Origin of the sequence: Psychrobacillus sp. AK 1817 (assembly GCF_008807035.1) — a bacterium.
Classification (GTDB): domain Bacteria; phylum Bacillota; class Bacilli; order Bacillales_A; family Planococcaceae; genus Psychrobacillus; species Psychrobacillus faecigallinarum.
Map to the genome: position 1 here is coordinate 3,690,972 of NZ_CP031739.1, position 57,671 is coordinate 3,748,642.

Sequence of the window (57,671 nt, forward strand, 5' to 3'; positions counted from 1 at the left end):
CAATTCTAGCCTTTGGTTTAACGATTTTCATCACATTTTCAAACAGAATAGGTGCCCCTGCAGCATCTACAAATGCATCTACATCTGGCATCAGTTGTCCGTATACATTTACCTCGCCAAAGTGTTTCTTCAAGCCTTCCGCCAAGTCTTCGTTTAAGGTATTAACTGTAACTGCCCCTAACTCAGCTGCTTTTTCTAAACGCCATTCATCGATATCTACGACACATACATGTTGAATGCCTTCTGCGAGTAGACTTGCTGCAGCAGAAAGTCCGATTGCTCCAGCACCTAGCACAACAATCTTGTCTGAAGGCGTAGGATTTACACTGAATGCACCGTGACGACCAACGCTCATTGGTTCCATTAGGGCTGCAGTCTCTGGAGATACGGAAGGGTCGATCTCATATAGGTTCACATTTAATGCAGCATCCTCAATCGATACATATTGAGAAAATCCACCACATTCAAGTGATTTTCTTCTTCCTGCACGTTTTGCAGTGATAGGGTTTACTCCAACCATCATACCGATTTTAATATCAGAAGAAACCTCTGAACCTACTTCTACCACTTCACCAACCATCTCGTGACCAAATTCAGCCCCGAAGGAAATGCCCATTTCAGATCCAACCTTAACGATGTTGATGTCTGTACCACAAATACCTCCGCGAAGATTACAGATCAATACATCATTGCTACCGATTGTTGGCATTGGTCTTTCCTCTACACGAACGTCATTTTTCCCATGGTAAATGGCTACTTTCATCATAATATTCTCTCCTTTTTCCTTCTATAATCTATTCTATTTCATCGTATAGGAGCAAAAAGCGTTTCGCAAACTACAATATATAGACATATGTAAAGTAAACAACAGAATGTCAGATAATGTAGTTTATCTTATTGAAATTAATAGGGAAATTAGCGAAAAGGATTCAGTTTGACCATTATTTGAGCTAAATATTGGGGAGTGTAGGGCATATCCTCACCGAGCCAAAGAGCAATTGTTCCGACCATAGAGGAGGTTCCATACCAGGCTGCAATATCTCTTGGAATGTCCTCCATAGCAGGAAAGGCTTGCTCCTGGTTGCTGTTTTGAAGGATTAGCTTTCTCAATAACTCCATGAGCTGCTGGGTAAAGCTGGGAATGTGCTTCGTCACTAGGAATACTTTAAAGAGCTTAGCATTTTGGGCGATATGCTCAAGCAATTCTATTAATGTTTCTAATTCGAAGCCTGGAGAGTAAGGTTCATCGTACTTATCCAGAAAGATAGTTTCGATAAATTTAATTCGTTCATCTACCATCTTTTCCACCATATCTGGTAAATCCTTATAGTGTAAATAAAAGGTCACTCGATTAATACCGGCACGTTTAGTTATGAGATTTACAGTAATTTTATTGAAATCCACTTCCTGCACTAATTCTAGAAATGAATCTCTAATGAGCTGTCTAGTTCGAACAACTCGTGGATCTAATGGGTTCGATTCATGCAATGTTATTCACCCTTTACCTAAGTTAATATCAATGTGTATATTATACTCCATCTAGTAAATCCTCGAGTAGTTGTAAAGAAGAATTCCACAACCATACCGAAAGTTAGATATAATTAACATACGTAATTAGATTAGGGGGAGAAGTATGTATAAGCTGCTTAAAAAGTTGCCTAATGAAACACACTACTGGGAGGTGTGGAAATCCGGAAGAAGTCTACATTTTACCTATGGAGTACTAGGAGTGAGCAATAAAAGTGAGGAGCAACCGCTGAGTTTATTTGAAAGAGCCAATAAATTAATGAAACGGTTAGTAGAGGAGAAAGAAAGTCAAGGATTTGTCCAATGCCATGAGGATAAGGAAATAAAGGTGGATATTTCGTATCGTGAAGATGCAGCTGAATATGAAGCTTATAGACAGGCAAGCTATGATTTACAAGATAAGATAAATGATAGTTTATTGTCTACAGGTATAGGCTATACGGAAGGGATCAGGATTAATGAGAGCGGAGCTACTATTTATTTCTTTGTAGTAGATGAAGATTTAGGTATTGAAGCAATACAAAAGATTTTACTTGAACAGAAGCTATTAAACGAGAGCAGTATCTCTTTATTACAAGATGACGGAAACTACATAAGCGCAAATACATACCAAGCCAAAAACTAATTGTTTAAGCATTGGTTGGACACTGGAATAAATTTTTACATAATGAATACAATTGTTCTTCCGTCCTTTTAGTAGAAGGGAATTTAAAGCGACAATCTATTAAAATAAGATATAATCATAATATTATTAATAATTTAATAATTCGACAAAGGAGTTTTTATTATATGTATGAACTGTCCAAAAAGCTAGCTCATGAAACGCATTATTGGAAAGTGTGGAAGCATCAGAAAAGAATTTGCGTCGAATATGGAGTTATTGGGTTCAGCAAAGAGTCCGAGGAAATCCAGCTTAAACTTTTTGACAATGGAAGCAAGCTGATGAAAAGATTGGTAGAGGAAAAGCGAAGCCAAGGCTACGTAAATAGCGATGAAAAAGAAGCGATAGATATTGTTATCCACAATGATAACGGAGTAAGTGAATATGACGTATTGAAAAAAGCTAGCTTCGAATTATATGAAATGATTGAGAAAGAGCTTATGGAAACTAGTATAGGCTTCCCGGATGGTGTTGATATTAACGACGAATCAAGGGTTATTATCACTTGCTTTGTTGAAGACATGGATATTGCCATTCAAAGAATTCGACAAGTAATATCAGCCCAGAAATTGATAAACGTTAACCAAATATCTTTGGACAATGGTGGGGAGCCAATTGATGTAATGGTAAAGGATATTAAATCATAAAAGCACATCTAAAGGAAAACAAAGGGGACCGGTTAAGATGATGATAAGAATGATAAAGAAGAATGGTAAGGAAACGCTATATTGGCAGGCATGGAATTATAAATTTCCATTAAGTATTTTAACTGGTACATTAGGAAAAGAAGGAATAGAGGAGAGGCCGTCCTTAAGGTTTTGGGAAAGTCCTAAAAAAATTGTGAAAAAATTAGCCAAGGAAAAAGCCAATCAGGGCTATGAGTTTGTGAATGACAAAGACATGAACAAACTTGTTGTCCAGTATCGTTATGAAGAAGCTGATGAAGCTCAGTTTGAAGCAACAGAGAAAAAGTGCTTTGATGTAGAGGATATTATAGAGGAGGCTCTCCTTTTCACAGGAAATGGGGATGTAAGTGGTTTGGAGGTCGGAGCAGGGGCAGGAACAATTACAATTTTTGTCGTAGATGTAGAGATTGGCTTTAACACTATCTGGAAGAAGCTATCTGAACACGAACTGACAGAGGGTGTTGAAATTGCTTACGAGCAGGAGCAGGATAACTATGTTTCGTTGTATCCCGAGGACGCTGAATTTCAGCTAGTGTAAATGGTAAAGGAAACAATTCCTATGCTATAATAGTGACCTTAGGTAGATTAGGAGCAGATGATCCCGATTGAAAGGAAGTTTCCGAAGCTTCTTCCTGCATGTCTATTCGGAAGCTATGTCGGAGGTGTCATGATGAATAAAAAATGGACGATTGAAGAAATCCGTGAGTATGTTAAAAAGAATTCAACAAGTGAATTACTTTCTAATGAATATAAAGGTTTCTCCCAAAAATTACAGTTTAAATGTTCCTGTGGGAATCTTTTTGAAAAAACATTTACGAAGTTTAAGGGAAGTAATCAAAAAAACTGTACGGAATGTGCCCCAATTAAACCATCACGTTAATTTGCAAAAGAGCTGCCCTTAGGACAGCTCTTTTCTTATGGTAAAAATATTAAATCCAATAATTTACTAGGCAGTTGACTTTTCAATTAATAAAAGTGTTCCAGATAGTTGATTTTTGCAATCAAGCAAATTATATATTTAGCAATAAGAGGGTCTACTAATTTTACATACTAGTCCAACATATTATTCACTGGTTTGGTAATACGTTTTTGAAAGACCCAGTTCCCTAATATAAACAATGTGATGACTAGTAATATAAGTGGTAGCTGAAAGATTATCCAATTAGATGGTCCATAATATTTAGATTGATGTGCCCTTTCCACAGTATCTAAATATGTTTCCTTATATTCAAATTGTACGATCCATTCTTCATTGGCCATTGCCACAGTACCAATATCATAATCATTCGGTATGATTAATTCTGTAACTGTTCCACCATCTCCAACAACTAACTCCGCTTGTGAATAATTAATGGGATAAGCGTTAGAAGGTCCTTCTTTTAGCCGAGAAAAATCAATAGAATAAGGATGTGTTATCCCTTCATTGATGAGTGTGAAATCATTTATGTGATCGGTAGAAAATACGGCTAAATGTTGCAGATGGTCGCTATATTCATGAAATATTTTTTGAAGTGCTGTTTCATCTAGATTAGTAGACAAGACTTCAAATGACTGTTCCATTACCTCTTGCTTTTCCTGCTCAACCGATCGTGCTACTTTTCGTTCATCGTTTATATCATTTAATACACTCAGAGAATATATGAAAAATCCAACGGTTACTATGAGTGAAATCCAAAATGCTGCACGCAAAAAAGCTGTATAACCTCTTTGTGCATTAAAAAAGTTTGCAAGTTTTTTTAATGGTTTCTTTTGTTCCATATTAGCCGTTATGTCCACGTTTTCATCTATATCGAATTCAGCACGCATTTGTTTTGCGATTTGTGTACATTTGTCACATGTGGCAATATGTTGATCTACAAACTCTGCACTCTCTAGACTACAAAGCTTATCTATGTAAGTGGGTAACAAATCACGTACAATATAGCATTCATTCTTCATCTAAAATTCCTCTCTCCCTTAATTTTAACTTCGCTCGGTAAAAACTAACCCTTGCCCAATTTTCATTTTTTTTGTGTATTTCACCAATCTCCTTAAAGCTTAGGCCACCTAACATACGCAGCAGCACAATTTCTTTAAATGGCTCCTCCAACAAATGAATCGTACGATAAAGCGCAATTTTATTTTCGTTCTCAATTAGGTTGCTTTCGAGTGAAGGTACATGGTTTGGCGCATTGGCTTGTTTTGGCTGTTTTACTTGCTTATCTACGTATTTATAATATGTATGCTTGGCAATTTGACAGAGCCAAACTGACATTTTGCACTCACCATTATAATTATCGATTGATCGAACTGCCTGATAAAAAGTCTCCTGTGTTAGCTCCTCTGCAACGTCTGTATTGTTGCAAAGAACCATCAAATATTTAAAGACACCATCCGCATATTGCTTATAAATTTCCGTAAGCTCCCCCAATGTTCAACCTCCTTTCACCCTATATATCTATAAAATTATCAATTCGTTACAAACTTTTAGAATTTATTTTTTATACTCTATCTTAGCATGAGAAAAGGGGTTAATTAGGAAACACGAATTTTAAAAGATTTTATTGTATAACAAATGGAAAATATATGAAAATAATATTTTAAAATTACAAATTTTATTATATTTAACCAATATCAACTATATTTTTTTATTTTCTGATAGAATAAGAGGGAAGGGAGAGAGTTAAAATGATTAAAAAACTTAGTAAAGCAGTACTAGTAGGTGTTTTAGCTTTGGGAATTACGGCGACAGCTAATACATCCGCAGAGGCAGCCACACACAAGGTGATGTGGGGTAAGACGGAACTAAAAGTAGGACAAATTGGTAAAGTAACAATTCTAGCGGACACCGACTTAGTAAAAATCGGAGCTAATGGCTCACTTAGCAAAGTGAGAACACTTAAAAAAGGTGAAGAATATAGAGTCTACACCTATAAGAGTTCAAACGGTGGCTTATACGGATTAGGTGCAAGTAGCTTTGTTCAAAAGGGGTCAAAAGTAAAATATGAAACTCCTTCAAAAAGCAAACTTGCTTTGCTTAACAAAGAGGTAAACGGTGGGCTAGTCCCAAAAGCGGGTATGAAGCTTACTTATTCTCCAAGTTTTACAGAGAATACTAAAAGAGATTTCGTTACTACTGTTATAAAGGAAGATGGTTATATTCAAACTATTTTAACCGTTCCAGGTAAGCAATATGAGAGTTATGTGTATAATGAGATTAACAATGTCGAAGGTAAACAGATTTTTTCTTTTGGTGTGAATCATACAGATTGGGGATTATTTGCTATTGAATTTCCTCTAATTGAAGGCAAGCAAACAAAAGAAATTTTCTATGATGAAGAAAACAACAGAGTAACACAAAATATAGATGTTATTAGTACAACTAGTACTGTAAAGGTCAAAGCAGGGACATTCCAAAATGTTGTCATATTCAAAAGTAAAGAATATGGAGTTACGTTTTATTTAGCTCCAGGTGTTGGAATTATTAAAGCAGTAGGTAATGATGGAAATACTGTGGGAGAACTAATTTCTTTCAAATAAAAAAGATAAAACCAGATCTAGTCATTGAGCTAGATCTGGTTTTATTTATGATTAACATATTTAGCTTCTTTCTTTCGCCATTCTTTGCTTTTTAGATTTTCTATAATAGAGTAGCTCATAAATACATGGCACAACTATTAAGGTTAGAAGCGTTGCCATTGCAAGCCCACCAATCACAACGATTGCAAGACTTTGAGATACAAGGCTACCTGTTTCCGCTTGCTTTAACAACAGTGGAAGCATTGCACATATAGTGGCGATTGCTGTCATGAATATTGGTCGCATTCTTGTAGAGGTTGCTTCTACTAAGGACTCGCGAATGGTCATGGTTTTTTCATTTTGCTTTACTCTGTCCAATAATACAATAGCATTGGTAACAACAATTCCGATTAACATCAAAGCACCTAGTAATGCGGTGATATCTACAGAAATCCCGCTAATCACTATTCCTAAAACTGCACCGATTGCAGCTAGGGGTAGGGAACAAAGAATGGCAATTGGAGTTCTTATAGATTTAAAGGTAATGACCATAATTAGAAAAACTAGGCCAATAGAAACGAGCATTATTAAAAATAAATCTTCAAATTCCTCTGCTTGTTGACTGCTGGAGCCACCAATGAAAACCTGTGTGTCCTTTGGAATGTCTATACCTTTTTCCTTGTCTTTATCTCCAAAAATAGCAATATTCATGTCACTTGCTACCTCTGAAAGCTTAGCTGGATCCACAGATGCCGTTACTCGGAGATAAGTCTTCCCATCCTTATGCAGCTGAATAGTGTAGCGTTGCTCAGTTTGTAGCGTAGCTATAGAAGATACAGGAACAGGACCGTCGCTTGTCATTATCTGGATAGCCTTTAAATCCTCTGGTGTTTTAGTATCTAATATTGGTTCTAGAAAAACTGTTTTTTGCTTATCCTCTACCTGGATTGTTCCGATAGGTGTCTTGTTCAACATAACACTTAATTGCTGTGCAATTTGCTCGGTGTTTCCTTTAGATGAATCGACTACCAAGGAGTGTACTGTTTTCTTTTCATCCTGATTCGTAGTTACCTTTTCGATTCCTTCAATAGGCTCTATCTTCTCTTGAATAACTGGTGCCAGCTTTTCCAGACTTGCTAAGTCATCTCCCACAATATCAATGTTAATACTAGTGCTAGTTCCTCCCATCATAAAGGAAGCAGCAGTAATTTCTAATTCAGCCTTTGGAAACTGACTGCGTTTTTCTTCTATAGCCTCTATGACCTTCTCTATATCTTTTTTGTCAGCCAATAAAATGCTAAAAAGAGCCTCGGTCTGAGATCCTACAGATCCATATTGTGCTGCTTCGGGAGGCGTACCAACTTGTGCAAAAACAAAATCGACTTCCTCCATCTCCCGAATAAGGGATTCCATTTCAATCGTTTTTTCCTTAACTTCCTCTACAGGTGTATTAGACGGATAGCTTAAGGAAGCCGTAATAAAATCCGCAGAAGAATTATCCACTGCTCCTTTAGGAATTAAAAGGTAAGTGCCAATTGAGCCAGCAAACAGGAATAAAGAAACTACAAAGATAACCCACTTATGATTTAAAGACCAGGTTACAGCCTTTGGAAAACGGACAGCGGGTTTATGCTCCGGAAGTTTCGTGTTTTTCAATAAGCCTGCGCTCATAATAGGAACGACAGTCAGTGCTACTAACAAGGAGGCTAATAGAGAATAGGTTACTGTTAAAGCAAACGGAAGTAGGAAATCCTGCAGGGTGCCATCCAATAAACTCATAGGAAGGAATACTGCCACTGTTGTAAGCGTTGATGCGGTAATCGCAACCCCTACCTGCTTTGTAGCATCTATGACCATCTGAACAGAAAACTTCTCCGTTTGCATCTTCCGGAAAATATTTTCAATAACGACAATACTGTCATCTACTAAACGGCCAACCGCAACAGCTACACCACCTAGTGTTAAAATATTGAGCGTAACTCCCGAAATCCAGAGTAAAAATAGCGTTAAGCAAAGGGATAACGGAATAGAAATAATTGTTATGAAAGTAGAGCGGATATTGCGTAGGAAAATCATAATAACTATGGTTGCAAAAAGTGCGCCAAGCAAAACCTCTTTCATCATTGTGTGAACAGAATTTTGAACCAAATCAGAAGAGGATACATAAATAACAGACTTCTGCTGCTTATATTGTTCATTCAATTCTTTTGTCACTTGCTCGATTTCCTTGCTGATTGTAACAGCATTCGATGTGCTATCCTTTGTAATGCTTATATCTAAGCTTTCCTTGCCATTAAATCTACTAATAAAGCTGGAGTCAATTGTCTCTTCAATTACTGCAATTTCGCCTAACGTCACATCAGGGACTATCGAGAGATTTTTTAGCTTTTCTATGCTAGTTAAGTCACCAATCACTTTGATATTGCTCGTCTTCCCATCGATATTTTTCTCACCAACAGAAACAGCCGTATTTTGCCCCTGGAGGATTGTCATTACCGATTGAAGAGGAATTTGATAATCCGCTAATTTTTCCTCATCTAAACGAATCGAAATGGTGGATTCAGTAATCCCATACACATCAACATTTGCAACTCCTTTAACCTCTTGAAAACGTGACTTCAGCTCATTTTTCGCAAGCTCCATGTTTTCAGAAGTGAGGCCGTCCTCAAATGTGATCGCAATATTGATAATTGGGATCATGGATGTGTGAAGCTGGGAAACAACTGGTTCGGATATAGAAGGTGGCAAAGGTACACGGGTCAATGCCTCCTGCACTTCTTGTTTTGCTTGTTTCATATCATAGCCAGATTCATACACAAGATCTACATGGGAATACCCATCCCCGGTTCTAGAATAAACCGAAGACTTACCGTTCAATCCAACAACAGCCCTCTCAATAGGACTGGTCACTTCGCTCTCCATCGTTTTCGCATCTGTACCAGGTCCCATAGTGATAATGGTTACCTGCGGATTATCGGCAGAGGGTAAAAACTCCATCGGCAATCTAAAATAACTAAACACTCCAATTACTAATACTAAAACGGTTAATACCGCTACACCCGCTTTATTGCCAAATGCCCATCTGGTAAAACTCGACATCTTCCAACTCCTCCTTTGAATTAAGAACAGTACGTATGAGTGCATCTTGATGTTATAATTTTCAATTAATTTACAGCGCTAGTTACTCCTTTCATTGCTTTACCATTTCATTGTAGAAAATAGAAATGATTTCCACATTGAGCGAGAGGATTAACTATTGCTAGGTCTGGAGGCTGATAAGATTATAGGGCTTAAAGAAGGAGTTTTTTATAGGGAGATAATGGGCAAATGAGTGCGAACGGTCATAAAATTTTCTATGCGGTCATAAATCCGACTTATGCGGTCATAAATTTTCCTATCCGGTCATAAAAAAACCTATCCGGTCATAAATGTGCTCCGAACGGTCATAAGTTTGTTTTTCTGCTTCAAATGTCTATGCTGGAGCTTGCTTTCTAATTAAAAAACACTAAATAGGGCCAGATTAGCCTTAATTACATGATGAATCTGTCCAAAAGGTTGATTTTATTGCGAACGGTCATAAAATTTTCTATCCGGTCATAAATCCGGCTTATGCGGTCATAAATTTTCCTATCCGGTCATAAAAAAATCTATCCGGTCATAAATCTACTCTGAACGGTCATAAGTTTGTTTTTCTGCTTCAAATATCTATGTTGGAGCTTGCTTTCAAATAAAAAAACACTAAATAGAGCCGGTCTAGCATTGATTGCATGAATAATCTGTCTAAAATTTTATTGCAAACGGTCATAAATCTTGCTATACAAAGGAAAGAGCTCTTGAAAGATTCAAGAGCCCCATAGGTGTGTGTATGTCATTACTGAATCTATTTATAACTTTGCTTTCATGATGAAGTTGACCTCTTCGAAGCCCATTTTTCTATAAATTTCCTTAGCGAAATTGGAGGCAAAGACATTTAGACGAACCTCGTCGAAGCCCTGGCTCTTCCAATAGGCGTTTCCTTCGTTTATTAGCAACTTAGATAGACCTTTCCCTCTGTGCTCGGGTAGTACATAAATTTCATAAATAAAACCATATGTTTGATCCGTAAAGTAATCTGTGTTTTTTCCTAGCAGTATCCATCCAGTAATGGTACCGTCTTCTTCTTTGGCAATTAAGTAGAACCCTCCTTTATCTAAAACTCCTTGGAGCATTGCGACTGCCTTTTCTTCACTAATTTCTATTTGAGTTGCATCATAAGTAGAGCTTACTGCATGAGAAAGAATATATTCGACTTCCTCTTTAGTTGCTTGTGTGATCATTTCATTTCCCCCTTTATTCTATTTATTTCCACAAGGTTTAATGAGAATCCTTTAATGTCCTCATTTGAATTAGCTATCACCTCATATAACAAATAAGTAATGTTTCCTTTAAGAATGATTTGCTATGCTTGTATAAAGGGGAGAATATTATGAATACATTTAACGTTAGTTCTATTGGAACGGTACATAACACTAGAAAAACTCCGGAGGATGATTATTGGGGACAAGTAGTATCTGAGATAAGATTGAACAATGATTGGGACGTGACAAGTTTAGATGGTATTGACGCATTTAGTCATGCAGAGATTATTTTTTTATTTCACCTTGTATCAGACGATAAGATTCAATATACTGCTAGGCATCCGAGAAATAACACGGACTACCCGAAGGTTGGTATATTCGCTCAACGTGGTAAAAATCGTCCAAATAAAATAGGGCTTACTACTGTGGAACTCATTAAACGGGAGGGATTATCAATCTTTGTAAAAGGGTTGGATGCCATAGATGGAACACCGGTTTTAGACATTAAGCCTGTCATGAACGAATTTCTTCCAAAGGGAGAGGTAAAACAGCCAAACTGGTCAGCAGACTTGATGTCGAATTATTGGGAGTAACTTAAAAGGAATTGAGCGTTCTTTCGCGAATAAAACATAAAATATCTTTTTGGGGAGGAGAAACTATGAGCTTAATTGAACGAATTGATACTGTCTGTTTAAAGGTCCGTGAGATTGAAAAGGCAAGTCGTTGGTATCAGAAAATGTTAGGACTAGAGGAGCATTACAAGGATGACCACTACGTTATTTTGAAAATTGGAGAGAGCAGTGTCCCATTGACGTTAGAAAAGGGAGAGCCGGCCGCACAAGTTAATGCTACATATCCAATCTTCTTTTCTTCAAGCATTGATGAGACCCATCAGCTACTCTCGGCTCGCGGAGTCCGAGTGTCGTCGATACAAAAGGATGGCCTTAATACTTATTTTGAGCTATATGATTTAGATGGCAACAAGTCACAGATCTGTTTTTGGGAATAAAGACTTTCCAAAGAGCAATATACTGTAGAATTAGACTAACCTGTTAAGGGAGGTAATGCTCAATGGATTTTATCACTTCATTATTTAACTCACATGTTGATTTGTACATTAGATTAGCTGTTGCAACGTTTATCGGATTGCTAATTGGCCTGGAGAGAGCTATTAAGCATAAGCCTGCCGGTATACGAACACATATTTTAGTTTGCTTAGGCTCTACATTAGCCATGAGCTTATCCACGTTAAACCAAGGGCCATACATGGACCCGATGCGTTTAGCTGCGCAAGTCATCAGTGGTATTGGGTTCCTTGGAGCAGGGGTTATTTGGGTAGACAAGGATAATGTAAAAAGAGGACTAACTACTGCAGCAAATCTTTGGATTACTGCCTGCGTTGGCTTAACGATAGGCTATGGCGCTTACGACTTAGCAATAATTACTGTTGTTTTTATGTTTGTAGCGATGAATCTACCTAAACTATTAGAGAAGATGGGTATGCTTCCACCAAGAGGAAAGGAAGTTGATGATAAAGATAGTGATAGCGATGGTGAATAATGAAAACAAAGAAAAATTTATTTACATAGAAATGTTTAAATTTTTCTCTCGTCTACCAATTAACATTATCTACTTTTATATCTTATCGTTTTCTTTGAGCTTTATTAAACAAGTACTCTATTGAAAGTTTCACTAATTATGGACAAAACACCAGTTAAGGCACAACTGGTGTTTTTTTGTCGTTGATTTTCTCAAAACAATCATAAATTTTTGTTCTTTATTGCTTGTCTAAGTGAATATACTCTATAAAGAAAAATTATGAGGTCGAATTTCAAGTAACTTCAAAACAAAAGAGTTAATTAATTGCTAGCAGGTAATTTATAAGCGTTTGATTAAGTATATTATTTTTGAATAATACTTTTAGGTTTTTTTTATATATTTCTTTAGTATTACGAATTAATCCAGAATGAATGTAAAAGAACTAGTACAGAATAATAATTATTTTTGAAAGGAGGAATCTGTAATTTATCAAAAATATGGAAAGCGATTATTGGATATTTTAGGGAGTTTTATTCTTCTAGTTATTCTCTCTCCATTTCTCTTAATTTTTTCTATAATTTCATATTTTGTCTCAGGTTTTCCTATATTTTTTTATCAGCTGAGGGGAGGACGACATGAACGGATTTTTTTAATATGGAAGTTTCGAACAATGGATTCATCAGATGTAGATTCTCCAGGTCATTCGTATCAGTGGGGCTACGAAGTGCCTCAAAACTTTACATTTGAAAAGCCAGACCATATTAAAATAACGAAGGTAGGAAAAATTTACAGGAAATATAGCATAGATGAATTGCCCCAATTATGGAATGTGTTAATTGGAGATATGAGCTTAGTTGGACCAAGGCCAGAAATGATTGAGATTACTACACATTATTCTCCTATACAAAAAAAACGCTTACTTATGAGACCGGGAATTACTGGATACGCTCAAATTCGAGGTAGGTCAACCATTACTCATGGTGAAAAACTAAAATATGATTTGTATTACGTAGAGAACTGTTCCTTTTTCTTAGATTTAAAAATATTAATAAATACATTTTGGATAGTTGTAACAGGAAAATGGTCCTCATAGTCAAAAGACGAAACTTAATTGATAGTTGTAAATAGAGGGAGTAGATAAACATGGATAAGGATATGAGTCTCAATGAGTTCTATCTACTGTTAAGGAAGAAAAGAATATTGTTAATAACAGTCTTTCTTTCATTTGTGCTAATAACAGGTGTTGTTAGCTACTTTTTTCTAACACCTAAATATGAAGCTACCACTCAACTTCTTATTAATCAAAAAGAAAAAAGTAGTAACCGTTTAGAAACTCAAGATATTCAATCAAATTTACAAATTATAAATACTTATAATGTCATTATTAAAAGTCCTGTCATTTTAGACAAGGTCATTGAAAATCTTTCTTTGTTAACGACATCAGATCTTCTTGCTGAAGAAATATCTGTAACGAATGAACAAAATTCTCAGGTATTAAATATTTCTGTTGAGCATGAAAAACTTAAAACAGCCGTAGCAACAGCCAATATGACTGCAGATGTATTTCAAGAAGAGATAAAAAAAATTATGAGCATTGATAATGTCACTGTTTTATCTCCAGCACTAGAAAAGAAGAGCGTTAAGCCTATTAAGCCTAACCTACCATTAAATTTAATAATTGCTAGCATCCTAGGAGTTGTTTTCGGAGTAGGTTTAGCTTATTTTCTCTACCTCATTAATACTACTGTCAAGACTGAAGAGGATATAGAAGAACTTATTGACTATCCCTTGCTGGGTATAGTTAGTCCAATAAATACAAATGTGATGGATGTTGTAGGAACACAAAGAAAGAGGAGGAGGAGGGAAAAAAGTGATCCAGAAAAAGACCATTCCGAAGAGTAAAAGACTAGTATTGAACTCTCATCTAAATTCAATAGTTGCTGAGCAGTTTCGTACAATAAGGGCAAATATTAAGTTTGCAATGAGAGATAGGGAATTTAAAACTCTTCTTATTACCTCTCCTTCTGTAGGTGAAGGAAAGTCGACAATAGCCTCCAATTTAGCATTGATCTTTACACAAGCAGGAAAAAAGGTATTGCTGGTAGATGCCGATTTAAGAAAACCGACAGTCCATTATACATTCAATAAACATATCTCCAAAGGACTAAGTTGTTTCCTGCGGAATGAGGAGAGCCTTCCAAGTATCATTAAGAATTCAGGTAAAGAGAATTTGGATTTAATAACCTGTGGTACTATTCCATCTAATCCAAACGAAATATTAGATTCAGCTGAAATGGATAATTTTATAAAAGAAACTAGGAAACTATACGATCTTATCATTTATGATGCTCCTCCAATACTTTCAGTTTCAGATGCGCAAATAATAGCCAATAAATGTGATGGGACATTAATAGTGATAAGTGCAGGTAAAACAGAAAAAAAGACCTTAAGCAAAGTAAAAGACGCACTTGATAACTCTCAGGCAAAGGTTATAGGTATGATTTTGAACAATTACAAAATAGAAAAAGATCATTATTACTATCAGTATTACGGAGATAAGTAAACTAACCCCACTAGAGGTAAGTTGTTTAATTGTTTTCAAATTAAATTTCTAACGTGAAATGGATCTTACTTTTAAAATACAAGGGGGGTTGAAATGAAAAAAAGAATATTACATGTATTAAGTTCTAATGATCTGGCTGGAGCAGAAAACGTAGCAATTGGAATTATCACCACTCTTTCAGATTCATATGAAAGTGCTTATGCTTCTCCGAGTGGGTTAATTGAAGACGTTCTACAAAACAGAGGTATTGAGCATGTAGAAATGAAACAACTATCTATACGGCAACTCAGAAAAATTATTAGAGAATGGAAACCCGATTTAATACACGCACATGATTTTACTGCAACTATAAAATGTTCGTTAGCAACTTTTACTATTCCAGTTATATCCCATATTCATCAAAACCCACATTGGCTTAAATCTGTAAATAAATATTCTATCGTATTTTTTCTAGCATGCTTAAAAATCCAAAAAATAGTTGTAGTATCTCCTATCATAAAAGAAACTTCATTTTTAAATAGATTTCCTTCTAGATGTACCTCAATAAAAAACATCGTAGATATAAATGCGATAAAGAAAAATGCCCTTTTAGTGGAGGATAAAGATTTTGATATAGCATTTATCGGTAGATATGAAGATATAAAAAATCCGCTTCGATTTATTGAGATATGTGAAAAGGTGATTGAAATAATTCCAAATCTTAGAGTAGTCATGCTAGGTGGCGGGTCTCTAGAGCAAGTATGTCAAAAAGTTATTTTACAAAGAAATTTGCAAAAAAATATTGAAATAAGAGGATTCCAAATGAATCCTTACCCAGCACTTTTACACTCTAAAGTTTTTGTAATGACATCCAAATCAGAAGGTTTGCCTATGGTTCTAATGGAAGCACTAGCTTTAAGTAAGCCTGTGATAGTGCCTCTTCTACCAGGCATAGACAATATAGTAGATGATTCATGTTCGTACATTTGTGAAAATGATTTTGAGTTTGTAGAGGCGATAATCATACTGTTAAATTCTGTAGAAGAATACCAAAGGTTAAAAAAAGGTGCATATCAAAGAGCGGAAGAGTTAAGTGATATTGCTAAATTTAAATATCAACTTGGACAGGTATACAGTAGTGTTCTACAGTAGGCCACAATCTCAAATTACAAATTTTCTATTTAAAAACAGCTGGATGATTTTAGATGTTTTTTTTACTATTTTCTGTCTCATTGGTGACCAGCTGTTGAATAGTGGTCTTGGGATGTATGTACTTGTAATTTACTTTATTGCTCGTATATTATTCTCTACTATTGATCAAAACTTTTCTATATTAGTCTTTTTAATTCCTAATTTAGGGATAATGCATTTTACAGCAAGTACTGTGTCAATTCCTTCTTTGAACATTCTTATTTGTATATCTCTTGTTAAGCTAGTGATTAAATGCAGAAATATGGATATATCAAAATGGTATTTATTTTTTATTATTTTTATTATTTTTTATGAAGCATTACATTTATTTTCGTATAATTTAAAATCTATCTTTTTACTTTTTAGCTGGATAGGTGCAGTTTTATATGCTGCTTTGTACTTAATCTATTCAAGGAACACATATAATCATTTAAATACGATTAAGTACTTTCTTGTAGGGTTGGTTATTTCTATATTGTACGGAATTGTAGAGTTCTATCAGCTATACGGATCAATTTTGAATCAAAATGCGACGATTCGTTTTCGAGGCGGAGCTGGAGATTCTAATTATTTTTCTATGTATATTATGGTAGCCATGTTTTCGATGCTTCATCTTGTTATTAGAGGAAAGAGTATAGGTAAAAATATATTTTATCCTCTTTTATTTGTCTTTTTCGCAGGCTTTGGAATATTGAGTCTTTCCAGAATGTTCATATTGGTTGTTACGATTACTTTAATGTTCTTGCTCCTAAAACTTCTGCTTTCGCTTAGGAGGAGTAAGAAGTTAATACATTTTATCGTAATGATTATTATCCTCACGACGATACTTTCTTTTTTTTATCATGAAGAAATTCTTTCTTTGTTAGATTTGCTTTTTTCAAGGTTTACAAATTATATTAATGACCCTGATGCTTTGACAAGTAATAGGAATATTATTGCCGAAAGTTACTTCACACTTATGAATTCAGATTGGAAGCTAATGGTTTTTGGTATGGGAATTCAGGATTACCATATAAGATCTGGAGTTTATCTTGAAACGCATAACATTCTTATAGAGCTATTTGTTGTATGGGGATTATTAGGCTTTATCATTTTCTTCCTGTTTATAATGGTGTTAACTGTCTTTGCCTCTTCCAAGAAGCTTAGAAGAACAGCGTTCATCAGCTGGCTGCCTGTTTTAGCTATGGGTATTAGTTATCTATCGATAAATGCACTATCAAATGAAAGCTTCTATTTATTATTACTATTTGCGATAAAAAATATCTACGAATATGAGTAGTGGTTGGATAAATATAAATTCTTGAGAAAAGAAGGAAATTCTATTGATAAGATGAAAAAGACAGCAGTATTTTTAATGATTATAGCAGTTTTATCAAAGGTCACAGGCTTTCTACGCGATATAACTTTATCTTATTTTTATGGAGCAACTGCTATTAGTGATGCGTATATCATTTCCATCACTATTACCTCCGTTTTGTTCAGTCTTATTATTGCGGGTATTTCGACTGCATATATACCTATGTATAAACAAATTGAACATGAGGACGGAAAGAGATCGGCATTGGGTTTTACTAATAATTTGATAAACATAGTTCTTATCATTACTACAGGAATAATAGTGATAGGTTTGCTATCTTCTAACCTACTTGTAAAAGTGTTTGCCTTAGGCTTCGATGGGGAGACATTGAAAATAGCAGTGATGTTCACTCGTATAGGCTTGATAGGGATATATTTTACTAGTCTAACTCAATTGTTTATAGGATATCTGCAAATAAACGAAAAGTTTACTGCCTCAGCAATGGTAGGTTTACCATTCAATTTCATCATCATTTTGTCCATATATTTTAGCGTACATTCGAATATAGTTGTTTTAGCTATAGGAAGTGTTTTAGCTGCCTTTTTTCAAATGCTGTTTCTATTTCCTGCACTCAAGAAAACTAATTATAAATATGAGCGTATTGTAAGTATCTCAGATAAAAATATACAAAAAATGGCTACTATTGTTTTTCCAGTAATGATTGGAATATCCATTGATCAAATAAACTTAATGGTTGATAAAACAATTGCATCCATGTTGGTAGAAGGCGGAATATCGGCGTTAACATATGCAAGTCGTTTAAATGATTTTGTTCAAGGGATTTTTGTACTCTCCTTTGTTACTGTTATGTTCCCTCTCATCTCAAAGATGGCGGCACAAGACAATCAAAAGGACTTTAAAAAGTCTATTAGTGAGGTAATATCCAGTGTAATAATTATTGTGGTTCCAGCTAGTGTTGGAATAATGATACTTGTTAATCCAATAATCAAAATATTATTTGGTCATGGACATTTTGATGGTCAAGCAGTGGAAATGACTTCTCATGCATTATTTTTTTATTGCATTGGAATGATTGGTTATGCAATTAGAGAAATTCTCAATAGAACATTTTATTCATTACAGGATTCTAAAACGCCTATGTATAATGCTGCTATTGCAGTTGGATTAAATATAGTTCTTAATTTAATCCTTTCCAGATTTTTAGGCATAAGTGGTTTAGCGCTAGCTACGAGTATTTCAGCATTATTTTGCTCTTTTCTTTTAGTTATTCATCTGAGAAAAAAAATAGGATCTTTTGGTTTAAAGGAATGCCTCATCACTTTTGTAAAAGTATCTATTGCAGCGGGAGGTATGGGTGGGGTTGTCTATTTCTTAAATCAATCTTTAGTTATGGGTGAATTATTAAAACTATCAATTGTTGTATTAGTAGGAATAGTTATATATATATTACTGATCACTTTATTTAAAGTATCTGAAACAAAAACAATTATAAATTATATAAAAGAGAAATGGATCAATTAGAAGAAAGGATTGAGCTACTGAAAAACTTGGAGCTGCATACAATTGTCTGTTTTGAGGATTTGGCACTTGTTGAAAAGGAATGGACAAAGATACTAGATACTAAGCAAAACACAAATCCGTTTATAGAATTTATGTGGATATATGAATGGTGGAAGCATCTGGGGGGAAGTAAAAATATTGAAATTTCCGTTGTAAAAGAAAATGGAAAGATAGTAGCTATATTTCCTTTCCTATATACAAAAAAAGGTGCTTTATATGAATACTCCTTTTTAGGTCTAGGTCAAGCAAATTATATGGAAATTATCGCTTTTAATAGAAAACTAGAAGCCCTTATTAGATTTGTAATTGACTCAATTATAGAAAAGAAAAAGCATGTAGTTTTTAAATTGCATGGCATACTTGAAAGCAGTGACACCTTTCGTGCGTTAAATAACTTTCTGCAAAAAAATAATTATCCTCATACTAAACATCGTGTTATTACTCCATACATTAATTTAAAGAAAATTGAACTTGAAGAATATATGAAAAAGCGGAAAAAAATACACCGATTAGATAGAAGAGAAAAACGTATAAGGGAAAATGGGAATGTTGATGTATTAGTAACAGGGCCGGATAAAATGGAAGAAATATTTGATATTCATCATAAGAGATGGAAAAAGAAACATGATACGAGTCGTTTTACTTATAAACAAGAAAGAGAGTTTTATAAGAGTTTAGCCACTCGAACTACTGGAGATTGTCAAACTGAGATAGATGGCCTTTACTTGGATGGTAAAATGATTGCCTTTAACTATGGATACCGATGCAGAGGAAGATATATCAGCTATGTACTAGGATTTGATGATGATTACGATGTATTTAGTCCAGGTAGAATTCTAGAAAAAGAAAAAATCCTTCAATGTAGTGAACGGGACATAACAGTTTTCGATTTAAGTATTGGATATGAAACGTATAAATTTGAGTGGAATACAGATGTGGATCATACGACTAAAATGATTTTTTCATCTAGTACACCTTTAAGTCGAATGTACAGGAGAATCTTATCGGGGAAAGAAGGTTTAATCTCAAGAGTAAAATTAAACCAAAAGATAGTGTTATTTAAAAGAAACAAGCTAGGTAAAGCTGTATACATCATAAAAAATATTTTCCGTAAAGGTGAAGCAAAAGAAGCTAGGAAAATAATTTTAGAATTTCTTGCAATGCAATTTAGAAAAATATTCCATATGAAAAGTTACTATATATATGAAATACCAAGAAAAGATGTAAAAGCAAGAGATGGAATTAAGTCATATACGGAACTTACTATAAAGGATTCAACTTCTAAGTACTCTATATTTCAGCCATTTATGAGAGATATTTGTACAAAAATTTATGGAGGAAGTAAAGGGTTTTATGATAGTGAAGGGGTTAAATACGAGAATGTTATTTGGTTAAACGAAAAGGTATTTCGTATAGATGAGATATCCTATTTGAAGGACTTTAGAAAAAGCTCTATTTCAATAGAAAATTGGAGAATAGAAAATATAGCGGAGATTTGTTCCTATATAAAAAAGAAAAGTAATGTGAATAAGCTATTCGTTTTTGTTAAACGACGGGAAAAAAAGAAAATAGCAGAGTTAGAAAAACAGGGTTTCATATTAAAAGAGAAGATTGTTAAAAGAACTGTTTTCGGTGTTACTAAGATGATGATTACTTAAATTACCCTATGTAGAAGAGGGAGATAAATGCGCATTGTTCAATTGATAACCCATATGAATGAGCTTGGAGGAGCCCAAGTCCACGTACGGGATTTATCTAGACAGCTTTTAACTGATGGTCATGAGGTTACTATAATGTCGGGTGGTGAAGAAACTACCGATTCGGATTTAGTTGTAGATGGTATTGCATATGTTCGAACAAAGTTTTTAAAAAGAAATATTAACCTATGGAAAGATGCTCAGGCTATCTTGGAGATTAGGAAAAAGCTAAAGGAACTGAGTCCAGATATCGTCGCTATCCATTCGTCTAAAGCTGGTATATTAGGAAGAATTGCTTGTTGGTCTCTGAGGCTTCCATTTGTTTTTACAGCACACGGCTGGGCATTTGCTGAAGGGGTTGAAACAAGAAAAAAAATGTTTTATAGATTGGTTGAAAAACAAATTGGAAAATTATCACGCACTGTTATAACTGTGTGTGAACAAGATCGGCTGTTAGCCATAAATAATCGAGTACTTCCTTCGGAAAAACTAGTAACAATTACAAACGGAGTGCATGATAACAGCATTTTAAGTAATAGGACCATAAAGGATGAAGTAGTAATAGTAATGGTTGCACGTTTTGAAGCCCCCAAAAAACATCTAGATGTAATAAAAGCTTTAGCTCAATTAAAAGACCTGCAATGGAAAATGATTTTTGTAGGGGATGGATCATTAAAGCAAGAAGTAATGTTAGCAGCTGTAGAAAATGAGCTAGATAATAGAGTCTTATTTTTAGGTAATTGCTCTGATGTCTCTTCTGTATTGAAAAACTCTGACCTGTTTGTGCTCACTTCTTCATGGGAGGGATTACCATTAAGTATATTAGAAGCTATGATGCACAGTCTTCCTGTGATTTCTTCAGACGTAGGGGGTGTAAGAGAGGCGGTTTCTAATAACAAAAATGGATTTCTTATTAAGGACAATCTCTCGGACCTTTTAAAAAGATTGATCGAAGATGAGGAACTTCGATTAAGAATGGGGAAAAAGAGCAGAAATATTTACTTAGAATCTTTTACGTTTTCAATTATGTATGAAAAAACGTGTTCAGTTTATCATAAAGTGATTAATAAAAAAGAACTACTATAACGTAGGAGACTGTATATGAAAAACGACTCAGTCACAGTACAAACGCTTATTGCTCTTACTGGAGAAGTTTTCTATGACAAAAGCATAATCATATAGTTTTTTTACTGACGATTTGGTTTAAATAAAAAAAGAAAGGAGTTTTATTTGGAACTTTTCGTTATAAAAAGTCCAATGCAATTGCAGATGTATAAGAAGGAATGGTCCTCCATTCTAGAATTAAACCACAATACTAACCATTTTTTTGAATATGAATTTTTTATAAATTGGTGGAAGAACAAAGCTTCTAACCATAATGTAACAGTATTTGGGATTAAGGAAAATTTAAAAGTAATAGCTTTTTTTCCTTTTAATATATCAATAAAATATAATATACCTATTTATCAAATGTTATCTCTTCCTGGAATATGTAAATTAGATTTTATAGTACATCATTCTAATCTAGATAGAGTGCTTATGTTTTTGATGGATAAATTAATAGAAAATCATAAACATGCTGTGTTTCATTTTACAGAAATGAGTGAAATTCTTTTCTTAAAGCTCTCTGCCTATTTAAAAGCTCGAAATTTACTAAGTAAAGTAACTGTAAGCTTGAATTCCCCCATCATAGATGAGGGAAATAATATATTAAGAATAGAAAGATTACAAGAACTAGGTAATGTGGCTATTGATGAAATTTCCTATTCTCAATATAAGGAATTCATTTGTAAATCTAGAGAGCCTTTCTGCTTTTCTTCTTCTTACGATCTTACTTTTTTAGAAAATTTATCACAGGAGCTCAAAATAGCAGCACTGGAATTGAAAGTGATTACTGTAGCAATTGAGAAGGAAATTGTCGCTTTTTCCTTTGTATTGAAATGTAGAGGGACATATGAAGAATACGCATATGGCTTTCACCCAGACTTTACAATTTACGAACTTGAAAAGGTACTAAGCCATCACATAAAAGTCGTTAATAATAGTTTAATGCATTCATCTTCAGCTAATAGTTTTGTAGTTTCGACTAAAACTTTAAAGGCAAGGTTCACCAAAACAATCTTTTTCTTAAAGAAAAAACAATTAGCAAGAAAAAAGTTTTCATTCAAAAAGATTAAATCTCTTAGTGTAAGAAAATATAAATACCTTTTAGCTAGGCTTACTGATACTCAAGTAAAGACAGTAAGTGATTTTAAAGGTGTGACTAATATAGACATACTGACTTCAGAAAATAATAGAAGGGAATCGCTGGAGAAGGCTTTTAGGAAAAGCAAAGGTTATTATTCAATAGATCCTTCTAAGGCATTTTGGGTAAATGAAAATTTTATCTTTAATGAAGATACGGTTTTTCTCAAGGAATTACCAGCAAGGTCCGTATATTTAAGTTCGTGGAATAGACAAGAACTTGAAAAACAACTCTCTTTTATACAAAAAATCTATCTTCCAAATAATATCTATGTATTGGTCGATTTTACAGATAAGGTGAGTCAAGAAAAACTAAAATTGTTTGGATTTCAAATTATTGAGAGATTAAAGCTGGACCAGGCTAATAGTGCACACAAGATGAGAAGAAAAGTAAAATAAAGAGAAGGTGCCTTTATAATTGTTTTGGAAAGAAAATTTTTGTTTTTTAAAATGCACAGCTACTATTTTTCTGAAAAAAACCAAGAGTTGCAATCAAGCAAAGATATAGAAGGGTTTTCTCATTCCACCTTTTCAACGGGACTTTCAAAGGTGGAAACAAGCTGTATTGATTTAACAAGAGAGGAAGAATTATTATTCTTTGATTTAAGATCTAGCAATAGAAAACAAATTAGAAGAGCAATGAATAGGGAATTTATAATAGAAGAATTAGATAATCCTACAATTAGAGACATATATGATTTCCAGAGGTTTTATAATGCATTTGCTAAAACAAAGGATACCTATTCTTGTAATGCTTTTCATATAAATACAATGAAAAGACTTAGAGAACAGAATGCTTTAGTTATTACAAAAATATTAAATAACGATAAAGAAACTCTATGTTATCGAGTATATATTTCTGATGGTGAAAACGTGCTGTCGCTATACTCTGCTTCTTATTATAAGGAATTTAAAAGCGCAATAGAAAAAAGAATGTTAAGTGAAGCAAGTAGATATTTGCTGTGGCATAATATCCTTTACTTTAAAAGGACTAATCATAAACGTTATGACATGGGTGGGCTTACGGACAATGAAAATATACGAAACTTTAAGCTAGAATTTGGGGGGGATATCGTAGAAGTATATTCAGGTTATAAGGCAAAATCCTCCGTTGGTAAGATAGTTTTGTGGGGAAGAAATTTATATATGAGGAGGTAAAGAGAAACTGGGTGTTCTTGTAATTTCTTTAGACATGGAGATGAATTGGGGAGTACATGACGTTCTTTCATTGGAAAAGTATAAGGGAAATTTATTAGGGTCTCGGATTGCCATTCCTAGAATGCTGCAGTTGTTTAATGATTATGAGATCCACGCTACTTGGGCGATCGTTGGGATGCTATATTGTAAAAATAAAAAAGAGCTGTTACAAAGACTGGATAATTTAGATCTTCCATACGAACAAGAGGAATTTTCTCCTAAACACATATTATCCTATGTTGGAGAGGAGGAGAGTGTAGACCCTTACCACTACGCAGGTTCATTGATTGAAATTATTAAGACAGCTCCAAATCAAGAAATCGCGACACATACATTTTCTCATTATTACTGTTTAGAATCTGGACAAAGTATTAAAAACTTTGAAAAGGATTTAGAGAACGTGGCAGAACTACAGGAGGGTGTTACTTCTTTAGTATTTCCAAGAAACCAAACAAATGAAGAGTATTTGAAAGTTTGTAAAATGTACGGTATAAGTGCCTATAGAGGAAATGAAGATAGCTGGATCTATAGGCCATATACAAGCAAAACTAATTTGCCGATTAAGAGAGCAATGCGTCTGCTAGACGCCTATGTTATGGTGACTGGTCACCATACTTACAGTATAAATAGTTTAAAGGCAACTTCCGTTTTAAATATAAAATCTAGTAGATTTCTGCGTCCATACAACAAAAAACTTCGTGTATTAGAAGGGCTAAGACTAGAAAGAATAAAAAAAGGATTAACGGAAGCAGCAAGGGAAGATAAGGTGTTTCATCTCTGGTGGCACCCACATAATTTCGGGGTAAATATAGAAGAAAACCTACGCTTTTTAGAGGAAATCTTAAAGCATGTAGAAATTTTGAGGGATAAATATAGTTTTGAATCCCTAAATATGAAAGAGGTAGCCGATAAATTCTTGGCTGAACAAAGAGAAGTGGATAGTATCACCTAGTACTCCAACCCAAAGGTTTAAAGTAACTAAAAAGCAAGAATGTGTTACAACATTCTTGCTTTCCATAAATAAGACAGCACTTGCCTCATTATTTTAAAATTATCGAACCCCGTATTTCTTCTCCAATTGAACAATCTCAGCATCATCATTCTTTTGACCAGTCAATAAATCTCTTAATATATGAGAGCCTAGCATACTGTAAACAGTTCCGTTTCCACCGTACCCTAGTAAATAATAGTGTTTTTCCTTCGTTGGGTGCTGACCGATGAATGGGAGGTTATCAATTGATTCTCCGAAACTAGCCGCATAGGCATAATCGATACTTAAATCGTATTGAGGAAATAACTCTTTTATTTGTTTTAAGAGATTTTCAGCTCTTTTCATGATTAGCTCATATGATTGAGGTGCCTCTGGTTTGTCCTCGTCTAATCCACCGACGATTATACGTCCTTCCTTACACGTCCGAGCATACAAATAGGGACGCTGTGTCTCCCATATTAAAGCCTGCTCATGCCAATCGGATAAATCTTTCACTACATTACTCACCATTACATAGGAACGATTAATGTCTGCACCAACACGTTTTCCTACCGGCGTTGTTTCATAACCGGTTGTGTAGACAATGTTCTTAGCAAAGAAGTTTTGACCAGAAGTGCGAATGTCTAAATGGTCACTTACATCTAATACATCTATCACTTCCGTATAAGGGAACAAGTGAACACCTAGATTTTCAGCTTTTCTTAGAACTCCTTGAACAAATTTCAAAGGGTTCACCTCTGCATCTCCCAGCGTCAGTAGGGCACCATCCTTCTCAAAGGAGAATTTGCTCGCTATCTCATTTCTTCCTAGATAATCACATGGAAAGTTATACTTTTGTAGAGTTATGTACTCCGCCTTCAGTTTTTCTACGTCATTTTCCTCACTTGCAAAGCATAGGCTCGGTCTTCTAATAAAGTCAGGATCTTCATCTAAACTTTTAGCGACAACCTCTAAATGGTCCATTGCCTCGTAGCAAAGCTGATAGAAACGAACTGCATCTTTTTCTCCAATTTGGTCGATTAGCTCATGTAACATAATGTCATTTGAATATTGTAGCAGGCCAGTGTTTGCACTTGTACTGCCTGAGCCCATTACTCGTTTATCTAATAGAGCTACCTGTAAGCCTGCTTCCGCGAGAGCCAAGGCAGTCAAAGAGCCTGACATTCCTGCACCAACGATCACAACGTCATATATTTCTAATGGATTTACCGCTATTTTAGGTTCAAATGCTTTTGTAGTAGTTGGCCAATAAAGAGACCCGTTATGAATATTCATATATTATCCTCCGATTATTTTTATAGATTATATACCCATAATTTTGGAGTTCAATCCATGGTATACTATAAGCTAATAAAATTAAGAAGGATGTTATATATGAACCAAGATAAACCACATGTATTAGTTATAGATGGCATGGCACTTCTGTTCCGTTCTTTTTTTGCAACAGCAATGTCAGGCAATTATTTTAAAAATGACAAAGGAATTCCAACTAATGCGGTACAGGGCTTTGCAAGACATGTACTAGCGGCACAAAATATTATGCAACCGACTCATATGGCTATTTGCTGGGATAAAGGGATGAATACATTTCGCAATGAGCTTTTTGACGGATATAAGGCGAATCGACCTAAACCTGCTGTTGAACTTGTTCCACAATTTGATATGGCCCAGGAGCTTTCCGAGCATTTAGGGTGGAAAAACTTTGGGTTAGTAGGGATGGAAGCAGACGATACAATTGCATCCATTACGCATAAATGGCAGGATGACGCACGCTTTACGATTGTGAGTGGGGACAAGGATTTACTTCAATTATTACATTCCTCTACAGAAATTGCCTTTACTAAAAAAGGCTTCACAATATACGATATGTATACCGAGGACAGATTTCAGCAGGAGTATGGAATTTCCCCGTTACTTTTCCCTGATGTTAAGGCATTTATGGGGGATTCGAGTGATGGTTATGCAGGGGTAAAGGGAATTGGACCAAAGACAGCATTGCAGCTTATTCAAACTTATGGATCTGTTGAAAATGTAGTAGAATCTCTCCACCTGCTAAAAACAGGCCAACGAACAAAAATAGAAACGGATTTAGATATGCTTCATCTTTCAAAGCAACTTGCTACTATTAGAAGAGATGTGCCAATTGATGCTGAGCTTGATCATCTTCAGCTTCAAAATATTGGGTCTGATAAATACGATTTCTTATATGATCAAGGATATACCATTTTGGCAAGACAGCTGCAGTCTACTAAGTAATCTGTGGAGGAACCATTTTTACGAAGGTGAGTATAGGAGCATTTACCTCATACTTTATTTTTCGAATGGTGCTCGCTCGATTTCTTCCTCCGTTATCATGAACGATTAAAAAAAGGCCACTGCTAGTCTGCTCAAAGCCGATTAGAGGAACCCAGTGATAGGAAAAAGAAAATTTTTTTCTCCACTGAAAGGTGAAATACTTATCAAATTTCAATGCGACCGGACGCCCCTGACGTAGTTCCTCTATAGCTTCGTCAACGGAGCATTTGTCTATTGTCCAACTAGAGCCAAGCATCTTTCTCAAATATTTTATAAAGCGATAGGTAAACAGGCCAATTCGAGTACCCTTCAGATTTTTATATAATTCGTTAGGCATATAAGCATGTTTATCTGGTATTAGATAATTTAAGAGCACATAAACGGTAACAGGCCCGCAGGCGGAGGCCTGGAATTTAGCATCCACTGCTGCATCGTATTGAGAAAAACCTTTAACAGGCAATTGGATTTTCATAAAATAACCTCCTGCATATTTTACGTTTCTAATGCGTTTATTTCATAATAGTACTTTATTAGCTGAAACTGAATATTTATGACTTGTTATATGAATAGGTTGAAGCTTCTGGAATTAGCTATATCTAATTCCAGAAAATAATTTATAATACATTTATATTACCCAAAAAGTTGTGAGTAAAAGCAAAAATTGTTTTGACGTGATGGAAGGGGATGGATGGATTGATTAGAGTTCTAGAGGAAAAGGATTATGCAGCTACAGCAGATTTAGTTTCAATGGCTTACCCGGGGATGGGAATTCAGTCATCGGAGAAAAAGCAGGAACTTGTAGAACGATTCATAAGAGAACAGAAGGAACATAATGGTATCCAATATTATGGCTGTTTTAATGAAGCGGACCAATTAGTAGGTATATACAGAAGAAGCGATTTTGAATGCAATATAAATGGACAGTTTCAAAGAGTTTTTGGCATTGGAATGGTAGCTGTACATATTCTACATAAAAAAGAAAAGGTTGCTTTCCAATTGCTTTCTCATTTTCATGAGGAGGCCCGGAAGGAAAAGGTTACACTTGTAGCTCTTTATCCATTTAGCTCAAGCTTTTATCGAAAAATGGGATATGGCTATGGTCCAATAAAGTATGAATTTAAAATAAAACCAGGCTCATTTAACAGCAATGGTAAGAAGAATCTTGTTCAATTACTATCTCCTGCGGACGAAGAGGAGATTGTAGCTGTATACAATAAGTTTGCAGAAAAGCATCATGGAATGATTAAACGGACATGGAATGAACGGCAGCACATAAAAAATGCAAAAACACTTTATGTAGGTGTAAGAGAAGAAGGTCAACTCATTGGTGCATTAGCGTTTACCTTAGATCCAGTGAAGGATAGCAATTTTTTACACCAAAACCTAGTAATTCATGAATGGGTTTGGTTAAATCAGAAGGCGTATAAACAGCTAGCGGCATGGGTTCATTCACAGCAAGATCAAGTGGATCGTGTTATTTATAGTACTAACAATCCCGCTTTTATTTATAGCCTAAACAATCCACCGAATGATTCCAATCATCTAATACCTAGTGTCTACCACGAGGTTGCGAGGACTGGTTCTGGTCTAATGTACCGTATTACAGACATTTTTCAATTTATAGAAAATATGAATGATCAAGCTCTTCGTAAACCTATACAAAATACTAAAATAGTAGTAAAGATTGAGGATAGTTTTATTCCAGAACAAAATGGCCTCGTCGAGCTTAGCTTTTCTAATGAGAAATGGCTGGCAAGAAAGCTTGAAGCAGAAATTAAACAACCAAATATCCAAATCACTATTCAGGACCTGAGTGCCTGGTGGATGGGGTGTGTCTCAATTAAGGAATTAAATAACTACGGGGAAATAGAGCTTCACAATATTGTTACCGACGATTTAGATGATTGGTTTATGCCAAGAAAAGGCCCTATTTGTATGACGAATTTTTAAGATAAAAAGAAAGGCTTCAGATTACCGAAGCCTTTCTTTTTAATATTTAGAAGTAATCGTTTTGTTTGCCTCTGCTAAGAGATGATTCAAAGCTTCACGGAAATTTTTATAGGTTTCAATATTCACATGTAAATCCGCATGAACAATTTCTCGGATAAATTTAGGATTGAAACCTACGTAAATAGGCCGAATTCCCATTAAACGTAAAGAACTGTTCAACTGTGAAATGGATACAGCCAAATCATTGTAGTCAAACTCCTCTATATGTTCAACGCTAACACCAGTAAAGTCGAAAATGGCATGCTCAACTTCTTTATGCTCTCCAATATATTGCAATGTTTGTGTCTCAATATTTTCAAAGCGTTCCTTGTACATGTATCCAGCAATTGGCATTAAAATTGTTTTTGGGACAATGGATGGAATAATCGGAGTAGACATAGTTTTAATAATGCGCTCATAGTGAGCAATTTTCTCTTTTAATTCAAGAATCTCATTTTCTTGCGACAAATAAAACACCTCTGACTTTTTTATTCTGTAGCCTTAGAAAAAAATAGGGACCCTCTATTAGAGCAGCCCCTTTTAACGGTAAATAATTTATAATGCGAAAAATATCTTCTATAGAAAGAATAAACTATTTATTCTAATCGTGCATCTTTTATGATGTACTTCATAGTACTGCTCGTCGCAGTATGAAAGATAAATACTCTGAATAGTAGACAGCTTCTAATTAATTTTGTGCATCAAAAAATTCAGTTACCTGCTCCTGCGCGCCTTGCTGCTCGTCGCAGTATGAAAAGTAGATGCTTTGAGTTGTAGATACTTTATTATTTGCTTTGTGCATCTAAAAATTCAGTTACTTGCTCCTGCGCGCTTCGCTGCTCGTCGCAGTATGAAAGGTAGATGCTTTGACTTGTAGATAACTTCTAATTACTTTTGTGCATCTAAAAATTCAGTTACTTGCTCCTGCGCGCTTCGCTGCTCGTCGCAGTATGAAAGGTAGATGCTTTGACTTGTAGATAACTTCTAATTAATTTTGTGCATCTAAAAATTCAGTTACTTGCTCCTGCGCACTGCTCGTCGCAGTATGAAAAGTAGATGCTTTGATTTGTAGATAACTTCTAATTACTTTTGTGCATCTAAAAATTCAGTGACCTGCTCCGGTGATTTTGCGTTGGCGCTGTGTAGGTGAGCTTTTTTCTCGCCGTTTTGGTAAATTAGAAGGCTAGGGATTCCCATAACTTCATATTTTTCAGCGATTTCTGGTAGCTCATCGCGGTTTACTTCATACCACTCGTACTGATTGTATTTTTCGATGATTGGATCGATAAACATTTCCATTCTGCGGCAATCAGGACACCAGCCAGCTTCGAATTTAACTAGTACTTCATTGTCTCCGGAAATGATTTCATTAAATTGTTCTGCAGTTGTAATTTTTTTCATATTATATACCTCCATGGATGATACATACAGTTTACACTGTTTCCCATATAGGAGAAAGAAAAATGTATTAATTTATTCATTTTATTATTGCGAAAATTTGAACATTGCACTAGAATAATAGATATAGAGATTGCTTCTATTTTTTTTGTAAACAAAATGAATGAGCGTTCATTCAAGATGAAGGGGAGGCTTTGCACGTGACATATCAAATTAAAAAAGCAGCTGTACTTGGTTCGGGGGTAATGGGATCTGGAATCGCAGCTCACTTAGCAAACATAGGTATACCAACGCTATTGTTGGATATCGTTCCAAAAGAAGTTAGTAAAGAGGATGAAGCAAAAGGACTTACATTGGAGCATCCTTCCGTACGTAATCGTTTTGCAGATACCGCTTTACAGAAATTATTAAAGCAAAAACCAGCACCACTAACGTCTAAGAAAAACCTACAGCTAATTACAGCAGGTAACCTAGAGGATGACTTAGAAAAGTTAAAAGACGTGGACTGGATTATTGAGGTAGTAGTTGAAAACCTAGAAATTAAGAAAAACCTATATGACAAAATTGATGCTGTACGTAAGTCGGGTACAATCATCACTTCTAACACATCAGGTATCAGCATTAATGCGATGGTGGAAGGAAGATCAGAAGACTTCGGTAAACACTTCCTAGGCACTCACTTCTTTAATCCACCTCGCTATTTAAAGCTGTTGGAAGTAATTCCAGCTCAATCAACTGCTCCTGAAGTAGTAGAATTCATGAAGAAATTTGGTGAGGATGTTCTTGGAAAAGGTGTAGTACTAGCAAAGGATACGCCAAATTTCATCGCTAACCGAATTGGGACTTATGGCTTGCTTGTAACTCTTCGTGAAATGCAAGCAAGAGGATACTCTGTTGGTGAGGTAGATTCAGTTACTGGGCCACTAATTGGTCGTCCGAAGTCTGCTACGTTCCGTACTCTTGATGTTGTAGGTCTCGATACGTTTGCTCACGTAGCCAAAAATGTATATGACCAAACAACTGGGGAAGAGCAAAAGGTATTTGAAGTACCGGCATTCATGAAAAAAATGCTTGAAAATAATTGGCTTGGAGCTAAAACAGGTCAAGGCTTTTTCTTAAAAGAAGGAAAAGAAATTAAAGAACTAAATCCTGAAACATTAGAATATGGTCCAATGAAAAAGCTTAAAACACCTTCAATGGAAATGGCTAAGCAGCAAAAAGGCTTAGCTGCAAAAGTGAAAACGTTGACATATGCAAAAGATCGTACTGGCGAGCTATTATGGAGTATTTTAAGTCCGACGCTTATCTATTCTGCTCAGCTTCACACAGATATAGCTGATGATATCGTGTCTATTGACAATGCGATGAAATGGGGCTTCGGCTGGCAGCAAGGACCTTTTGAAATATGGGATGCAATTGGAGTAAAAGACTCAGTAGAAAAAATGAAGGCAGAGGGTTATGACATTCCAGCATTCGTTCAATCTTTATTAGATAAAGGCTTTGAATCCTTCTATAAAGAAGAGAATGGCGATTTCTTCTATTTTGATGGAACAGATTACCAAGCGGTTCCAGTTAATGAAAAAGTAATCGACTTAAAAAGCTACAAGAAAAAGCATGGTGTCATTAAGTCGAACTCAGGTGCTAGTCTAATCGATTTAGGAGACGGAATTGCTTTACTTGAATTCCATTCTAAGTCCAATTCAATTGGATTAGACATTCTTCAAATGATTAACTTTGCAATCGATGAAGTAGAGAAAAACTTTAAAGGACTTGTTATTAGTAACCAAGGCAAAAACTTCAGCGTTGGAGCAAATCTTGGAATGATTTTAATGGAAGCTCAAGATGACAATATTTTTGAACTAGATTTCGTCGTTCGTCAATTCCAAAATGCGACACTGAAAATTAAATACTCTTCAAAACCAGTCGTTGTTGCTCCATTTGGAATGACACTAGGTGGAGGAGCAGAGGTCACTTTACCTGCAGCACACATTCAAGCTTCTACTGAAACATATATGGGACTTGTTGAAGCAGGCGTTGGGCTGATTCCTGGCGGTGGAGGTAATAAAGAGCTTTACCTTAAACATCTGAAAGGAATTCCGAATGGAGTTCAAATTGACTATCTGAATGTTGCTAGCAAGGTGTTTGAAACAATAGCTATGGCGAAGGTTTCGACTTCAGCTGAAGAAGCACGTGAAAATAATTTCTTAAGCATTGCAGATGGAATCAGTGTAAACCCTGACCACTTGATCTACGACGCGAAACAAGCAGCGATAGCTCTTGCTGATGCTGGCTACAAGGCTCCGATTCGTGAGAAGGTTCCGGTTGTAGGATCCCCTGGATATGCAGCACTGTTATTAGGGGCAGAAGGAATGTTCTTATCAGGATATATTAGTGAGCATGACTTGAAGATTGCGAAGAAGCTTGCATATGTCATTGCTGGCGGAGAGGTGCCATACGGTACTTTAGTGGATGAGCAATATCTACTTAACTTAGAGCGCGAGGCTTTCTTAAGTTTAGTTGCAGATCCTAAATCTCAGGCAAGAATGCAGCACATGTTAGTGAAAGGTAAACCATTACGCAACTAGTCTGCGTTAGGTAAAAGGAGGAGAACTCATGCGTGAAGCAGTTATCGTAGCAGGTGCAAGAACACCAGTTGGTAAAGCGAAAAAAGGATCTCTAGCTAATGTGCGCCCAGATGATTTTGGGGCATTAGTGGTAAAAGAGACATTGAAAAGAGCGGGCGGATACGATGGCCCTATAGATGATTTAATATTAGGATGTGCCATGCCAGAAGCTGAGCAGGGGATGAACGTTGCTCGTAATATCGGTGCGCTTGCTGGACTTCCAGATACAACTCCAGCGATTACTATTAATCGTTTCTGTTCATCTGGATTACAATCAATTGCTTATGCAGCAGAACGTATTATGCTAGGTCACTCGGAAGCAATTATTGCTGGAGGAGTAGAGTCGATGAGTATGGTTCCGATGATGGGTAACGTTATCCGACCAAACGCTCATTTAGCTGAAACAGCACCTCAGTATTATATGGGGATGGGACATACGGCAGAGCAGGTAGCGAATAAGTATAATGTAAGCCGTGAGGACCAGGATGCTTTCGCTGTCCGTTCTCATCAGCTTGCTGCAGCGGCAATTGCTGCTGGGAAGTTTAACGACGATATCGTACCAGTAGAAGTAATCAAGCATTATGTAGATGAAAATAACAAAGCACAATCTAAAAAATTTATGTTCGAAATGGATGAGGGTGTACGTCCAGGAACAACAGTAGAAACACTTGCAAAATTACGTCCAGCATTTAATGTGCGTGGTTCTGTAACTGCAGGAAATGCATCTCAAACATCTGATGGTGCAGGAGCAGTATTAGTAATGGATCGTGAAGTTGCAGAAGCACAGGGCTTAAAGCCACTTGCTAAATTCCGCTCCTTCGCAGTAGGTGGAGTTGCGCCAGACGTAATGGGAATTGGACCAATCGTTGCTGTGCCAAAAGCATTGAAAATTGCAGGCCTATCTATTGAAGATATTGACCTTTGGGAGCTAAACGAAGCATTTGCTTCTCAATCAATCCAAGTAGTGCGTCATTTAGGCATTGATATGGATAAAGTAAATGTTAATGGTGGAGCCATTGCATTGGGGCATCCCCTTGGAGCAACGGGTTCTATACTAACACTTAAAATGATGAGCGAATTAAGAAGACAAGGGAAACAATTCGGTGTCGTTACCATGTGTATCGGTGGAGGCATGGGAGCAGCAGGAGTATTTGAACTTCTTTAATTTCAATAGGTGAAATGTGCTTTTAATATTTGGCGCATTTCACGATTACTAATTCAAACGTTTACACACATAGGAGGAGAAGGAAATGACACAAGTTCAAGATGCAATTAAAGGTGGAAGCTTTTTAGTAGAAGACATTGAAGCAAGTCGCGTATTTACACCAGAGGATTTCAATGATGAGCAAAAGATGATTGCTAAAACTGCAGAGGACTTTGTAAAAAGTGAAGTATTGCCTGTAGTAGAGAATTTAGAGCATCACGAGTTTGAGCACTCTGTACGTTTATTAAAATCAGCTGGAGATTTAGGTCTGTTGGCGGCTGATATTCCAGAAGCATATGATGGATTGGGATTAGACAAAATTTCTTCTGCGTTAATCGCTGAAAAATTGTCTGTAGCAGGCGGATTCTCTATTACTCACGGAGCACATGTAGGAATCGGTACACTACCAATCGTTCTTTTCGGTAACGAGGAACAAAAGAAAAAATACCTTCCAAATTCAGCTTCTGGAGACAAAATCTCAGCATACGCTTTAACGGAGCCAGGTTCAGGTTCTGACGCTCTAGGAGCAAAAACTACTGCTAAACTAAACGAAGCAGGCACTCACTATGTACTTAATGGGGAAAAACAATGGATCACTAATGCTGGATTTGCAGATGTGTTCGTAGTATACGCAAAAGTGGACGGAGACAAATTCTCTGCATTTATCGTAGAAAGAACTTTCCCAGGCGTTTCTGTAGGGGCTGAAGAAAAGAAAATGGGTATTAAATCTTCTTCTACTCGTACATTGATCCTAGAAGATGCAGAAGTACCAGTTGAAAACTTATTAGGAGAAATAGGCCGTGGTCATATTATCGCGTTTAACATCCTTAATATCGGGCGTTACAAATTAGGTGTAGGTACAATCGGTGGTTCTAAACGTGCATTAGAGCTAGCAATTTCTTATTCAAACCAACGTCAACAATTTAAGACACCTATTTCTTCATTTAACTTAACAAAACAAAAACTAGCAACTATGGCTTCTAAGCTTTATGCTACTGAAAGCTTGATTTACCGAACAGTTGGTTACTTCGAGGACCGTATGAGCCAAATGAGCGAAGAAGATCAAAAAGACGGAAGCAAAATTGCAGCTGCAATTGCTGAGTATGCTATTGAATGCTCTATTAACAAAGTAGTAGGTTCAGAGGTGTTAGACTATATCGCTGACGAGGCTGTTCAATTACATGGCGGATACGGCTTCATGCAAGAGTATGAAGTAGAGCGCATTTACCGTGACTCTCGAATTAACCGTATTTTCGAAGGGACAAATGAAATTAACCGTTTAATCGTTCCTGGAACATTCTTGAAAAAAGCAATGAAGGGTGAATTGCCACTTCTTCAAAAGGCACAAGGACTACAAGAAGAGCTATTAATGATGATGCCAGAAGAAGTTGGCGATGAAGCTCTAGCTCAAGAGAAGGTACTAGTTGCTAACGCTAAGAAAATTGGTATTTTAGCTGCTGGTATGGCTGCTCAACGCTTCGGAACTAAGCTAGAAGCCGAGCAAGAAGTATTGGTACACATCGCAAACATTGCAAACAACATTTTTGCTATGGAATCAGCAGTACTTCGTACAGAAAAAGCTATCGGACGCAGTGGAGAAGAAAAAGCAGCTCAAAAGCTTCTATACACTCAAATCTTCTGCCAAGAAGCATTCAATGAAATCGAAGCGGCAGCGAAAGAAACTTTAATAGCTTCTGTAGATGGCGACAACTTACGCATGATGCTTTCTGCACTTCGTAAACTAACTCGCTACACTCCTTACAACGTAATCGAGAAAAAGCGTGAAGCTTCAGTAAAACTAATCGAAGCAGAAAAATTCGTAGTTTAATCATATAAAAACAAAGCTGCCCTCAAGAGTCTCCTATTGACTCCTGAGGGCAGTTTTTTACATAAGTAATTGATCACTCAGGAGAAATCATAACAAAAAAGCATAATTAGCAACGAAATCCAGCAACTTTTTAAGTGGAATTAAGTTTATGACCGGATAGAAATATTTATGACCGGATAGCACAGTTTTATGACCGGATAGAAAAATATATGACCGTTCAGCAAAATCTATCTTTTATCGCTGATGAATCAATAATGAAAGTGGAGATATTGAATTTAGTTTACTAGAAAATGACGACTTGATAGGTGGAAATTACTTTATGACCGGATAGCACAATTTTATGACCGGATAAAAATATTTATAACCGCATAGCGAGGATTTATGACCGGATAGAAAAATATATGACCGTTCAGCAAATATATCTCTAATTGGGCTTGATTCTTAGGGTCAATTGAAAGAATGAGTTAACTGCATTCTAGTAAGGCAAACTATATAGAAGCGATTTTACTTATTTCTATAATGCACTATAAAATATTGAAATTTAAAACTTGGTTTGATCCCTCTTGCATGAGTAGCAAAATATTATTATGATAAAAAGAAAAAGGTGAGATTTAAATGACTATAAAATTTTACGGTTATCCTAAATGTAGTACTTGTAACAAAGCTAGCAAATGGTTGAGAGACAATCAAGTACAATTCGAGAATCACCATATTGTAGATGCGCCACCATCAAAAGAATTTTTAAAAGAGATGGTAGCTAACGGAGATTATGAGCTTAAAAAGTTCTTTAATACTAGTGGAGTGAAGTACCGTGAATTGCAACTGAAGGACAAGCTTCCTACTATGTCGGAGGATGAACAGTTGGAGCTGCTTGCTTCGGATGGAAAGCTTATTAAACGCCCACTTGTTTATGATGGAAACAAGCTTACACTTGGTTTCAAGGAAGAGCAGTTTGAGGACATGTGGAAAACCTCTTAAAGTACCTTGTATTTACTAGGGAAATATGTGAATATTAAATAGATGGAATATTTAATTGAGAGGGGTTTATTTATGAGCGTGCCTAAAGATTTTAAGTACTCAGCTGAACATGAATGGGTTAAAAATGAGGACGGAAATGTCCGCATCGGTATTACTCATTTTGCGCAATCAGAACTAGGAGACATCGTTTTTGTTGAACTTCCACAAGTTGGAGATGAAATTAAAGCAGGAGATGCTTTTGGTAGCGTTGAATCAGTAAAAACAGTTTCGGAACTATATGCACCAATTAGCGGTAAAGTAGTGGAAGTAAATGCTGAGCTAGAAGATAGCCCCGAATTCGTTAATGAATCACCTTATGAAAATGCTTGGATGATCGTTGTTGAGCCTTCTGATTTATCAGAAGTGGACAGCTTATTGTCTCCAGAAAAGTATGAAGAATTAATTGCAGAGTAATAATGAAAACGCCGGTTAATAATCGGCGTTTTTTTCATATAATAAAGGAAAGGTAACAAGTTGGGAGAGAAGCTAAATGGCACATGTATTTAGTGATAAAATAATTCTCGTCGAGGGAAGGTCTGATAAACTACAATTGTTGACCCTTCTCGATGAATCTCCAGAAATCATTTGTACAAATGGAACGATATCCGATGTAAAATTGGAGGAGCTTTTAAGCCCTTATGATGGCTTGCCGATTTATGCTTTTCTAGATGCCGACAAATCTGGCGAACAAATACGCTCGGTTGTCAGGAAGGAATATCCTGAGGCAATTCACCTCTATACAAATCCTATGTATGGTGAAGTGGCGAATACCCCGGCGAAGGTTTTGGCATCCATATTAAAACGTGTTAATATTAAGGTGAAAAAAGAATTTTTGCCTTAGGATGATGTGTAATGAATGAGTGGACTAAAGAGCAATGGGAAAGCATTAAAGATAACTCTCCACTTTCCTTATTTTATATTTATACCCCTATGTGTGGTACGTGTCAGATTGCAAGCAAGATGATGAACGTCATTAAAGAGATGGTTTCTGATCCAATTGGCCAAGCAAATATTAACTTTCTTGGTGATTTGGCAATAGAACAAGAAATTGAAAGTGTACCTTGCTTATTAATATCTAAAAATGGCAGGGTAGAAAAAAAGATTTATGCGTTTCAATCCGTACCCTATCTATTGGAAACAATAAAAACTATTGACGAAAACAAGATCCTATGATAATATTCGTTGTGTTGAAAAAGTAATTTAATAGTGTCGCTCTTATTGAGAGAGGTGGAGGGAAGTGCCCTACGAAGCCCGGCAACCGTCGCGAAAGTGAAATGGTGCCAAGTCACGCAAAGCTATAGCTTTGAGAAATGAGAGAATGGATGAGTGTTATTTGAAATTGATAACCTACACCCCTTCTGCTCTTTTGCAGAAGGGGTTTTTTAATAGGAAAGGTGGCTAGATTTACATGATTAGTTTAAAGGAAGTTTCGAAAAGATTTATTACAAAGCAAGGAGAAATCGTTGCTGTTGATAATGTAAATCTGGACATACAGCGTGGAGAAATATTTGGGATTATTGGTTATAGCGGAGCCGGTAAAAGTACATTGATCCGCTTATTGAATGGCTTAGAAAAACCTTCTGTCGGCCAAATAGTTGTGAATGGGCAAGAGATTACTTCCATAAATGAGGAGAAGCTCCGTGGCTTCCGACAAAAGGTAAGTATGATCTTCCAGCATTTCAATCTTTTATGGTCGAGAACAGTCGCTGAAAATATAGCATTTCCTCTAGAAATTGCTGGAGTTCCGAAGGACAAAAGAAAAGCCAGAGTAGAGGAGCTTTTGAACCTTGTTGGTCTAGAGGGCAGAGGAGATTCTTATCCTTCACAATTATCTGGTGGGCAAAAGCAGCGTGTAGGAATTGCTAGGGCTTTAGCTAATGGACCAGAGGTATTGCTTTGTGATGAGGCAACATCTGCTCTTGATCCTGAAACGACCGATTCAATACTAGACCTACTTGTCAGCATCAACGAAAAACTAGGATTAACAATTGTATTGATTACACACGAAATGCAAGTTATTCAAAAGATTTGTAACCGAGTAGCTGTTATGGAAAATGGGCGAGTTGTAGAAGAGGGAGATGTGCTAGAGGTTTTCCAAAAGCCACAACAGGCTATTACTAAACGTTTCGTCTCTCAAATTTCTGATTCCAACCAGCCAGTGCAAACGATTCAAAAACTAGTCCAGCTTTATCCAAATGGTAAGCTAGTCAAGCTCGTTTTTGTCGGTGAAACCACAGAGCAGCCAATTCTTTCAAGATTAATCAAACAGTTTGATTTAGAAGTTAATATTGTGCAAGGTAACATCTCTCATACGAAGAGTGGAGCTTTCGGTACACTAATTCTTCAAATCGATGGAAATGACCAAGCCGTGGAGGATGCAATACAATTTATCCACTCGCAAAAAGTAAACACTGAGGTGATCAACAATGATTGAATCGTTATTTCCAAATGTTGATTGGCCTAAAATGTGGGACGCTACTCTAGAAACCCTGTATATGACAGCAGTTTCTACGGTACTCACAGCAATCTTTGGACTAATTTTAGGACTTTTATTATTTTTGACAAGCCCACATCAGGCTTGGGCGAATAAATTGGCAAATTGGTTAACGGGTGCGGTAGTAAATATATTCCGCTCTATCCCATTTATTATATTAATTATTTTATTGATCCCACTTACAACACTGTTGATGGGCTCGATGCGTGGTCCGAATGCTGCTTTCCCAGCATTAGTGATTGGAGCTGCTCCATTTTATGCTCGCATGGTTTTAATTGCTTTACGAGAAATTGATAAAGGCGTTTTAGAGGCTGCAAAATCTATGGGTGCTAAAACCACAACTATTATATGGAAGGTTTTATTGCCTGAATCAATGCCAGCTTTAGTGTCTGGTATAACCGTAACTTGTATTTCACTAGTTGGTTATACAGCTATGGCAGGAATCATTGGAGCGGGAGGATTAGGGAATCTAGCCTTTTTAGATGGTTTCCAACGTGGACGCGGGGATGTCACACTCGTAGCTACTATTTTAATATTAATCATCGTGTTCATTATCCAATGGATTGGTGACATCATTACTACAAAAATAGATAAACGATAAGGGAGAGATTGGGATGAAAAAATTATTGGCTGGAGTTTTATTATCTGTTAGTGCATTAACGCTTGCTGCATGTGGAGACGAGGATAGCGATAAATTAGTTGTTGGTGCATCCAACGTACCGCACGCAGAAATTTTAGAACAGGTAAAACCTATCTTAGAAGAACAAGGTATTGAGCTTCAAATTGAAACCTATCAAGACTATGTACTACCAAATAAAGACCTAGATTCTGGAGATCTAGATGCCAATTATTTTCAACATGCTCCATACTTAGAATCTCAAATGAAAGATTTCGATTATGATTTCGCAAATGCTGGCGGAATCCATATTGAGCCAATTGGTCTTTACTCTAAAAAATACGCTTCTATTGACGAACTTCCTGAGGGCGCAACTATTCTAATGAGTAACTCTGTAGCTGACCATGGACGCGTGTTAGCGATGCTAGAAGCAGAAGGTCTAATTACCCTGGCAGAGGGAATAGATAAAACAACTGCCGAAATTGGAGACATCGTAGATAATCCTAAAAACCTAGAATTTGATCCTAACTACGAAGCGGCCCTAATGGTTCAGTTATATGAAAATGAAGAGGGTGATGCATTATTGATCAACTCCAATTATGCAATCGACGCTGGCCTAAATCCATTAGAAGATGCAATCGCTATTGAAGACTCAGAATCTCCGTATGTTAACCTAATTGCTGTAAAAGCTGGTAACGAGGACGACAAGCGCATCAAAGCACTAGTAGAAGCATTACAATCAGAAGAAATTCAAGACTTTATATTGGAAGAATGGAAAGGTTCAGTTGTTCCAGTAAAATAATAAGATAAGTGAGCAAGCACTTTGTGTGCTTGCTTTTTTTTTGTGATTGAGCGGAGTCAGTGCCCTTAACTGGTTGAGGTTTGTCTCCTAAAAAGATGGAAACCGCTCCTAAACGGGAGAAACTGTCTCCTAAATCAAAGAAAAGCGCTCCTAACTGAGAGCATCGCCCCTAAATTGTTGGAAGTGTCTCCTAAAAAGGTGGAAACCGCTCCTAAACGGGAGAAACTGTCTCCTAAATCAAAGAAAAGCGCTCCTAACTAGAGTGTCGCTCCTAAATTGTTGGAAGTGTCTCCTAAAAAGGTGGAAACCGCTCCTAAAACAGGAGAAACTGTCTCCTAAATCAAAGAAAAGTGCCCCTACCTAAGAGCGTCGCCCCTAAATTGTTGGAAGTGTCTCCTAAAAAGGTGGAAACCGCTCCTAACTCAGAAAATACATCTACTAATCTAAAATTCCAAAATAAGGGTATCTTTATTCTATTCATTTTGCTAATCTGATAGGGAGGTGATGACTATTGATTATAAAAAAATATACTGAATCGCAACAACTGAAAGCAATGAAATTATTATTAAACAGGCTGCCTATGAAGCACCCGCTTTACTCAAAACTCGGCATGGAAATTCAAACAACGATGGCAGGAGATTATGGAGAGGAAATGGTTTATAGAGAATTAGAGAGGATGCATTTACCTTACAATTATTATTTGTTTCATAAAATAATGATTCGTACAGAAAAGTTATTTGAAATTGATTATATTTTATTAACTCCATTTGGTGCAATTGTGCTTGAAGTAAAAAATATTATAGGAGAGCTTGAATTTCAGGTAAATCCTTCTCAATTATTACAAACTAAGGATAATGGAGAGATAAAAAAATATCCTTGTCCCGTTAACCAGTTAAATGAGTACATCTATTTACTATCTAATTTCTTGTCCCAGCATAACCTCTCGATTCCAGTATTCGGAGCAATTATTTTTGCTTCTAAGAATAGCTATGTAAAAACCACCACAAACGAGACAACAATCCTTTATAAGAAAGATCTATATTCGTTCCTTCGAAAACTCCAAAATAAACCCTCGACTGTAACCAATTCTAAGCTCAGCCAGATAAAGAATCTGATCCTAAAATATAATTCCCCATATGAATTTTTTCCTTTAACAAAACATTACTATATAGAACCAAGTGATTTAATCCTGGGAGTCGCATGTGAAAAATGCGGACAAGTTGGGATGAATAAAGTGAAGAATTTCTGGTATTGTGCAGGCTGCCAGTATGTAGACAAATATGCTTTACAAAAATCACTACAACAATATTTTTTATTGTATGACGACTTCATAACAAACAAAACATGCAGAGAGTTTTTACAATTAAAAACTCGATATGAAGCGAATAGATTATTAAGGAAAGCAAACCTAATTAAAATAGGAAACAATAAATCTACAAAATATAAGTGGAAAACTTAATGTATAAATCAATTCCATAATTCTTGTTTATATGAAAAAATACGAACAATCTTTATTATCATTTCATTTCCTCTCTAGGCTGATGCTTTCAGAGGAGTAGCGAAAAGAATTTATCGTCAGCCCTTGCTACAATGTTTAATTGGTAAAGGTTTATTTATGAAATTAACTCGGAAATAAAACTTTTTAAAAATGATTCGTTTCACCCGTTTTTATTTTCGTCTATAATTTGCTTTTTAAAATGCACAAAATATTCTAGAGTGTTTTAGGTTATATAGCATTCGCCCTCATGTGCATGAGGTTAGGATTTGAAGTGGCAGACAAGTCAATAAATAACAGGGTTACGTAAACCAATAGGAAGAAACATATATATGTGACATATGTAGCAATTCCTTTTTTATCGTAGACAATTATCAGAATAAAAAGGATGTTTGAACTTAACATGAGGTGGTATCTAGTGTAGTATAGAAACCATAAAAATTGAAAGGAATGATTTATTATCAGTTCGGAAGAGTTGCCGTATACAGAACAAATGGACCACGCGTTTAGAGGAGTACATGGTTTCGGCTACGATGAATTACGAAATAGTCAAAGATTGAGAGCGAAAGTTGAAAAACGTCGTCAAGCCGATCACGAAAAAAGTATGCAGCTTGCTGCTAAGCTCGATGCTCGTGCTTTCCGAGGTTAATTTAAATATAAGACAAAAATCCATGCAGATTAATCTGTGTGGATTTTTTATTTCTAGGATAAAAGAGTGAAGGAAACGGTATTTATTTTCTGCCTTTTTGAGTTAACACTATGCTGGTAGTGATATGCATTCTCAATTAGATGCTTCTTATTGAAAATGATAGCATCATAAAGTACCATAAATATCAACCTATTTCTTCTATTAAAAATGTTATATATTATCAATGAGAAAGTGTTTCAAAAGATTTGCAAGGGACTTCAGTTTGGGTTAAGATTAGAATGATAATAAATTAGAATGGTTACACATTCATAGTTACTTAATGGAGGTTATTAAATGTCGACTTTAGTTATTAAGGATTTACACGTTGCTATCGACGGTAAAGAGATTTTAAAAGGTGTTAATTTGTCTCTTAACACAAATGAAATTCACGCTATCATGGGTCCAAACGGTACTGGTAAGTCTACTTTGGCTTCAGCTATCATGGGTCATCCTAAATATGAAGTTACTTCTGGTTCTGTAGAACTAGATGGTGAAGATGTATTGGAAATGGAAGTGGATGAGCGCGCACAAGCTGGTTTGTTCCTTGCAATGCAATATCCAAGTGAGATCACTGGAGTAACTAACGCAGACTTCTTACGTTCGGCAATCAACTCTCGCCGTGAAGAAGGGGATGAAATTTCACTTATGAAATTCATCCGCGAATTAGACAGCAAAATGGAATTCTTAGAAATGGACGTTGACATGGCGCAACGCTATTTAAATGAAGGATTCTCAGGTGGAGAGAAAAAACGTAACGAAATTCTTCAGTTAATGATGCTTAAACCTAAATTTGCTATTTTAGATGAAATTGACTCAGGTTTAGATATCGATGCACTTAAAGTTGTATCTAAAGGTATCAATGAAATGCGTGGAGAAGGATTTGGTAGCTTAATCATCACTCACTACCAACGTTTACTTAACTACATCACTCCAGACCATGTACATGTTATGATGCAAGGTCGCGTTGTTAAATCTGGTGGCCCTGAGCTAGCTCAAAAATTAGAAGCTCAAGGTTATGACTGGATTAAAGAAGAATTAGGAATCGAAGACGAGACAGTTGGACAAGAAGCATAAGAAAGGGGACGCATGACATGACGGTTGAAACGAAATTGGCATTAACCGAACAGGATATTCGCTCCTTTTCAGAAGGTCACCAAGAACCAGGCTGGATGACGGAACTTCGTCTTTCTGCTTTAGGTCAAGTGGAAACACTTCCAATGCCAACACCAGATAAAACAAAAATTACAAATTGGAATTTCACTGAATTTCCTGCTCATACTGTAGAAAGCACTACATTTTCTTCATTGGATGAACTTCCTGAAGAGGTGCAAGCACTTGTTCATGCAGACGAGCAAAAAAATATATATATTCAACATAACAACACACCAGCTTACTTATCAGTTACGGATAATTTAAAAGCTCAAGGTGTTATCATTACAGATATTTATACTGCAGCGCGTGAACATAGCGAGCTAGTACAAAAATATTTCATGACTGATGGAGTCAAAGTTAATGAACACAAATTAACTGCCCTTCATGCTGCATTATTAAACGGTGGGGTATTTGTATACGTACCGAAAAATGTAGTAATTGAAGAACCTGTTCAAGTAATTTACTTACATGATAACGAAACTGCTTCTTTATTCAATCACACATTGCTTGTGGCGGATGAAAACAGTTCAGTAACCTATGTGGAGAATTATTTGTCTACAGTTGAAAAAACGAACGGTCTAGCAAACATTATTTCAGAAGTAATTGTGAAGGATAATGCGAAAGTTACTTTTGGAACAGTGGACGTTCTTGCAGAAGGATTTACTACTTATGTTAACCGTCGTGGTGTAACTAGTCGTGATGCTGTAATCGAATGGGCACTTGGAATGATGAATGACAGTGATACTATTTCTGAAAATGTCACTCACTTAGTTGGGGATAACTCAGAAGGTCATGTGAAAATGGTTGTTGTAGGTCGCGGAAATCAAAAACAAAACTTTACAACAAAAGTTATTCACTGGGGTAAACATACAGAAGGACAAATTCTTAAGCATGGTGTTATGAAAGATGCTGCTTCTTCTATTTTCAACGGTATCGGTAAAATCGAATTCGGTGCTACAAAAGCAAACGCTGAACAAGAATCTCGTGTTCTGATGTTAAGTGAAAAAGCTCGCGGAGATGCTAACCCGATTTTATTAATCGACGAGGACGATGTAACAGCAGGTCATGCAGCATCTGTTGGACGCGTTGATCCCCTTCAGCTGTACTACTTGATGAGTCGTGGTATTTCTAAACAAAATGCAGAGCGTCTTGTAATTCATGGATTCCTTGCACCAGTAGTAAATGAACTACCAATCGAAGGCGTGAAGAAACAGCTGACGGAGGTAATTGAAAGGAAAGTTCGCTAATGCTCAATACAAAAGAGATTCGAAGCTATTTTCCAATTCTTAACCAAGAAGTTAATGGTCATCCACTTGTATATTTAGATAGCGGCGCTACTTCTCAGAAGCCAATTCAAGTAATTGAAGCTATTAAAAAGTACTACGAATTTGATAATTCAAACGTTCACCGTGGTGTTCATACACTTGGTAACCGTGCAACGGAAAGTTATGAAGGTGCACGCGAAAAGGTTCGTGAGTTTATCAATGCGAAATCTACTAAAGAAGTAATTTTCACTCGTGGAACAACAACTGGTATTAATACCGTTGCAAAAAGCTATGGCCTTGCAAACGTAAAAGAAGGCGATGAAATTGTAATCACGTATATGGAGCATCATTCCAATATTATTCCTTGGCAGCAATTAGCGAAGGAAACTGGAGCTACGCTTAAATATATTGACTTAGAAGAAGATGGTACACTATCTTTGGAAAAAGTCCGTGAAACAATTACAGAGAAAACTAAAATAGTATCTGTCGTGTACGTATCAAATGTATTAGGCACGATGAATCCTATTAAAGAAATTACAAAAATTGCACATGAACATGGAGCTGTTATGGTAGTGGATGGAGCACAGGCTGCTCCTCACTTAAAGCTCGATGTGCAAGATTTAGATTGTGATTTCCTAGCATTCTCTGGACACAAAATGTGTGGTCCAACCGGTATCGGGGTTCTTTACGGAAAAGAGGCACTACTTGATGCAATGGAGCCGATTGAGTTCGGTGGAGAAATGATCGATTTTGTTGGCTTGCAAGAATCAACATGGAAGGAGCTACCTTGGAAGTTTGAAGGTGGAACTCCAATCATTGCTGGAGCAATCGGTTTAGCTGCTGCAATTGATTTCCTAGAAGAAATCGGTTTATCAGAGATTGAAAAACATGAGCATGAGCTTGCGGCTTATGCCATGGACAAAATGTCAACAATTGAAGGCTTAACTATTTACGGACCACAAGATCCGTCGAAACGAGCTGGAATTGTAACATTTAATTTAGATGAAGTACATCCTCACGATGTCGCAACAGTCCTAGATATGAATGGTATTGCTATTCGTGCAGGACATCACTGTGCGCAGCCACTCATGAAGTGGTTAAAAGCTACTGCAACTGCTAGAGCAAGCTTCTACGTTTATAACTCTGAAGAAGATGTAGATCTTCTCGTTGCCGGCCTACGCACTGCTAAGGAGTATTTTGGAGATGTCTTCTAATTTAGACCAATTATATCGCCAGGTCATTATGGACCATTACAAAAATCCTCGCAATAAAGGTAGTATTGAGGATGGCGCGTTGACAATAGATATGAATAACCCGACCTGCGGAGATCGCATTCACTTGACTATTCAAGTGGAAGGCGGCGTTGTACAAGATGCAAAATTTGATGGAGAAGGATGTTCCATCTCTATGTCTTCTGCATCCATGATGACGCAAGCGATCAAAGGAAGAAATATAGATGAGGCGCTACAGCTTTCCCATATCTTTTCGGATATGATGCTTGGAAAAGAATATGACGACTCTATTGACCTTGGAGATATCGAGGCATTAAATGGCGTATCCAAATTCCCAGCACGTATCAAATGTGCAACTCTTGCATGGAAAGCAATGGAAAAAGGCGTTTCAGAGGAAAAGAAATAATAATAGAACGGAGGAAATACGATGGCAAAAAAAATGCCTGAAATTGGTGATTACAAATATGGCTTCCACGATAAAGACGTATCCATTTTCCGTTCAAAACGTGGTTTAACGAAAGAAATCGTTGAAGAAATTTCCCGTATGAAGAATGAACCACAATGGATGTTAGACTATCGCTTAAAAGCATTAGAAATTTTCTACTCTAAACCAATGCCACAATGGGGTGGAGATCTAGGTTCATTAAATTTCGATGAAATCACTTATTATGTAAAACCATCAGAACAAACAGAAAAATCATGGGATGAAGTACCTGAAGAAATTAAAGCTACTTTTGATAAATTAGGTATTCCTGAAGCAGAACAAAAATACCTTGCAGGTGTTTCTGCACAGTATGAATCTGAGGTTGTTTACCACAACATGAAGCAAGAACTTGAAGATATGGGAATTGTATTTAAAGATACAGACTCTGCACTTCGTGAAAATGAAGACATCTTCAAAAAACACTGGGGTACAGTAATCCCTTCTTCTGACAACAAATTCTCTGCTCTTAACTCAGCAGTTTGGTCAGGCGGATCATTTATCTATGTACCACCAGGTGTAAAAGTGGATACTCCACTTCAAGCATACTTCCGTATTAACTCAGAAAACATGGGGCAATTCGAACGTACGCTTATCATTGTAGATGAAGGCGCTTCTGTACATTATGTTGAAGGATGTACAGCTCCTGTTTACACAACTAACTCACTTCACAGTGCGGTAGTTGAAATCATCATCAAAAAAGACGCTTATTGCCGTTACACAACAATCCAAAACTGGGCAAACAACGTGTATAACTTAGTTACAAAACGTGCTGTTTGTGATGCTAACGCAACGATGGAATGGATTGATGGTAACATCGGTTCTAAGCTTACTATGAAATATCCAGCTGTTATCCTTAAAGGTGAGGGTGCACGTGGTATGACTCTTTCTATCGCTATCGCTGGTAAAGGTCAACACCAAGATGCTGGTGCTAAAATGATGCATTTAGCTCCAAATACTTCTTCTACGATTGTTTCGAAATCTATTTCTAAACAAGGTGGTAAAGTAACATACCGTGGTATCGTTCATTTTGGACGTAAAGCTACTGGAGCTCGTGCTAATATCGAATGTGATACATTAATCATGGATAATCAGTCTACTTCTGATACAATCCCATACAACGAAATCTTGAACGATAACATTTCTCTAGAGCATGAAGCGAAAGTTTCTAAAGTATCAGAGGAACAGTTATTCTACTTGATGAGTCGTGGACTAAGCGAAGAAGAAGCAACTGAAATGATCGTAATGGGCTTCATCGAGCCATTCACAAAAGAACTTCCAATGGAATATGCGGTAGAAATGAACCGTCTCATCAAGTTCGAGATGGAAGGATCTATCGGTTAATATTTTATTAACTTTGATTCAATAATAAATGTATAATGAAAATTAATCGAACCAATATTGGATCGATGTGAATTTTCCTAAAGTGTAGGAGGCGAACTTTTAAGTTCGTCTTCTTTTTTTTATTTAAAATGGGGAAATATTATAGCTACCTTAAAGAGGTTAATTATATTTCATTAAATTGTATAATTATGGAATTAAATATATAATATATTTAGGCAAGTTAAATCTTTGTTGATTGGAACAACAGTCGGCGACTCGTACTCTTAAAAGTTGAATATAAAAGTGAGAAACAAATTGACGTTATTACAAAGAGAGAATAAGAAATTAATAAAACGCAGATTAAAAAAGATGAGGTGAAAAAAATCATTAAGCCAACTAAATTTAATGAAGAAACTTGTTTAGCACTTGCGATAAAACTTCTGATAAAAATAGGTGAGCTGAAAATGTATGAAGTTATAATTCAAAGGTTTATCAGTGATCGAAATTATGAAAATTTGTATAAGTTGCTATTAAGATGTCAGCATAAAGAACGTTATAAAAAACTATTAGAAAATCCGTATTGGAGAATGCCGAAAAACTTTGATGCCAAAAAATGTTTGGCACAGACATTATCACATTTACTTGAAGTAGGAGAATTGGAACACAATGAGACGGTAAATATTATTACAAATGAAAGTTATCCAGGTGTATATAAACTTTTAGACAGACAAATTCAAAGACGCATTTAGATATTTTACATATTTTCTAAGGTAAATTATTAATAGGAGGAAGAATAAAAGGTGGAGAACTACAGTAAAATTCTCAAAGAAATAACTCAATCATCTATCAATCATGGGTTTAGGAAGTTATCAAAATCTAAAGTAGACGAGAATTTAATATATGGTGATATACCGCAGGATTATAGAGATTTTTTAATGGAAGTAGGGTTTGGATCTGTAGCTGATGGATATTTTATGTTCTATGGTGGATTAATTGAAGCAGAAGAAATATATGATGTAGCCAATAATCCTGAAATAAAAAAGGTTTTATTATTCGGAGACAACTTTTCAGGTGATGCGATTGGATTTTTGCCTACGGAGAATTGGTCAATTGTTGAAATTTGGCACGAGGACTTAACAATTTTCCCAAGAGAAGAAAAGACCTTTTTAGAATTTGCAAGAAAGGTTTTCGCAAAGGAAATTTAAATTTTAGGAACAACCACTAAAAAAATATTTTGTCTATATAAAAGCTCCAGCAATGGCATGTAAATTACAACATCCGAGTAAGTGTCAAGAAATAGGTAACAGGGTAAAGATATTTAGCAACAGGAGGGGACTCAGGCAGTGAGAAGTAAGATTCTCGCAACACTTTGGGACTTTTCCGCAATGCTTTGGCTGGTTACTGCAACACTTGGGGGCTGTCTCGCAACAGTTGTCTCGCTCTGCGCAACACTTTCCCTGATATCCGCAACACTTTGTTTTCTCGCAACGCTTTGGCCGATTACTGCAACACTTTGGGGCTGTCTCGCAACAGTTGTCTCGCTCTGCGCAACACTTCCCCCTGATATCCGCAACACTTTATTTTCTCGCAATGCTTTGGCTGGTTACTGCAACACTTGGGGGCTGTCTCGCAACAGTTGTCTCGCTCTGCGCAACACTTTCACTGATATCCGCAACACTTTGTTTTCTCGCAACGCTTTGGCCGATTACTGCAACACTTCCTCGCTTCATGCAACACTTTTTTCAAAACACTTCACCTGCTGCCCACAAAACTTATTTAATAATTGTTAGAAAAGTGGATGTTTGGTCTATTTTTTTGTCTGATTGGTTAGGGAAATGATATGATACTAAGTATTAATAAAGAGGTGGTTTGATGATTAAGATTGGTTTAACTGGTTGGGGGGATCACCCAGATTTATACGTTTCGTCGCCTAAGGAGAAACTGCAAGATTATAGTGCACATTTTCCAATTGTAGAGCTTGATGCGTCCTTTTATGCGATTCAACCACAACGGAATATAGAAAAATGGATCCGAGAGACACCTGATAATTTTCAATTTATCGTAAAGGCCTATCAAGGAATAACGGGTCATCTCAGAGGAGAAAACCCTTTTAAAACGTCAGAGGAAATGTTTGAGAGCTACCGACAGATGCTTCGTCCTCTGAAGGAGGCGGGGAAGCTGGCGGTGGTACTTGTTCAATTTCCGCCTTGGTTTCAGTGTGAGAAGGACAATGTTCAATATATGAGGAGAATACGGGAAGAGCTAAAGGATTTTGAGGTGGTAATCGAGTTTCGCCATCAATCCTGGTATCTTCCAGAATATAAGGAGTCGACTATCCAATTTTTGAAGGAAAATAATTTTCATCATAGCGTTTGTGATGAGCCGCAAAATGGGGAAGGGAGTATACCTGTAGTTCCGATTGCAACTTCTGATAAAGTATTGGTTCGTCTTCACGGCAGAAACTTTTACGGATGGAAGAATCCTGGGAACAATGAAAAGTGGAGAGAGGTCCGCTATTTATATGATTATAATGAACAGGAGCTCCAATATATTCAACAGATATGTCAAACTCTATCAAAGCAGGCTTCGGAGGTGCTTGTGTTATTTAATAACAATTCAGGCGGTCATGCGGCTAAAAATGCTAAATCCTTTCAACACATGTTAGATATTGAATTTGACGGACTTGCTCCAAAGCAACTAAATCTTTTCGAAGGAGAATTTTAAATGGAGTGGTTTTTATTAGTGCTTAGCGGTCTTTTTTCCGGGGTGATAGGTGCCTTGGTAGGGCTAGGAGGCGGCGTTATTTTAGTGCCCGCAGTACTTTTTCTTGGTACTACGCTTGATTTGATACCAAATATTACACCACAAAGTGTGGTGGGTCTTTCGGTTGTCATGATGATCTTTATTGGCCTGTCTTCTACTCTATCCTATATGAAGTCTAAAACAGTAGATTTTAGAAGTGGATTTATATTTTTTATTGGCAGTATTCCGGGTACTATTTTAGGTGCTTGGGTTAATAAAGGATTAGACCTCCCATCATTTAACCTATACTTTGGTATATTACTCGTTGTCCTATCTATTCTATTGCTTGTTCGTAAGTATTTGAAGCCAGTTCAATGGTTTGTTAATCACGGTAAGCAGCGGACGTTTGAGGATGGAGAAAATACATATGTATATGGTTTTCCGATTTGGTTTGCCGTTTCCTTAACGTTTGTAATTGGCTTTGCCTCAGGGTTATTTGGAATCGGTGGAGGATCGATGATTGTACCTGCTATGATTTTGTTATTTCTTTTTCCTCCACATGTTGCAGTGGGTACTTCCATGTTTATGGTGTTTTTATCGTCTATTGTCAATTCGGCAACCCATATATCATTAGGAAATGTTCCATGGCTATATACCATACCCGTTATCCCTGCTGCATATATTGGTGCTAAGATCGGTGCAAAGCTGAACAAAAAGTTGAACTCGGAAACACTAGTAACTGCCTTACGGATAGTGTTACTGTTACTTGGAATCCGCTCCATTATTGATGGGCTATTTTAAAAGAAAATTATAAAATGGTTAAAACATATGAAAGAGGTGGAGAGGGTGAAAGAGACGATTTATATTTATCATACAAATGACTTGCACAGTCATTTGGAAAATTGGCCTTCAATCCATCACTTTCTTTCAAATAAAAGAAAGATGCATGAAAAGAAGGATTCCTATCTTATTTTAGATATCGGGGATCACGTGGATCGCTCCAATATTTATACAGAAGGAACTCTGGGGAAGGGCAATGTAAAGCTTTTAAACGAGGCAAAGTATGACTATGTGACAATTGGTAATAACGAAGGGATAACGCTTAGTCATGAGGAATTAGACTCTTTATATACAGAAGCAAATTTTGAAGTAATTGTTTCAAATTTTACTAACTTGGATGGAGAGATTCCTAATTGGGTAAAGCCTTACAAAATTCATCAAACCCCCTCTGGCATTAAAATTGGAATTGTTGCTGCCACTGCAGATTATGGCGTTTACTATGAAAAACTTGGTTGGCATGTACAGGACCCTATACCACGATTAAAAAATGTGTGTAAGGAAATTTCCTCACAAGTAGATATTCTAATATGTATGTCACATTTGGGAAAATCACAGGATGAAATTCTGATTGAACAAATACCCTCATTGGATCTTATTTTAGGCGCTCACACCCATCATTTGTTCGAGGAGGGGAAATGGTTAGGGAACACTTTGCAGGCTGCTACAGGCAAATTTGGTATGTATATTGGACGTGTAATATTAGAGTTTGATCATATTAGCAAGAAGATTGTTTCTAAAGAGGCTAAGGTATATCCGACCGACGAGCTACCCGTACCTGAATATGCAAGCCAACTCCAAATGCGTTGGGAGTATGAAGGAAAAGCCCAGCTTTCTCATACTGTATTTAATAATCCAGTAAAGCTTGAAAAAGAATGGTTTCATGAATCTGAGCTCGCTAAATTTTTTGGGAAAGGGTTGCTCGAATATACAGGTGCTGATTGTGCAATGTTCCCAGCGGGTATATTTTTAAAAGATTTACCGGAGGGACCTGTAACTGCAGGAGACTTACATCAATGTCTTCCTCATCCTATTAATCCTTGTATCATTACATTAAGTGGAGCAGATTTACTAGAGATCATTGAGCAATCAAAAAATGATAAATGGCCTCACCTCGAGGTAAAAGGATTAGGCTTTCGTGGTAAATTCTTAGGTAATGTGTTATTTGAACAAATAGTTGAAAGAGAAGATGGTGTTATCTTAATACAGGGAAGTCCGTTAATTATTCAGGACACCTACCGGCTGGCAACTTTGGATATGTTCACATTTGGATATTTCTTTCCTTCCTTTAAAACAGCAAAAAAACAATATATTATGCCAGAAACAATTCGAGACGTTGTGAAATGGTACGGAATAAAGGAAGAGCATAAGTGCAGGGCATAAAAGACCTTCTTGTTACATAAAAGTAATGAGGAGGTTTTTTCGTTGTTTTATCGAAAAAAGAAGAAACGTTATATATTTTTTAGCACTCAACGTAAATTAGCTATCTTTTTGACATGCTTTCTATTGTCGGTAGCTTGGGTGTTTTATTACATAAATGCCCAACTGACTCCAACTTATTTAGATTATGCAGAAGTACAAACTAATAAGATTGCCTCTATGGTAATTAGTAAAGCGATTAATTCACGTACGGCAAATGTGTTAGACGTAAACGATATTATTGAAGAAGTTCCTTCAGATAGTAAAAATATGGTGACGACTAAGTTTAATACGGAGATTATCAACCGAGTACTTTCTGATACAAATAGTTTAGTGCAATCTCATTTGGAGCAGGCAGAAAAAGGTAATCTTTCTAGCCTTCCCTACTTGGATGATATTGAATATGATAAGCATACGATGGAAGATCAAGGTGGGGTAGTATTCTTTGTGCCGATGGGGCAGGCTACAAATATACCTCTAATCGGAAACTTAGGGCCGAAAATTCCAATTCGTTTCCATGTAATAGGTAATGTTCAGTCCAATGTAGTGCCTACCATAACAGAGTTTGGAATAAATAATGCTTATGTAGAAATTAGTATTCATATTAAAGTAAATGTACAAATCATTGTACCGCTGGCAAGTAAGATGAGTGTAGTTGAACAAAATATCCCTGTTGCAATGGGCTTAGTACAGGGTCAGGTGCCTCATATTTACACCGGAGGAGATGGGTCTGCTGCTCCATCAGTAGAGGTGCCAATACCATTGCCGAAAGATTAAAAAAAAGGCGTTTTTTATAAAACCCTGTTAGAATAGAAAGAAATGAATAATGAATAGGTAGAGGCTGCGAGGCTTAAGAGTAATTTACAGGAGGTTGACACCGTTGATCGTAGATGAAAGGAAGCTTTGCCGAAGCTAAGTATTGATAGTCATAAGATATTTAGTTGGGGTTATTTTGAACAAAAATAACACTGTCATTTATACGCCAGTATAGATGGGGAGCTACAAATGAAGTAAGTATTTAGCTTATATTTCATAATCAAGCCAACCTATATATATTTATAGGTTGGCTTTTCGATTTTTAAGGAGGAACAGTTTTGGAGAATACTATTTTTTCGTTAGTGCCACCATTATTGGCAATTATTATGGTTTTAGTGACTAAAAGAGTTTTACTTTCATTGGGAGCGGGGATTCTTTCCGCCGCATTACTTGTAGAGAATTTTAACCCAGTACAATCTTTTCTTTTATTATGGGACTCATTTAAAGTATCCTTTTGGGATGGTGGGTTAAACGTATATAACATATATATTTTAGCTTTTATATTATTATTAGGAGTAGTAACAGCTTTCGTTAGTCTTTCCGGTGGTAGCACAGCATTTGCTGCTTGGGCTATCAAAAGAATCAAAACAAAAAGAGGATCTAAACTTTTAACTGCTTTTTTGGGGATTATCATTTTTGTGGATGATTATTTTAATGCATTAGCAGTTGGACAAATCGCAAGACCAATTACAGACTCTCACAAGGTTTCTCGTGCAAAGCTTGCTTATTTTATCGATTCCACCTCTGCACCGGTTTGTGTAGTGTCTCCAGTCTCTAGCTGGGGAGCTTTCCTAATCAGTCAGCTAGGAGTGATTTTTGCTACACATGCGGTGACTGATTATACACCGCTGGAGGCATTTGTGTTAATGGCACCGATGAACTTCTATGTAATCGCGACATTAGCATTGGTCTTTTTTACAGCATGGACTGACTTTGATTTGTTTGAGATGAAAAAGCATGAAAGACGAGCGATGGATACAGGCGTACTTTTTGACCCGGAGAAAACAAATCCTGGAGATTTAGAGGGTGATTTCCCGGAAAATAATTATGGTAAGGTGATTGATTTATTACTTCCTATTATTTCTTTAGTGGTTGTCACTTTAGGAAGTATGTTTTGGACAGGTTATAGCCTTTCAGGAAAAATTTTAGACATCTTTATAATCTTTGAACATACAGATGTACCTCTTTCGTTATTTATAGGGGGACTGACAGCTAGTATAATCGCAATGATTTTATATATGCGCCAATTTAAAACGAACCCAGAGGCAAACATGACTTACGTGTGGAAAGCAATATGGACAGGTGTTAAATCTATGCTTCCAGCTATTTTGATATTAGTGTTTGCTTGGTCGTTGTCTTATTTAATCACAGCTTTAGAAACTGGAGCATTTTTAGCTACTTTAGTTACGGAAAACAATGTACCAGTAGGTGTGATACCTGTATTAATGTTTGTGTTAACAGCATTTATGGCTTTTGCAACTGGATCATCTTGGGGTTCTTTTGGTATCTTACTTCCTATTGGAGCGAGTATCATCATGGCGATTGAGCCTCAATTATTGCTTCCAGTCTTAGCTGCTGTTTTAGCAGGAGCAGTTTTTGGAGACCATTGCTCACCAATCTCCGATACGACCATTATGTCTGCAACAGGAGCAGGTGTTAATGTAATTGACCACGTAATGACTCAGCTGCCCTATGCTATTATTAGCGCAATTATTGCAGCAGTAGGTTACTTGGTACTAGGCTTAACAAGCTCTGTCATGATAGGGTTATTAACAGTTATAATTATAATTATTTTGTTATTTGCCTTTTGGTCGATTAGAAGCAAAAGAGTGGTTCAATAGTTCTGCCCGTTGATTTTAGAAGGTTGTTTGAATTCTAATAATATGGTACATTGACATCAGTAAAGTCAGATTAATGGGAATGGGGTATGGAATCGTGACAGCGTGTAAACCGCCAAAAGAACAGCATGAACGCAAGCCTGACTGGCTAAAAATAAAGTTAAATACCAATGAGGATTACAAAGGCTTAAAAAAATTAATGCGTGAAAATAATTTAAATACAGTTTGTGAAGAAGCAAGATGTCCAAACATTCATGAATGCTGGGGATCGCGACGTACTGCGACATTCATGATTTTAGGAGCTGTGTGTACAAGAGCTTGTCGTTTTTGTGCTGTAAAAACAGGTCTTCCTAACGAGTTAGACTTAGCAGAACCAGAACGAGTAGCAGATTCAGTTGTCATTATGAATCTAAAACACGTAGTTGTAACAGCGGTAGCCCGTGATGATTTAAAGGATGGTGGTTCGGAGGTCTTTGCAGAGACAATTCGAGCAATTCGTCGAAAAAATCCTTTTACAACTATTGAAGTATTGCCTTCAGATATGGGTGGTATTGAGCAAAACATTCGTAATATAATGGATGCTAAGCCGGATATTCTAAATCATAATATTGAAACAGTACGACGTTTAACTCCAAGGGTTAGAGCGCGTGCTCAATATGACCGATCTTTAGAATTATTAAAACGTGCCAAGGAAATGCAACCGACTATTCCTACGAAGTCTTCGTTAATGCTAGGTCTAGGGGAAACATTTGAAGAAATTATCGAGGTTATGGACGACTTACGTGCTCACGATGTAGATATCATGACTATTGGGCAGTACTTACAACCAACAAAGAAACACCTTAAAGTACAAAAATATTATTCACCAGCTGAGTTTGGAGAATTACGTAAAATTGCCATGAGCAAGGGCTTCTCTCATTGTGAGGCAGGACCACTTGTAAGAAGTAGTTACCATGCGGATGAACAGGTAAATGCAGCAGCGAAGCAACGACAACTGCAAGGTGAGGAATTACTAGCTATTCAAAATAGCTAATGGATGGTGAGCGAATGATTATTGCTGAAGGTTTCACTTATGAAGTGATTGAGGATTTTCGAGAGGCTTTTAAAGAAGAAGCATTTATAGAGCGT

General features: G+C 36.3%; 58 protein-coding genes and 2 riboswitches (2 of these 60 cut by a window edge). Of the genes, 48 read left to right on the forward strand and 10 right to left on the reverse strand.

What is annotated here, in order from left to right:
- A protein-coding gene (locus D0S48_RS18420) for a zinc-dependent alcohol dehydrogenase (RefSeq protein WP_225321647.1) crosses the window boundary here: on the reverse strand, nucleotides 1-766 show its 5' portion. The gene continues 251 nt to the left of window position 1, outside the view; 766 of the gene's 1,017 nt are visible here — the first part of the coding sequence; the start codon lies at nucleotides 764-766; its stop codon lies beyond the left edge, outside the window.
- Nucleotides 767-915: 149 nt separating this feature from the next.
- Nucleotides 916-1,488, reverse strand: a complete 573-nt coding sequence (locus D0S48_RS18425) for a TetR/AcrR family transcriptional regulator (RefSeq protein ID WP_151113245.1) — start codon at nucleotides 1,486-1,488, stop codon at nucleotides 916-918.
- A gap of 145 nt (nucleotides 1,489-1,633) precedes the next feature.
- On the opposite strand from D0S48_RS18425, the gene D0S48_RS18430 reads away from it, so the two are divergent.
- The 4 genes from D0S48_RS18430 to D0S48_RS18445 all read left to right on the forward strand — a co-directional run bounded on the left by D0S48_RS18430 (nucleotide 1,634) and on the right by D0S48_RS18445 (nucleotide 3,754).
- On the forward strand, nucleotides 1,634-2,152 hold the full coding sequence (locus D0S48_RS18430) for a hypothetical protein (protein WP_151113247.1): 519 nt from the start codon (nucleotides 1,634-1,636) through the stop codon (nucleotides 2,150-2,152).
- Nucleotides 2,153-2,316: 164 nt separating this feature from the next.
- Nucleotides 2,317-2,835, forward strand: coding sequence for a hypothetical protein (locus D0S48_RS18435; protein WP_151113249.1), 519 nt, complete (start codon nucleotides 2,317-2,319; stop codon nucleotides 2,833-2,835).
- A gap of 37 nt (nucleotides 2,836-2,872) precedes the next feature.
- Nucleotides 2,873-3,412, forward strand: coding sequence for a hypothetical protein (locus D0S48_RS18440; RefSeq protein WP_191963834.1), 540 nt, complete (start codon nucleotides 2,873-2,875; stop codon nucleotides 3,410-3,412).
- Between the two features lie 132 nt (nucleotides 3,413-3,544).
- Nucleotides 3,545-3,754, forward strand: a complete 210-nt coding sequence (locus D0S48_RS18445; RefSeq protein WP_151113253.1) for a hypothetical protein — start codon at nucleotides 3,545-3,547, stop codon at nucleotides 3,752-3,754.
- A gap of 170 nt (nucleotides 3,755-3,924) precedes the next feature.
- Here the strand turns inward: D0S48_RS18445 and D0S48_RS18450 are convergent, their stop codons facing one another.
- A complete protein-coding gene (locus D0S48_RS18450; protein WP_151113255.1) occupies nucleotides 3,925-4,812 on the reverse strand; it encodes a zf-HC2 domain-containing protein in 888 nt (295 codons plus the stop codon).
- A complete protein-coding gene (locus D0S48_RS18455) occupies nucleotides 4,802-5,284 on the reverse strand; it encodes an RNA polymerase sigma factor (RefSeq protein ID WP_151113256.1) in 483 nt (160 codons plus the stop codon). The genes D0S48_RS18450 and D0S48_RS18455 overlap by 11 nt, the downstream gene beginning before the upstream one ends.
- Before the next feature lie 257 nt (nucleotides 5,285-5,541).
- Between D0S48_RS18455 and D0S48_RS18460 the strand changes: the two genes are divergently transcribed.
- Entirely contained in the window at nucleotides 5,542-6,393 is an 852-nt protein-coding gene (locus D0S48_RS18460) for a hypothetical protein (RefSeq protein ID WP_144538699.1), read from the forward strand.
- A gap of 60 nt (nucleotides 6,394-6,453) precedes the next feature.
- Here the strand turns inward: D0S48_RS18460 and D0S48_RS18465 are convergent, their stop codons facing one another.
- Nucleotides 6,454-9,471 (reverse strand): efflux RND transporter permease subunit, encoded by a 3,018-nt coding sequence (locus tag D0S48_RS18465; RefSeq protein WP_151113258.1) that lies wholly within the window; start codon nucleotides 9,469-9,471, stop codon nucleotides 6,454-6,456.
- Between the two features lie 785 nt (nucleotides 9,472-10,256).
- Nucleotides 10,257-10,688: a GNAT family N-acetyltransferase gene (locus D0S48_RS18470; RefSeq protein WP_151113260.1), complete on the reverse strand. Its 432-nt coding sequence runs from the start codon at nucleotides 10,686-10,688 to the stop codon at nucleotides 10,257-10,259.
- A 149-nt stretch (nucleotides 10,689-10,837) separates the two neighbouring features.
- Here D0S48_RS18470 and D0S48_RS18475 point away from each other — a divergent pair, with 149 nt between their 5' ends.
- The 14 genes from D0S48_RS18475 to D0S48_RS18540 all read left to right on the forward strand — a co-directional run bounded on the left by D0S48_RS18475 (nucleotide 10,838) and on the right by D0S48_RS18540 (nucleotide 24,949).
- Nucleotides 10,838-11,302, forward strand: coding sequence for an SAM-dependent methyltransferase (locus D0S48_RS18475; protein WP_151113262.1), 465 nt, complete (start codon nucleotides 10,838-10,840; stop codon nucleotides 11,300-11,302).
- A gap of 65 nt (nucleotides 11,303-11,367) precedes the next feature.
- On the forward strand, nucleotides 11,368-11,718 hold the full coding sequence (locus tag D0S48_RS18480) for a VOC family protein (RefSeq protein WP_151113264.1): 351 nt from the start codon (nucleotides 11,368-11,370) through the stop codon (nucleotides 11,716-11,718).
- A gap of 62 nt (nucleotides 11,719-11,780) precedes the next feature.
- A complete protein-coding gene (locus D0S48_RS18485; RefSeq protein ID WP_144538689.1) occupies nucleotides 11,781-12,269 on the forward strand; it encodes an MgtC/SapB family protein in 489 nt (162 codons plus the stop codon).
- 490 nt (nucleotides 12,270-12,759) lie between these two features.
- Nucleotides 12,760-13,341: a sugar transferase gene (locus D0S48_RS18490; RefSeq protein WP_225321648.1), complete on the forward strand. Its 582-nt coding sequence runs from the start codon at nucleotides 12,760-12,762 to the stop codon at nucleotides 13,339-13,341.
- Nucleotides 13,342-13,391: 50 nt separating this feature from the next.
- A complete protein-coding gene (locus tag D0S48_RS18495; RefSeq protein ID WP_151113266.1) occupies nucleotides 13,392-14,150 on the forward strand; it encodes a YveK family protein in 759 nt (252 codons plus the stop codon).
- Nucleotides 14,119-14,811 carry a CpsD/CapB family tyrosine-protein kinase gene (locus tag D0S48_RS18500; RefSeq protein ID WP_151113268.1) on the forward strand — a complete coding sequence of 231 codons (693 nt, stop codon included), beginning with the start codon at nucleotides 14,119-14,121 and terminating at the stop codon, nucleotides 14,809-14,811. The genes D0S48_RS18495 and D0S48_RS18500 overlap by 32 nt, the downstream gene beginning before the upstream one ends.
- A gap of 93 nt (nucleotides 14,812-14,904) precedes the next feature.
- The gene (locus D0S48_RS18505) at nucleotides 14,905-15,942 is read left to right on the forward strand and encodes a glycosyltransferase (protein WP_151113270.1); all 1,038 of its coding nucleotides are present in this window, start codon (nucleotides 14,905-14,907) and stop codon (nucleotides 15,940-15,942) included.
- Nucleotides 15,890-17,260 carry an O-antigen ligase family protein gene (locus tag D0S48_RS18510; protein ID WP_151113272.1) on the forward strand — a complete coding sequence of 457 codons (1,371 nt, stop codon included), beginning with the start codon at nucleotides 15,890-15,892 and terminating at the stop codon, nucleotides 17,258-17,260. The genes D0S48_RS18505 and D0S48_RS18510 overlap by 53 nt, the downstream gene beginning before the upstream one ends.
- A gap of 3 nt (nucleotides 17,261-17,263) precedes the next feature.
- The gene (gene murJ / locus D0S48_RS18515; RefSeq protein ID WP_225321649.1) at nucleotides 17,264-18,820 is read left to right on the forward strand and encodes a murein biosynthesis integral membrane protein MurJ; all 1,557 of its coding nucleotides are present in this window, start codon (nucleotides 17,264-17,266) and stop codon (nucleotides 18,818-18,820) included.
- Complete coding sequence (locus D0S48_RS18520) at nucleotides 18,808-20,517, forward strand: GNAT family N-acetyltransferase (protein ID WP_151113274.1); 1,710 nt, start codon at nucleotides 18,808-18,810, stop codon at nucleotides 20,515-20,517. The genes murJ and D0S48_RS18520 overlap by 13 nt, the downstream gene beginning before the upstream one ends.
- 27 nt (nucleotides 20,518-20,544) lie before the next feature.
- Nucleotides 20,545-21,642: a glycosyltransferase family 4 protein gene (locus D0S48_RS18525; RefSeq protein ID WP_144538675.1), complete on the forward strand. Its 1,098-nt coding sequence runs from the start codon at nucleotides 20,545-20,547 to the stop codon at nucleotides 21,640-21,642.
- Nucleotides 21,643-21,786: 144 nt separating this feature from the next.
- Nucleotides 21,787-23,199 (forward strand): GNAT family N-acetyltransferase, encoded by a 1,413-nt coding sequence (locus D0S48_RS18530; RefSeq protein WP_151113276.1) that lies wholly within the window; start codon nucleotides 21,787-21,789, stop codon nucleotides 23,197-23,199.
- Between the two features lie 24 nt (nucleotides 23,200-23,223).
- Entirely contained in the window at nucleotides 23,224-23,958 is a 735-nt protein-coding gene (locus tag D0S48_RS18535) for a hypothetical protein (RefSeq protein ID WP_151113278.1), read from the forward strand.
- Nucleotides 23,959-24,028: 70 nt separating this feature from the next.
- Nucleotides 24,029-24,949: a polysaccharide deacetylase family protein gene (locus D0S48_RS18540; protein WP_191963835.1), complete on the forward strand. Its 921-nt coding sequence runs from the start codon at nucleotides 24,029-24,031 to the stop codon at nucleotides 24,947-24,949.
- A 99-nt stretch (nucleotides 24,950-25,048) separates the two neighbouring features.
- Here D0S48_RS18540 and D0S48_RS18545 read toward each other — a convergent pair whose 3' ends face one another.
- Nucleotides 25,049-26,263 (reverse strand): NAD(P)/FAD-dependent oxidoreductase, encoded by a 1,215-nt coding sequence (locus tag D0S48_RS18545; protein ID WP_151113282.1) that lies wholly within the window; start codon nucleotides 26,261-26,263, stop codon nucleotides 25,049-25,051.
- 99 nt (nucleotides 26,264-26,362) lie between these two features.
- On the opposite strand from D0S48_RS18545, the gene D0S48_RS18550 reads away from it, so the two are divergent.
- Nucleotides 26,363-27,244 carry a 5'-3' exonuclease gene (locus D0S48_RS18550; RefSeq protein WP_151113284.1) on the forward strand — a complete coding sequence of 294 codons (882 nt, stop codon included), beginning with the start codon at nucleotides 26,363-26,365 and terminating at the stop codon, nucleotides 27,242-27,244.
- Here D0S48_RS18550 and D0S48_RS18555 read toward each other — a convergent pair.
- Nucleotides 27,237-27,755: a C39 family peptidase gene (locus tag D0S48_RS18555; protein WP_151113286.1), complete on the reverse strand. Its 519-nt coding sequence runs from the start codon at nucleotides 27,753-27,755 to the stop codon at nucleotides 27,237-27,239. The two genes, D0S48_RS18550 and D0S48_RS18555, sit on opposite strands and share 8 nt — an antisense overlap.
- 221 nt (nucleotides 27,756-27,976) lie before the next feature.
- On the opposite strand from D0S48_RS18555, the gene eis reads away from it, so the two are divergent.
- A complete protein-coding gene (gene eis, locus D0S48_RS18560; protein ID WP_191963836.1) occupies nucleotides 27,977-29,233 on the forward strand; it encodes a GNAT family N-acetyltransferase in 1,257 nt (418 codons plus the stop codon).
- A gap of 39 nt (nucleotides 29,234-29,272) precedes the next feature.
- Here eis and D0S48_RS18565 read toward each other — a convergent pair whose 3' ends face one another.
- Nucleotides 29,273-29,740 carry an STAS domain-containing protein gene (locus D0S48_RS18565; protein ID WP_144538666.1) on the reverse strand — a complete coding sequence of 156 codons (468 nt, stop codon included), beginning with the start codon at nucleotides 29,738-29,740 and terminating at the stop codon, nucleotides 29,273-29,275.
- Between the two features lie 615 nt (nucleotides 29,741-30,355).
- Nucleotides 30,356-30,673 carry a thioredoxin family protein gene (locus D0S48_RS18570; protein WP_151113290.1) on the reverse strand — a complete coding sequence of 106 codons (318 nt, stop codon included), beginning with the start codon at nucleotides 30,671-30,673 and terminating at the stop codon, nucleotides 30,356-30,358.
- A gap of 197 nt (nucleotides 30,674-30,870) precedes the next feature.
- Between D0S48_RS18570 and D0S48_RS18575 the strand changes: the two genes are divergently transcribed.
- The 27 genes from D0S48_RS18575 to D0S48_RS18700 all read left to right on the forward strand — a co-directional run.
- Entirely contained in the window at nucleotides 30,871-33,255 is a 2,385-nt protein-coding gene (locus D0S48_RS18575) for a 3-hydroxyacyl-CoA dehydrogenase/enoyl-CoA hydratase family protein (protein WP_151113292.1), read from the forward strand.
- 28 nt (nucleotides 33,256-33,283) lie between these two features.
- The gene (locus D0S48_RS18580; protein ID WP_151113294.1) at nucleotides 33,284-34,459 is read left to right on the forward strand and encodes an acetyl-CoA C-acetyltransferase; all 1,176 of its coding nucleotides are present in this window, start codon (nucleotides 33,284-33,286) and stop codon (nucleotides 34,457-34,459) included.
- Between the two features lie 85 nt (nucleotides 34,460-34,544).
- Entirely contained in the window at nucleotides 34,545-36,326 is a 1,782-nt protein-coding gene (locus D0S48_RS18585; RefSeq protein WP_151113296.1) for an acyl-CoA dehydrogenase family protein, read from the forward strand.
- A 615-nt stretch (nucleotides 36,327-36,941) separates the two neighbouring features.
- A complete protein-coding gene (locus D0S48_RS18590; RefSeq protein ID WP_151113298.1) occupies nucleotides 36,942-37,304 on the forward strand; it encodes an arsenate reductase family protein in 363 nt (120 codons plus the stop codon).
- A 72-nt stretch (nucleotides 37,305-37,376) separates the two neighbouring features.
- Nucleotides 37,377-37,757 (forward strand): glycine cleavage system protein GcvH, encoded by a 381-nt coding sequence (gcvH, locus tag D0S48_RS18595; RefSeq protein ID WP_144538660.1) that lies wholly within the window; start codon nucleotides 37,377-37,379, stop codon nucleotides 37,755-37,757.
- A gap of 76 nt (nucleotides 37,758-37,833) precedes the next feature.
- Nucleotides 37,834-38,184 carry a toprim domain-containing protein gene (locus D0S48_RS18600; protein WP_144538659.1) on the forward strand — a complete coding sequence of 117 codons (351 nt, stop codon included), beginning with the start codon at nucleotides 37,834-37,836 and terminating at the stop codon, nucleotides 38,182-38,184.
- 11 nt (nucleotides 38,185-38,195) lie between these two features.
- Complete coding sequence (locus D0S48_RS18605) at nucleotides 38,196-38,516, forward strand: thioredoxin family protein (RefSeq protein ID WP_151113300.1); 321 nt, start codon at nucleotides 38,196-38,198, stop codon at nucleotides 38,514-38,516.
- Between the two features lie 39 nt (nucleotides 38,517-38,555).
- Nucleotides 38,556-38,660, forward strand: a riboswitch (SAM riboswitch).
- 91 nt (nucleotides 38,661-38,751) lie between these two features.
- The gene (locus D0S48_RS18610) at nucleotides 38,752-39,777 is read left to right on the forward strand and encodes a methionine ABC transporter ATP-binding protein (RefSeq protein ID WP_151113302.1); all 1,026 of its coding nucleotides are present in this window, start codon (nucleotides 38,752-38,754) and stop codon (nucleotides 39,775-39,777) included.
- Nucleotides 39,770-40,438: a methionine ABC transporter permease gene (locus D0S48_RS18615; protein ID WP_144538656.1), complete on the forward strand. Its 669-nt coding sequence runs from the start codon at nucleotides 39,770-39,772 to the stop codon at nucleotides 40,436-40,438. Before D0S48_RS18610 ends, D0S48_RS18615 begins: the two co-directional genes overlap by 8 nt.
- Nucleotides 40,439-40,451: 13 nt before the next feature.
- Entirely contained in the window at nucleotides 40,452-41,255 is an 804-nt protein-coding gene (locus D0S48_RS18620) for a MetQ/NlpA family ABC transporter substrate-binding protein (RefSeq protein ID WP_151113304.1), read from the forward strand.
- A 511-nt stretch (nucleotides 41,256-41,766) separates the two neighbouring features.
- Nucleotides 41,767-42,714, forward strand: coding sequence for a nuclease-related domain-containing protein (locus D0S48_RS18625; RefSeq protein ID WP_151113306.1), 948 nt, complete (start codon nucleotides 41,767-41,769; stop codon nucleotides 42,712-42,714).
- 511 nt (nucleotides 42,715-43,225) lie between these two features.
- Nucleotides 43,226-43,399, forward strand: a complete 174-nt coding sequence (locus D0S48_RS20755; RefSeq protein WP_154310199.1) for a YuzK family famiily protein — start codon at nucleotides 43,226-43,228, stop codon at nucleotides 43,397-43,399.
- 333 nt (nucleotides 43,400-43,732) lie between these two features.
- Nucleotides 43,733-44,512 (forward strand): Fe-S cluster assembly ATPase SufC, encoded by a 780-nt coding sequence (sufC, locus tag D0S48_RS18630; RefSeq protein WP_144538652.1) that lies wholly within the window; start codon nucleotides 43,733-43,735, stop codon nucleotides 44,510-44,512.
- 17 nt (nucleotides 44,513-44,529) lie between these two features.
- On the forward strand, nucleotides 44,530-45,837 hold the full coding sequence (sufD, locus tag D0S48_RS18635; RefSeq protein WP_144538651.1) for a Fe-S cluster assembly protein SufD: 1,308 nt from the start codon (nucleotides 44,530-44,532) through the stop codon (nucleotides 45,835-45,837).
- A complete protein-coding gene (locus tag D0S48_RS18640) occupies nucleotides 45,837-47,069 on the forward strand; it encodes a cysteine desulfurase (protein WP_144538650.1) in 1,233 nt (410 codons plus the stop codon). Before sufD ends, D0S48_RS18640 begins: the two co-directional genes overlap by 1 nt.
- The gene (sufU, locus tag D0S48_RS18645; RefSeq protein WP_144538649.1) at nucleotides 47,059-47,493 is read left to right on the forward strand and encodes a Fe-S cluster assembly sulfur transfer protein SufU; all 435 of its coding nucleotides are present in this window, start codon (nucleotides 47,059-47,061) and stop codon (nucleotides 47,491-47,493) included. Before D0S48_RS18640 ends, sufU begins: the two co-directional genes overlap by 11 nt.
- 21 nt (nucleotides 47,494-47,514) lie before the next feature.
- Entirely contained in the window at nucleotides 47,515-48,912 is a 1,398-nt protein-coding gene (gene sufB / locus D0S48_RS18650) for a Fe-S cluster assembly protein SufB (RefSeq protein ID WP_144538648.1), read from the forward strand.
- Nucleotides 48,913-49,265: 353 nt separating this feature from the next.
- Nucleotides 49,266-49,640, forward strand: coding sequence for a hypothetical protein (locus tag D0S48_RS18655; protein WP_151113308.1), 375 nt, complete (start codon nucleotides 49,266-49,268; stop codon nucleotides 49,638-49,640).
- Nucleotides 49,641-49,691: 51 nt separating this feature from the next.
- Nucleotides 49,692-50,096, forward strand: a complete 405-nt coding sequence (locus D0S48_RS18660) for an SMI1/KNR4 family protein (RefSeq protein WP_225321650.1) — start codon at nucleotides 49,692-49,694, stop codon at nucleotides 50,094-50,096.
- Nucleotides 50,097-50,234: 138 nt separating this feature from the next.
- Nucleotides 50,235-50,681, forward strand: coding sequence for a hypothetical protein (locus tag D0S48_RS18665; protein WP_151113310.1), 447 nt, complete (start codon nucleotides 50,235-50,237; stop codon nucleotides 50,679-50,681).
- An 82-nt stretch (nucleotides 50,682-50,763) separates the two neighbouring features.
- Entirely contained in the window at nucleotides 50,764-51,615 is an 852-nt protein-coding gene (locus tag D0S48_RS18670; protein WP_151113312.1) for a DUF72 domain-containing protein, read from the forward strand.
- The gene (locus D0S48_RS18675; RefSeq protein ID WP_151113314.1) at nucleotides 51,616-52,434 is read left to right on the forward strand and encodes a sulfite exporter TauE/SafE family protein; all 819 of its coding nucleotides are present in this window, start codon (nucleotides 51,616-51,618) and stop codon (nucleotides 52,432-52,434) included.
- 45 nt (nucleotides 52,435-52,479) lie between these two features.
- The gene (locus tag D0S48_RS18680) at nucleotides 52,480-53,853 is read left to right on the forward strand and encodes a bifunctional metallophosphatase/5'-nucleotidase (protein ID WP_151113317.1); all 1,374 of its coding nucleotides are present in this window, start codon (nucleotides 52,480-52,482) and stop codon (nucleotides 53,851-53,853) included.
- 42 nt (nucleotides 53,854-53,895) lie between these two features.
- Complete coding sequence (gene yunB, locus D0S48_RS18685; RefSeq protein WP_151113319.1) at nucleotides 53,896-54,666, forward strand: sporulation protein YunB; 771 nt, start codon at nucleotides 53,896-53,898, stop codon at nucleotides 54,664-54,666.
- Nucleotides 54,667-54,716: 50 nt separating this feature from the next.
- A riboswitch (Lysine riboswitch) is annotated at nucleotides 54,717-54,899 on the forward strand.
- Nucleotides 54,900-54,983: 84 nt separating this feature from the next.
- On the forward strand, nucleotides 54,984-56,546 hold the full coding sequence (locus D0S48_RS18690; RefSeq protein ID WP_151113321.1) for a Na+/H+ antiporter NhaC family protein: 1,563 nt from the start codon (nucleotides 54,984-54,986) through the stop codon (nucleotides 56,544-56,546).
- A 94-nt stretch (nucleotides 56,547-56,640) separates the two neighbouring features.
- Nucleotides 56,641-57,576 (forward strand): lipoyl synthase, encoded by a 936-nt coding sequence (gene lipA / locus D0S48_RS18695; protein ID WP_144538641.1) that lies wholly within the window; start codon nucleotides 56,641-56,643, stop codon nucleotides 57,574-57,576.
- A gap of 14 nt (nucleotides 57,577-57,590) precedes the next feature.
- Nucleotides 57,591-57,671: the beginning of a YutD family protein gene (locus D0S48_RS18700; RefSeq protein ID WP_144538640.1), read on the forward strand. Its footprint extends 261 nt past the window's final position; only the first 81 of its 342 coding nucleotides appear in the window; it begins with the start codon at nucleotides 57,591-57,593; its stop codon lies beyond the right edge, outside the window.

Coding starts and splice junctions, on each gene's coding strand:
- D0S48_RS18430 (WP_151113247.1), top strand. CDS start 1,634: ATGTATAAGCTGCTTAAAAAGTTGCCTAATGAAACACACTACTGGGAG.
- D0S48_RS18435 (WP_151113249.1), top strand. CDS start 2,317: ATGTATGAACTGTCCAAAAAGCTAGCTCATGAAACGCATTATTGGAAA.
- D0S48_RS18440 (WP_191963834.1), top strand. CDS start 2,873: ATGATGATAAGAATGATAAAGAAGAATGGTAAGGAAACGCTATATTGG.
- D0S48_RS18445 (WP_151113253.1), top strand. CDS start 3,545: ATGAATAAAAAATGGACGATTGAAGAAATCCGTGAGTATGTTAAAAAG.
- D0S48_RS18450 (WP_151113255.1), bottom strand. CDS start 4,812: ATGAAGAATGAATGCTATATTGTACGTGATTTGTTACCCACTTACATA.
- D0S48_RS18460 (WP_144538699.1), top strand. CDS start 5,542: ATGATTAAAAAACTTAGTAAAGCAGTACTAGTAGGTGTTTTAGCTTTG.
- D0S48_RS18465 (WP_151113258.1), bottom strand. CDS start 9,471: ATGTCGAGTTTTACCAGATGGGCATTTGGCAATAAAGCGGGTGTAGCG.
- D0S48_RS18470 (WP_151113260.1), bottom strand. CDS start 10,688: ATGATCACACAAGCAACTAAAGAGGAAGTCGAATATATTCTTTCTCAT.
- D0S48_RS18475 (WP_151113262.1), top strand. CDS start 10,838: ATGAATACATTTAACGTTAGTTCTATTGGAACGGTACATAACACTAGA.
- D0S48_RS18480 (WP_151113264.1), top strand. CDS start 11,368: ATGAGCTTAATTGAACGAATTGATACTGTCTGTTTAAAGGTCCGTGAG.
- D0S48_RS18485 (WP_144538689.1), top strand. CDS start 11,781: ATGGATTTTATCACTTCATTATTTAACTCACATGTTGATTTGTACATT.
- D0S48_RS18495 (WP_151113266.1), top strand. CDS start 13,392: ATGGATAAGGATATGAGTCTCAATGAGTTCTATCTACTGTTAAGGAAG.
- D0S48_RS18505 (WP_151113270.1), top strand. CDS start 14,905: ATGAAAAAAAGAATATTACATGTATTAAGTTCTAATGATCTGGCTGGA.
- D0S48_RS18520 (WP_151113274.1), top strand. CDS start 18,808: ATGGATCAATTAGAAGAAAGGATTGAGCTACTGAAAAACTTGGAGCTG.
- D0S48_RS18525 (WP_144538675.1), top strand. CDS start 20,545: ATGCGCATTGTTCAATTGATAACCCATATGAATGAGCTTGGAGGAGCC.
- D0S48_RS18545 (WP_151113282.1), bottom strand. CDS start 26,263: ATGAATATTCATAACGGGTCTCTTTATTGGCCAACTACTACAAAAGCA.
- D0S48_RS18550 (WP_151113284.1), top strand. CDS start 26,363: ATGAACCAAGATAAACCACATGTATTAGTTATAGATGGCATGGCACTT.
- D0S48_RS18555 (WP_151113286.1), bottom strand. CDS start 27,755: ATGAAAATCCAATTGCCTGTTAAAGGTTTTTCTCAATACGATGCAGCA.
- D0S48_RS18570 (WP_151113290.1), bottom strand. CDS start 30,673: ATGAAAAAAATTACAACTGCAGAACAATTTAATGAAATCATTTCCGGA.
- D0S48_RS18580 (WP_151113294.1), top strand. CDS start 33,284: ATGCGTGAAGCAGTTATCGTAGCAGGTGCAAGAACACCAGTTGGTAAA.
- D0S48_RS18585 (WP_151113296.1), top strand. CDS start 34,545: ATGACACAAGTTCAAGATGCAATTAAAGGTGGAAGCTTTTTAGTAGAA.
- D0S48_RS18590 (WP_151113298.1), top strand. CDS start 36,942: ATGACTATAAAATTTTACGGTTATCCTAAATGTAGTACTTGTAACAAA.
- gcvH (WP_144538660.1), top strand. CDS start 37,377: ATGAGCGTGCCTAAAGATTTTAAGTACTCAGCTGAACATGAATGGGTT.
- D0S48_RS18600 (WP_144538659.1), top strand. CDS start 37,834: ATGGCACATGTATTTAGTGATAAAATAATTCTCGTCGAGGGAAGGTCT.
- D0S48_RS18605 (WP_151113300.1), top strand. CDS start 38,196: ATGAATGAGTGGACTAAAGAGCAATGGGAAAGCATTAAAGATAACTCT.
- D0S48_RS18610 (WP_151113302.1), top strand. CDS start 38,752: ATGATTAGTTTAAAGGAAGTTTCGAAAAGATTTATTACAAAGCAAGGA.
- D0S48_RS18615 (WP_144538656.1), top strand. CDS start 39,770: ATGATTGAATCGTTATTTCCAAATGTTGATTGGCCTAAAATGTGGGAC.
- D0S48_RS18620 (WP_151113304.1), top strand. CDS start 40,452: ATGAAAAAATTATTGGCTGGAGTTTTATTATCTGTTAGTGCATTAACG.
- sufC (WP_144538652.1), top strand. CDS start 43,733: ATGTCGACTTTAGTTATTAAGGATTTACACGTTGCTATCGACGGTAAA.
- sufD (WP_144538651.1), top strand. CDS start 44,530: ATGACGGTTGAAACGAAATTGGCATTAACCGAACAGGATATTCGCTCC.
- D0S48_RS18640 (WP_144538650.1), top strand. CDS start 45,837: ATGCTCAATACAAAAGAGATTCGAAGCTATTTTCCAATTCTTAACCAA.
- sufU (WP_144538649.1), top strand. CDS start 47,059: ATGTCTTCTAATTTAGACCAATTATATCGCCAGGTCATTATGGACCAT.
- sufB (WP_144538648.1), top strand. CDS start 47,515: ATGGCAAAAAAAATGCCTGAAATTGGTGATTACAAATATGGCTTCCAC.
- D0S48_RS18670 (WP_151113312.1), top strand. CDS start 50,764: ATGATTAAGATTGGTTTAACTGGTTGGGGGGATCACCCAGATTTATAC.
- D0S48_RS18675 (WP_151113314.1), top strand. CDS start 51,616: ATGGAGTGGTTTTTATTAGTGCTTAGCGGTCTTTTTTCCGGGGTGATA.